The organism is Streptomyces sp. EDA2-14 (assembly GCF_054963755.1).
The window spans coordinates 457370-514731 of sequence record NZ_JBUEGE010000001.1 but is presented as its reverse complement, the minus strand read 5'-3'; the positions used below and the strand labels follow the sequence as shown (position 1 = coordinate 514731).

General features: G+C 70.2%; 49 protein-coding genes and 4 tRNA genes (2 of these 53 running past the window's edge). 11 read left to right on the top strand and 42 right to left on the bottom strand.

What is annotated here, in order from left to right; genetic code table 11:
- A protein-coding gene (locus tag ACY34M_RS02245; protein WP_462717313.1) for an NADH-ubiquinone oxidoreductase-F iron-sulfur binding region domain-containing protein crosses the window boundary here: on the top strand, nucleotides 1–910 show its 3' portion. It extends 668 nt beyond the left edge of the window; 910 of the gene's 1578 nt are visible here — the last part of the coding sequence; its start codon lies off the left edge, out of view; the stop codon is at nucleotides 908–910.
- 104 nt (nucleotides 911–1014) lie between these two features.
- Here ACY34M_RS02245 and ACY34M_RS02240 read toward each other — a convergent pair.
- A tRNA-Ala gene (locus tag ACY34M_RS02240) sits at nucleotides 1015–1087 on the bottom strand.
- A gap of 148 nt (nucleotides 1088–1235) precedes the next feature.
- Here ACY34M_RS02240 and ACY34M_RS02235 point away from each other — a divergent pair.
- The gene (locus ACY34M_RS02235; protein WP_462717312.1) at nucleotides 1236–2426 is read left to right on the top strand and encodes a glycosyltransferase 87 family protein; all 1191 of its coding nucleotides are present in this window, start codon (nucleotides 1236–1238) and stop codon (nucleotides 2424–2426) included.
- On the opposite strand, the gene ACY34M_RS02230 is transcribed toward ACY34M_RS02235, so the two are convergent.
- The 9 genes from ACY34M_RS02230 to ACY34M_RS02190 all read right to left on the bottom strand — a co-directional run bounded on the left by ACY34M_RS02230 (nucleotide 2395) and on the right by ACY34M_RS02190 (nucleotide 7222).
- Nucleotides 2395–2628: a hypothetical protein gene (locus tag ACY34M_RS02230; RefSeq protein ID WP_462717311.1), complete on the bottom strand. Its 234-nt coding sequence runs from the start codon at nucleotides 2626–2628 to the stop codon at nucleotides 2395–2397. The genes ACY34M_RS02235 and ACY34M_RS02230 overlap by 32 nt on opposite strands.
- 10 nt (nucleotides 2629–2638) lie before the next feature.
- Complete coding sequence (locus tag ACY34M_RS02225; protein WP_462717310.1) at nucleotides 2639–2833, bottom strand: hypothetical protein; 195 nt, start codon at nucleotides 2831–2833, stop codon at nucleotides 2639–2641.
- A 235-nt stretch (nucleotides 2834–3068) separates the two neighbouring features.
- Nucleotides 3069–3141 (bottom strand) — tRNA-Ala (locus ACY34M_RS02220).
- Nucleotides 3142–3263: 122 nt separating this feature from the next.
- On the bottom strand, nucleotides 3264–3911 hold the full coding sequence (locus ACY34M_RS02215; protein WP_462717309.1) for a histidine phosphatase family protein: 648 nt from the start codon (nucleotides 3909–3911) through the stop codon (nucleotides 3264–3266).
- Nucleotides 3908–4360 (bottom strand): ribosome silencing factor, encoded by a 453-nt coding sequence (rsfS, locus tag ACY34M_RS02210; RefSeq protein ID WP_462717308.1) that lies wholly within the window; start codon nucleotides 4358–4360, stop codon nucleotides 3908–3910. Before rsfS ends, ACY34M_RS02215 begins: the two co-directional genes overlap by 4 nt.
- 138 nt (nucleotides 4361–4498) lie before the next feature.
- The gene (locus ACY34M_RS02205; protein ID WP_462717307.1) at nucleotides 4499–6121 is read right to left on the bottom strand and encodes an LCP family protein; all 1623 of its coding nucleotides are present in this window, start codon (nucleotides 6119–6121) and stop codon (nucleotides 4499–4501) included.
- A 27-nt stretch (nucleotides 6122–6148) separates the two neighbouring features.
- Nucleotides 6149–6811, bottom strand: a complete 663-nt coding sequence (nadD, locus tag ACY34M_RS02200; protein WP_462717306.1) for a nicotinate-nucleotide adenylyltransferase — start codon at nucleotides 6809–6811, stop codon at nucleotides 6149–6151.
- Between the two features lie 43 nt (nucleotides 6812–6854).
- Nucleotides 6855–7016 carry a hypothetical protein gene (locus ACY34M_RS02195; RefSeq protein ID WP_462717305.1) on the bottom strand — a complete coding sequence of 54 codons (162 nt, stop codon included), beginning with the start codon at nucleotides 7014–7016 and terminating at the stop codon, nucleotides 6855–6857.
- 65 nt (nucleotides 7017–7081) lie between these two features.
- Complete coding sequence (locus tag ACY34M_RS02190) at nucleotides 7082–7222, bottom strand: hypothetical protein (protein WP_462717304.1); 141 nt, start codon at nucleotides 7220–7222, stop codon at nucleotides 7082–7084.
- 122 nt (nucleotides 7223–7344) lie between these two features.
- Here ACY34M_RS02190 and ACY34M_RS02185 point away from each other — a divergent pair, with 122 nt between their 5' ends.
- A complete protein-coding gene (locus tag ACY34M_RS02185; protein ID WP_462717303.1) occupies nucleotides 7345–8439 on the top strand; it encodes a M48 family metallopeptidase in 1095 nt (364 codons plus the stop codon).
- 3 nt (nucleotides 8440–8442) lie between these two features.
- Here the strand turns inward: ACY34M_RS02185 and ACY34M_RS02180 are convergent, their stop codons facing one another.
- From ACY34M_RS02180 to proB, 5 genes are all read right to left on the bottom strand, one after another.
- Complete coding sequence (locus ACY34M_RS02180) at nucleotides 8443–9531, bottom strand: SCO2583 family membrane protein (protein WP_462717302.1); 1089 nt, start codon at nucleotides 9529–9531, stop codon at nucleotides 8443–8445.
- An 89-nt stretch (nucleotides 9532–9620) separates the two neighbouring features.
- Nucleotides 9621–10199, bottom strand: coding sequence for an SCO2584 family spore wall biosynthesis protein (locus ACY34M_RS02175; RefSeq protein ID WP_462717301.1), 579 nt, complete (start codon nucleotides 10197–10199; stop codon nucleotides 9621–9623).
- Nucleotides 10200–10248: 49 nt separating this feature from the next.
- Complete coding sequence (locus tag ACY34M_RS02170; protein ID WP_462717300.1) at nucleotides 10249–11538, bottom strand: glutamate-5-semialdehyde dehydrogenase; 1290 nt, start codon at nucleotides 11536–11538, stop codon at nucleotides 10249–10251.
- Between the two features lie 128 nt (nucleotides 11539–11666).
- The gene (locus ACY34M_RS02165) at nucleotides 11667–12158 is read right to left on the bottom strand and encodes a hypothetical protein (protein WP_462717299.1); all 492 of its coding nucleotides are present in this window, start codon (nucleotides 12156–12158) and stop codon (nucleotides 11667–11669) included.
- Between the two features lie 167 nt (nucleotides 12159–12325).
- Nucleotides 12326–13477: a glutamate 5-kinase gene (gene proB, locus ACY34M_RS02160; protein ID WP_462717298.1), complete on the bottom strand. Its 1152-nt coding sequence runs from the start codon at nucleotides 13475–13477 to the stop codon at nucleotides 12326–12328.
- Nucleotides 13478–13736: 259 nt separating this feature from the next.
- On the opposite strand from proB, the gene ACY34M_RS02155 reads away from it, so the two are divergent.
- On the top strand, nucleotides 13737–15818 hold the full coding sequence (locus ACY34M_RS02155) for a hypothetical protein (RefSeq protein ID WP_462717297.1): 2082 nt from the start codon (nucleotides 13737–13739) through the stop codon (nucleotides 15816–15818).
- Nucleotides 15819–16042: 224 nt separating this feature from the next.
- On the opposite strand, the gene obgE is transcribed toward ACY34M_RS02155, so the two are convergent.
- The 17 genes from obgE to folC all read right to left on the bottom strand — a co-directional run bounded on the left by obgE (nucleotide 16043) and on the right by folC (nucleotide 38805).
- Nucleotides 16043–17491, bottom strand: coding sequence for a GTPase ObgE (obgE, locus tag ACY34M_RS02150; protein ID WP_462717296.1), 1449 nt, complete (start codon nucleotides 17489–17491; stop codon nucleotides 16043–16045).
- A gap of 136 nt (nucleotides 17492–17627) precedes the next feature.
- Nucleotides 17628–17882 (bottom strand): 50S ribosomal protein L27, encoded by a 255-nt coding sequence (gene rpmA, locus ACY34M_RS02145; protein ID WP_306323873.1) that lies wholly within the window; start codon nucleotides 17880–17882, stop codon nucleotides 17628–17630.
- Between the two features lie 14 nt (nucleotides 17883–17896).
- Complete coding sequence (gene rplU / locus ACY34M_RS02140) at nucleotides 17897–18217, bottom strand: 50S ribosomal protein L21 (protein ID WP_306323874.1); 321 nt, start codon at nucleotides 18215–18217, stop codon at nucleotides 17897–17899.
- Nucleotides 18218–18404: 187 nt separating this feature from the next.
- Nucleotides 18405–19727, bottom strand: a complete 1323-nt coding sequence (locus ACY34M_RS02135; RefSeq protein ID WP_462717295.1) for a phospholipase D-like domain-containing protein — start codon at nucleotides 19725–19727, stop codon at nucleotides 18405–18407.
- A 239-nt stretch (nucleotides 19728–19966) separates the two neighbouring features.
- Nucleotides 19967–24025 carry an Rne/Rng family ribonuclease gene (locus ACY34M_RS02130; protein ID WP_462717294.1) on the bottom strand — a complete coding sequence of 1353 codons (4059 nt, stop codon included), beginning with the start codon at nucleotides 24023–24025 and terminating at the stop codon, nucleotides 19967–19969.
- A 248-nt stretch (nucleotides 24026–24273) separates the two neighbouring features.
- Entirely contained in the window at nucleotides 24274–25077 is an 804-nt protein-coding gene (locus ACY34M_RS02125) for a TIGR03936 family radical SAM-associated protein (RefSeq protein ID WP_462717293.1), read from the bottom strand.
- Between the two features lie 46 nt (nucleotides 25078–25123).
- On the bottom strand, nucleotides 25124–25975 hold the full coding sequence (locus tag ACY34M_RS02120; protein WP_462717292.1) for a hypothetical protein: 852 nt from the start codon (nucleotides 25973–25975) through the stop codon (nucleotides 25124–25126).
- 109 nt (nucleotides 25976–26084) lie between these two features.
- Nucleotides 26085–28028, bottom strand: coding sequence for a TIGR03960 family B12-binding radical SAM protein (locus ACY34M_RS02115; protein ID WP_462717291.1), 1944 nt, complete (start codon nucleotides 28026–28028; stop codon nucleotides 26085–26087).
- A 41-nt stretch (nucleotides 28029–28069) separates the two neighbouring features.
- Nucleotides 28070–29590, bottom strand: coding sequence for a CYTH and CHAD domain-containing protein (locus tag ACY34M_RS02110; RefSeq protein ID WP_462717290.1), 1521 nt, complete (start codon nucleotides 29588–29590; stop codon nucleotides 28070–28072).
- Between the two features lie 107 nt (nucleotides 29591–29697).
- Nucleotides 29698–30894, bottom strand: a complete 1197-nt coding sequence (rodA, locus tag ACY34M_RS02105) for a rod shape-determining protein RodA (protein WP_462717289.1) — start codon at nucleotides 30892–30894, stop codon at nucleotides 29698–29700.
- A 3-nt stretch (nucleotides 30895–30897) separates the two neighbouring features.
- Nucleotides 30898–33090, bottom strand: coding sequence for a penicillin-binding protein 2 (mrdA, locus tag ACY34M_RS02100; RefSeq protein ID WP_462717288.1), 2193 nt, complete (start codon nucleotides 33088–33090; stop codon nucleotides 30898–30900).
- 98 nt (nucleotides 33091–33188) lie between these two features.
- Nucleotides 33189–33869, bottom strand: a complete 681-nt coding sequence (mreD, locus tag ACY34M_RS02095; protein WP_462717287.1) for a rod shape-determining protein MreD — start codon at nucleotides 33867–33869, stop codon at nucleotides 33189–33191.
- An 18-nt stretch (nucleotides 33870–33887) separates the two neighbouring features.
- Entirely contained in the window at nucleotides 33888–34874 is a 987-nt protein-coding gene (mreC, locus tag ACY34M_RS02090) for a rod shape-determining protein MreC (RefSeq protein WP_462717286.1), read from the bottom strand.
- Between the two features lie 152 nt (nucleotides 34875–35026).
- Nucleotides 35027–36046, bottom strand: coding sequence for a rod shape-determining protein (locus tag ACY34M_RS02085; RefSeq protein WP_266719674.1), 1020 nt, complete (start codon nucleotides 36044–36046; stop codon nucleotides 35027–35029).
- 368 nt (nucleotides 36047–36414) lie between these two features.
- A complete protein-coding gene (ndk, locus tag ACY34M_RS02080) occupies nucleotides 36415–36828 on the bottom strand; it encodes a nucleoside-diphosphate kinase (RefSeq protein WP_462717285.1) in 414 nt (137 codons plus the stop codon).
- A 91-nt stretch (nucleotides 36829–36919) separates the two neighbouring features.
- Nucleotides 36920–37270, bottom strand: a complete 351-nt coding sequence (locus ACY34M_RS02075; RefSeq protein ID WP_462717284.1) for a DUF4233 domain-containing protein — start codon at nucleotides 37268–37270, stop codon at nucleotides 36920–36922.
- A gap of 5 nt (nucleotides 37271–37275) precedes the next feature.
- Complete coding sequence (gene folC / locus ACY34M_RS02070; RefSeq protein ID WP_462717283.1) at nucleotides 37276–38805, bottom strand: bifunctional tetrahydrofolate synthase/dihydrofolate synthase; 1530 nt, start codon at nucleotides 38803–38805, stop codon at nucleotides 37276–37278.
- Nucleotides 38806–38938: 133 nt separating this feature from the next.
- Between folC and ACY34M_RS02065 the strand changes: the two genes are divergently transcribed.
- Nucleotides 38939–40006: a rod shape-determining protein gene (locus ACY34M_RS02065; RefSeq protein WP_462717282.1), complete on the top strand. Its 1068-nt coding sequence runs from the start codon at nucleotides 38939–38941 to the stop codon at nucleotides 40004–40006.
- A gap of 76 nt (nucleotides 40007–40082) precedes the next feature.
- On the opposite strand, the gene ACY34M_RS02060 is transcribed toward ACY34M_RS02065, so the two are convergent.
- Entirely contained in the window at nucleotides 40083–41279 is a 1197-nt protein-coding gene (locus ACY34M_RS02060; RefSeq protein WP_462717281.1) for a sensor histidine kinase, read from the bottom strand.
- Nucleotides 41280–41420: 141 nt separating this feature from the next.
- Nucleotides 41421–44051 carry a valine--tRNA ligase gene (locus ACY34M_RS02055; RefSeq protein ID WP_462717280.1) on the bottom strand — a complete coding sequence of 877 codons (2631 nt, stop codon included), beginning with the start codon at nucleotides 44049–44051 and terminating at the stop codon, nucleotides 41421–41423.
- A 115-nt stretch (nucleotides 44052–44166) separates the two neighbouring features.
- Here ACY34M_RS02055 and ACY34M_RS02050 point away from each other — a divergent pair, with 115 nt between their 5' ends.
- Complete coding sequence (locus ACY34M_RS02050) at nucleotides 44167–45195, top strand: hypothetical protein (RefSeq protein ID WP_462717279.1); 1029 nt, start codon at nucleotides 44167–44169, stop codon at nucleotides 45193–45195.
- Nucleotides 45196–45270: 75 nt separating this feature from the next.
- Here ACY34M_RS02050 and clpX read toward each other — a convergent pair whose 3' ends face one another.
- The 5 genes from clpX to ACY34M_RS02025 all read right to left on the bottom strand — a co-directional run bounded on the left by clpX (nucleotide 45271) and on the right by ACY34M_RS02025 (nucleotide 49937).
- Nucleotides 45271–46557, bottom strand: a complete 1287-nt coding sequence (clpX, locus tag ACY34M_RS02045; protein WP_462717278.1) for an ATP-dependent Clp protease ATP-binding subunit ClpX — start codon at nucleotides 46555–46557, stop codon at nucleotides 45271–45273.
- 169 nt (nucleotides 46558–46726) lie between these two features.
- Entirely contained in the window at nucleotides 46727–47386 is a 660-nt protein-coding gene (locus ACY34M_RS02040) for an ATP-dependent Clp protease proteolytic subunit (RefSeq protein ID WP_462717277.1), read from the bottom strand.
- A gap of 62 nt (nucleotides 47387–47448) precedes the next feature.
- Nucleotides 47449–48054, bottom strand: coding sequence for an ATP-dependent Clp protease proteolytic subunit (locus ACY34M_RS02035; protein WP_462717711.1), 606 nt, complete (start codon nucleotides 48052–48054; stop codon nucleotides 47449–47451).
- Between the two features lie 265 nt (nucleotides 48055–48319).
- Complete coding sequence (gene tig / locus ACY34M_RS02030; protein WP_462717276.1) at nucleotides 48320–49699, bottom strand: trigger factor; 1380 nt, start codon at nucleotides 49697–49699, stop codon at nucleotides 48320–48322.
- 161 nt (nucleotides 49700–49860) lie between these two features.
- A tRNA-Pro gene (locus tag ACY34M_RS02025) sits at nucleotides 49861–49937 on the bottom strand.
- A 139-nt stretch (nucleotides 49938–50076) separates the two neighbouring features.
- On the opposite strand from ACY34M_RS02025, the gene ACY34M_RS02020 reads away from it, so the two are divergent.
- Nucleotides 50077–50147, top strand: a tRNA-Gly gene (locus tag ACY34M_RS02020).
- Between the two features lie 88 nt (nucleotides 50148–50235).
- Here ACY34M_RS02020 and ACY34M_RS02015 read toward each other — a convergent pair.
- Nucleotides 50236–50430 (bottom strand): hypothetical protein, encoded by a 195-nt coding sequence (locus ACY34M_RS02015; RefSeq protein WP_462717275.1) that lies wholly within the window; start codon nucleotides 50428–50430, stop codon nucleotides 50236–50238.
- 561 nt (nucleotides 50431–50991) lie between these two features.
- Here ACY34M_RS02015 and ACY34M_RS02010 point away from each other — a divergent pair.
- Both ACY34M_RS02010 and ACY34M_RS02005 read left to right on the top strand, forming a co-directional pair.
- Complete coding sequence (locus tag ACY34M_RS02010; protein WP_462717274.1) at nucleotides 50992–52173, top strand: acyltransferase family protein; 1182 nt, start codon at nucleotides 50992–50994, stop codon at nucleotides 52171–52173.
- 69 nt (nucleotides 52174–52242) lie between these two features.
- Nucleotides 52243–53037: an SDR family NAD(P)-dependent oxidoreductase gene (locus ACY34M_RS02005; protein ID WP_462717273.1), complete on the top strand. Its 795-nt coding sequence runs from the start codon at nucleotides 52243–52245 to the stop codon at nucleotides 53035–53037.
- Nucleotides 53038–53061: 24 nt separating this feature from the next.
- Here ACY34M_RS02005 and ACY34M_RS02000 read toward each other — a convergent pair whose 3' ends face one another.
- Nucleotides 53062–53499: an HD domain-containing protein gene (locus ACY34M_RS02000; RefSeq protein WP_462717272.1), complete on the bottom strand. Its 438-nt coding sequence runs from the start codon at nucleotides 53497–53499 to the stop codon at nucleotides 53062–53064.
- A gap of 170 nt (nucleotides 53500–53669) precedes the next feature.
- Here ACY34M_RS02000 and ACY34M_RS01995 point away from each other — a divergent pair, with 170 nt between their 5' ends.
- On the top strand, nucleotides 53670–54851 hold the full coding sequence (locus ACY34M_RS01995) for a cation:proton antiporter (RefSeq protein ID WP_462717271.1): 1182 nt from the start codon (nucleotides 53670–53672) through the stop codon (nucleotides 54849–54851).
- 18 nt (nucleotides 54852–54869) lie between these two features.
- On the opposite strand, the gene ACY34M_RS01990 is transcribed toward ACY34M_RS01995, so the two are convergent.
- The gene (locus ACY34M_RS01990) at nucleotides 54870–56042 is read right to left on the bottom strand and encodes a PP2C family protein-serine/threonine phosphatase (RefSeq protein ID WP_462717270.1); all 1173 of its coding nucleotides are present in this window, start codon (nucleotides 56040–56042) and stop codon (nucleotides 54870–54872) included.
- Nucleotides 56043–56181: 139 nt separating this feature from the next.
- Between ACY34M_RS01990 and ACY34M_RS01985 the strand changes: the two genes are divergently transcribed.
- A protein-coding gene (locus ACY34M_RS01985; protein WP_462717269.1) for a GNAT family N-acetyltransferase crosses the window boundary here: on the top strand, nucleotides 56182–57362 show its 5' portion. It continues 52 nt past the right edge of the window; 1181 of the gene's 1233 nt are visible here — the first part of the coding sequence; the start codon lies at nucleotides 56182–56184; its stop codon lies beyond the right edge, outside the window.

Here is a 57362-nt window from a genome sequence, read left to right as displayed (position 1 = left end):
CGGGGCCGAGCGCTACTGCCGCACGGGCCTGCACGACGAGCCCGGCACGGTGCTGCTCACGCTCTCCGGGGCGGTCGCCCACCCGATGGTCCTGGAGGCGCCGTCCGGCGTCCCGCTGCGCTACGTACTCCAGCTCGCGGGCGCTCCCCCGCTCCCCCAGGGCGTCCTCACCGGCGGCTATCACGGCAAGTGGCTGGACGGGATGGGGGCGCAGGACGCCATCGTCTCCCGCGCCTCCCTGGAGGCCTCGGGCGGTGCGCTCGGCGCCGGGGCGATCCTGCCGATCGGCCCGGACACCTGCCCCCTCGGCGAGGCCCTGAAGGTGGCGCAGTGGCTGGCCTCGGAGAGCGCGGGCCAGTGCGGCCCCTGCTACCTGGGGCTTCCGGCGGCGGCGCGCGGCCTGGAGGACGTACTGAACGGGGGCGGGCCGACCGCCCTGGAGGCGCTGCGGGAAGTCACGCGCGCGGTGAAGCGGCGCGGGGCGTGCAAGCATCCGGACGGTTCGGCGGCGTTCATCGAGTCGACGATCTCGGCGTTCACCGACGACCTGGCGGCGCACGTCCTCGGCGCCGGCTGCGGCCGCCCGGTGCTCGGGGTGCTGCCGCTGCACACGGAGGCCCCGGCGGGCGCGGCGCCCAGCGGGAAGCGGCTCGCCGTCGACTGGACGCTGTGCCGGGGGCACGGGCTGTGCGCGGACATCGTGCCGGAGCTGCTGCAGTTGGGCCCGGACGGATTCCCGACGGTCGCGGAGGCGGCGGTGCCCGCCTACTCGGAGGCGAACGCGGTGCGGGCCGTGCGCCGCTGCCCCGCGCTGGCGCTGCGCATCGAGGAGGACGCCTCGGCGGCTTCGCAGGACCGGCGCCCGTCGCGCCCCGCGCTTCCGCCGGGCCGCAGCCGCGCCCGAAGATAGCGAGCCCCCGCTGCATACGAAGGCGGACACACGAAGGCAGACACACGAAAGCGGACACACGAAAGCGGGCCATCCGAATCGGATGGCCCGCCTTCAAGTTCCTGTGGAGCTAAGGAGAATCGAACTCCTGACCTCCTGCATGCCATGCAGGCGCTCTACCAACTGAGCTATAGCCCCGTACTGTGGTCCTCCGGGGCTTCCCTGTCGGTCTCCCCGGCGGCGACGCCAACATTACACGGTCACCGGGGTGCATCACCAAATCGTTTCCCTTCCGCCCCCTTCTGTATGGAAAAGTCGCCGATGCCGACTACTAGTGTGGCCTCACGTGACTGTGCTCGCCCTGCCCCGCACCCGCCACGTACCGACCGCACTCGGCGCCTGTCTGCTCTCGTTCGCGGTCTTCGTGATCGCGCAGCACGTGGCCCGGGTCTCGATGATCGACCTGATGGTCTACCGGGCGGAGGGCTGGACGGTCCGCACGGGCGGCGACCTGTACGCGCTGCGCGCGACCTACGCCGATCTGCCCACCACCTACCCACCGTTCGCCGCGCTGCTGTTCCTGCCGCTGACGTTCCTCGACGTGGTGACCATGAAGGTCGCCGCGACCGCCCTGAACCTCGCCCTCCTCGTCGCCCTGGTGCACCTCTCCCTGCGCCTCGTACGACGCCACCACGCGCGCGTGGAGCACGCCCTGTGGGTGGCGGCCGTCGCCGTGTGGTGCGAGCCGGTGTGGACGACGCTGCGCTACGGGCAGATCAATCTGCTGCTCGCCGTGCTCGTCCTGTGGGACCTGACGCGGCGGCCGGGACACCGCTGGGTCGGCGTGGGCATCGGCATCGCGGCGGCGATCAAGCTGACGCCCGCGCTGTTCGCCGTCTTCCTGCTGTGCACGGCGCTCGCGCAGTTGGCGCGCGGCGGGTCCTGGCGGCCGTGGATGCGCGGGGCGTGCGTGGCGGCGGGCTCGTTCGTCTGCGTGACCCTGCTGACGGCCCTCGTCCTGCCGCGCGACTCCCGGCACTTCTGGACGCGGACGGTCTTCGAGTCGAACCGGCCGGGGCACGCGGAGGAGACCGGGAACCAGTCGCTGCGCGGCGTGCTCGCCCGGCTGCTGCACACCGGTGATCCGGGCGCGTGGTGGGCCGCTGCGGCCGCCGTGACGGTCCTCGCCGGGCTCGCGGTCGCGGTCACGGCGGCACTGCGCGGGCGGCGGGCCCAGGCGGCGGTGGCGTGCGCGACGACGGCACTCCTCGTCAGCCCGGTCTCGTGGTCGCACCACTGGGTCTGGTGCGTGCCGTTGGTGCTGTTCGTGTGGGAGTCGGGCCGTCAGAAGGCCGCGCTTGCCCTCACCTTGGCGTTCTGCACGTACGCGCTGTGGTGGGTGCCGCACACCCACGGGCGCCCCGAACTCCACCAGAACGTGGGGCAGTCACTGCTTTCGGCGCTCTACGTAGGAGTGGCCTGCGCCTTCCTGGCGTACTCCGCGGTCAGGCTGTGGCGAACGAATAGAACCGCTTGAGCGTGCAGTGCTCGTCGAGGAGCCGGCCGTAGATCGGCTCGCCCTCCAACTCCCGGTACGTCTCGATCGGGTCGCCTTTTATGATCAGCGCCCGCGCGCATTCCTCGCACCAGTACTGGTAGTCGGGATTCAGCGGCTCCATGTCGCGCACGATGGGCGTGCCGCTGTCGCACCAGTCGCACTTCCTCCTGTGTGACCCCATGTCGTTCCGCTCAGCTCCAGCTGTGGCCGCAGGCCGTGCACACGTAAGAGATCCCGCCGTTGTCACCGAGCATCTGGGCGACGTGGGCGGAGCCGCAGGACGGACAGTTGAGGGACGGGGAAGCTGCGGAACCGGCAGGGGGGTCGGCGGGTATCACTGCCATGCCGAGGAAGCCGTCGGCCTCCTCGATGATGCTCAAGGGCATCGCGCACTCCCTCCCCAGCGGGCCGCCTTCGTCGGTCGGACTCAGCCCCGTTCCGGCCGTCCGATTCTGCCACGGCGGAAGCGACCCGGTCAGCGACGCCCGCGTACCAGTCCGGACACGACGTCCCACGACGTCCACAGAGGTATACGCCCCGCAAGCCCCGGCGCTTCAACCCTGCGGCGAAAATCGGAAACGAAAAATCCCGCCCCTTACGGGACGGGATCTGTCATTCCTGTGGAGCTAAGGAGAATCGAACTCCTGACCTCCTGCATGCCATGCAGGCGCTCTACCAACTGAGCTATAGCCCCTTGCGTTCTTCCCCCCTCCGGGCTTTCCCCCGGCGGGCCGAACAAGAAGAACTTTAGCCTGCGACCTGCCGGAAAGTGAAATCCGGTCCCCGCGGCCCGCGGGGACCCGTCCCGGCAGGCGCCTAGTCGTCGTCGCCGAGGACCGGTTCCGGCAGCGTGCCCGCGTTGTGCTCCAGCAGACGCCAGCCGCGGGCGCCCTCGCCGAGGACGGACCAGCAGCAGTTCGACAGGCCGCCGAGGCCCTCCCAGTGGTGCGACTCCAGGCCGAGCAGCCGGCCGATGGTGGTGCGGATGGTGCCGCCGTGGCTGACCACGACGAGCAGGCCGTCGTCGGGCAGCTTGTCCGCGTGCCGCAGCACGACGGGCGCGGCCCGGTCGGCGACCTCGGTCTCCAGCTCGCCACCGCCGCGGCGCACGGGCTCGCCGCGCTTCCACGCCGCGTACTGCTCGCCGTACCTGGCGATGATCTCCTCGTGCGTGAGCCCCTGCCACTCACCGGCGAACGTCTCGCGCAGGTTCTCGTCGTACGTGGCGTCGAGGCCGGTCAGCGCGGTCAGTTCGGCGGCCGTGGCCGCGGCCCGCTTGAGGTCGGACGCGACGATCGCGTCCGGCCGCAGGGAGGCGAGCAGCCGGGCGGCGCGGCGGGCCTGGGCGACACCGGCGTCGGTCAGCTCGATGTCCGTGGTGCCCTGGAAGCGGCGCTCCAGGTTCCAGGCGGTCTGGCCGTGGCGCCACAGGATGACGCGCCGCCCACGAGAGGTGCTGGTCACAGCACCTCACCGCCGAGCTCCCGCATCTCCTCGGCCGCGGCCTCCCGCTCCTTGGCGTGCTCCTCGCCCTTGCCGCGCGTGGCCTTGGCGTCCTCGGGCAGGTCGAGCTCGGGGCAGTCCTTCCACAGCCGCTCCAGGGCGTAGAAGACGCGCTCCTCGCTGTGCTGGACGTGGACGACGATGTCGACGTAGTCGAGCAGGATCCAGCGGGCGTCGCGGTCGCCCTCACGGCGCACCGGCTTCGCGCCGAGCTCCTTGTTCAGCTTCTCCTCGATCTCGTCGACGATCGACTTGACCTGGCGGTCGTTGGGCGCCGACGCGAGCAGGAAGGCATCCGTGATGGACAGCACATCGCTGACGTCGTAGGCGATGATGTCGTGCGCGAGCTTGTCTGCGGCCGCCTGCGCGGCGACGTTGATGAGCTCGTGGGAACGGTCGGTGGCGGTCACTACAAGGCTTTCCGTCGGCGGTCTGGAGCCCCCCGGAGATCCCTCGGGGGGTACTCCAAGGGTCTCACGGCCCGCCGACACCCCTCACGGCATTACCGGTGGCCCCACGCGCGCGGGCGCCGGGCCACCGGTGGGCGGTCACTGGCCGGTGTAGTTCTGGCCGAGCACCACGGACACGTCCGCGTTCCTCGCCGCCTTGCCCTTCGTCACGGAGGACGTCGGCAGGCCGAGGGTCTTGGCGACCTCCACGGCGTCGTTCTTGTGCGCGGCGTCGGCGTAGGTGACCCGGGAGGTCGCGACGGCCGTTCCGGTTCCGCCCGAGACGAACGTGTAGCCGCCGTTGACCAGGGCGACGCGGGCCTTCTCGGTGCGGGCCTTGTCCCCGGTGGCGTTCTCGATGCCGACGCGCAGCGAGTCGCCGTTGGACGGGGACTTCACGGTGCCGCCGAGCACGTTCTCGACCACGGAGTTCGCGGTGGAGCGGGAGATGGCGCCGCCGCTCTGCACCGGCAGCACCTCGCTCTTGTAGTCGCCCTCCTTGGCCCGGTCGGCCAGCTTGGCGAGGAAGGCGCCGAGGTCCTTCTCGGTCAGCGACGGGTCGAGGATCTGGGCGAGCGTCTGCACGGTGGTCGTCGCGGCCTGCGGGTCGGACGACAGCTTGCGCAGCACGCCCTGCATGACCTGGCCGAACCGGTTCAGCTGCGCCGTCTGCGGCTCGCCCTTGGCGCGGTACGTCGCGTACGCCACGGCGGCCTGGCCGCTGAGGGTCTGGTTCGCGCCCTTGTGGACGAGCACGGTGCCCTTCTTGCTCGGGTCGGGCACGCTCACGTCCGTGGTGACCTCGATGTTCCCGACGAGTTCGACGAGGTTGTTGAGGTACGGGGTGTCGAGTCGCCAAGTGCCCTGGATGTCGGTGCCGAGCAGGGTGTCGAGGGCGTCACTGGTGCCGGAGGAGCCGTCGTCGTCGACGGACTTGGCGAGCGTCGTGTTCGCTCCGTCGTCGTCCGACAGGGCGAGCGAGTTCGGCAGCAGGACGGAGGTGGCCCGCTTCGTGGTGGTGTTGTTCACGAGCAGCGCCGTGGACGTGCCGCCGCCCTTGGTGTTGTGCAGGTGGACGACGATGACGTCACGGTTCTGCGGACCGGTCGCGGCGGCCGTGCCGGTCTTGCCCGCCTCCTTCGACAGGAACGGCAGCTTGCCCTGGTACCAGAGGTAGCCGGCGCCGCCGACCAGGCACAGGGCGAGAACGACGACGAGGGCGATGCCCCGGTTGCGGCTGCGGCGCCGCGCCTCCTCGCGCCGCTCGGTGCGCGATTCGGTGAATTTCAGCCAGTCGATGACGTCTTCGGAGTCCTCGTCGGGCTCTTCGACGAAGTCGAACTGCTCGGTGCGGTAGTCACGGTCCGCGTGCGAGGACGGCGAGGACGGGGGAGGCTGCGGCGCCCGCGGGGGCTGCGGGGCCGCCTGCGGCGGGGTCTGCTGCGGCTGCGGCGCGGGCGGCGGGGTCTGCTGCGGAATGTACGCGGTGGCCTGCTGCTGCGCGCCGTACGGGTCGTACGAGGACTGCTGCGGAGGCTGCTGGGGCTGCTGTCCCGCCGACTGCTGCCGGCCGCTCGCGTACGGGTCGTAGCCGTATCCGTACGGGGAGTTCTGGTCGTACGACGGGGCCTGCTGAACCGCCCGGTAGACCGGCTGGCCAAACTCGTCATAGCCGACCAGCTCGTAATTCTGCTGGTCGTAACCGTCGTATCGGTCGTTCACCGATGCCCCTCTCGGCGGCGTCTGGGTTCAGTCGCCTCGGTACAGCTGGCGCTTGTCGATATAGCGCACCACACCGTCCGGCACCATGTACCAGATGGGGTCCCCCTTGGCGACCCGGTCACGGCAGTCCGTGGACGAGATGGCGAGCGCGGGGACCTCGACGAACGAGACGCCGCCCTCGGGCAGCCCGGGATCGGCCAGCGTGTGCCCCGGCCGCGTGACTCCGATGAAGTGTGCCAGGGAGAACAGCTCGTCGGTGTAGCGCCAAGTGAGGATCTGGCCGAGGGCGTCTGCACCCGTGATGAAGAAGAGGTCGGCCTCGGGGTTGAGCTGGCGCAGATCGCGCAGCGTGTCCGTGGTGTACGTCGGACCACCGCGGTCGATGTCGATGCGGCTCACCGAGAACTGCGGGTTCTCGGCGGTCGCGATGACCGTCATGAGGTAGCGGTCCTCGGCCGGGGAGACCTGCTTGTCACTCTTCTGCCAGGGCTGCCCGGTGGGCACGAACACCACCTCGTCGAGGTCGAACTGCGCGGCGACCTCACTGGCCGCCACCAGGTGTCCGTGGTGGATCGGGTCGAACGTTCCGCCCATGACGCCGAGGCGTCGCTTGGCCGGTGAGGCCCACTCGTGATCCGGGCCGCCGGCCGGGTTGTTGACCGGGCCGGTAGGCATGTCCTGCGCTCCCATGCGTGCAGAGCCTACTGGCCCGATCCCACTGGTTCCGCCCGGGCTAGCGGTCGCGGTTGAAGCGGGTGGTGATCCACAGCAGCAGGAGCAGGATGATGAAAGCGGCACCACCCGTCACCAGGGGGCTGATGCTTTCGTGGTTGCCGCCGTTCTCGCCCTCGGCAGCGAGGGTGGCGAGCTGGGCAGCGGTGCTGTGGAGGCTCATCTTCAGCAGGACCTATCCGGTGTGGGATCGGGATAAAGACTTCTGACCCATCGTAAGCGGTGGGCTCAGTCGTCGCGCTTGTAGCCCCGCAACAGGAACCAGGCGAGGAAGGCCGCGCCCAGGACGCCCACGATCAGTACGGTGCGCAGCAGGTTCCCCGCGCCCTGGTCCGACGCCGCGCTGATGACGTGTTCGATGTGTTCCATGACGGTTCGCTCCTTCTGTGTGCTGCCCCGTCACGGTATATCCGCCTAGTCTGGATCCCACCTTGGGGGCACGCCCGGACACGACGAGACACGTCGCACACACGGAACATGGGGGAAGTCGGATGCCCGACGAACCGAACGAGCAGCACGGACACGTACCCAGCAGGCAGCGCCGACGCTTCCCGGGAATCTCCTCGCGGGCGTACGAGCACCCCGCTGACCGCTCAGCGCTCGTGGCACTGCGCAAGCTGAGCGGGTTCGACACGGTCTTCAAGGCGCTGAGCGGACTGCTGCCCGAGCGCAGCCTGCGACTGCTGTTCCTGTCGGACTCGGTGCGGGTCTCCGACGAGCAGTTCGCGCACCTCAACACGATGCTGCGGGACGCCTGTTACATCCTGGACCTGGAGAAGGTCCCGCCGATGTACGTCAATCAGGACCCGCAGCCGAACGCGATGTGCATCGGCCTCGACGAGCCGATCATCGTCGTCACCACGGGACTTGTGGAGCTCCTCGACGAGGAGGAGATGCGGGCGGTCGTCGGCCACGAGGTGGGGCACGCGCTGTCCGGCCACGCGGTGTACCGGACGATCCTGCTGTTCCTGACGTCGCTGGCGCTGCGTGTGGCGTGGATCCCGCTCGGCAACCTCGCGATCATGGCGATCGTGACGGCGCTGCGCGAGTGGTTCCGCAAGTCCGAACTCTCGGCGGACCGCGCCGGGTTGCTCGTCGGCCAGGACCTGAACGCGTCGATGCGCGGCCTGATGAAGATCGCGGGCGGCAACCACCTGCACGAGATGAACGTGGACGCGTTCCTCAAGCAGGCCGACGAGTACGAGGCCGGGGGCGATCTGCGCGACTCCGTGCTGAAGATCCTGAACGTGCTGCCGCGTTCGCACCCGTTCACCACGGTGCGGGCCGCCGAGCTGAAGAAGTGGGCGGCGACCCGTGACTACCAGCGTCTGATGGACGGCCACTACCCGCGCCGCAGCGAGGACAAGGACACCTCGGTGACGGACTCGTGGCGCGAGTCGGCCTCGCACTACACGGACAGCGTGAAGACCTCGAAGGATCCGCTGATGAAGCTGGTCAGCGACATCGCGGGCGGCGCGGGCGACCTGGGCGGCCGGGTGCGGCGCGGCTTCGGGAACTTCGGCACCGGCAACGGCGGCGGCAACTCCGGGAACCACAGCACGACCGGCGACGACGGCGAGAGCTGAGGCCTACACCTTCGGCTGGGCGTCCGGTGCGAGCGCGCCGCACAGCGCGGTCGCACTGTCCGTCGCGTACGGGTCGGTGCCCGCCGGGCCGCCCTGCTGGGCGCTCTGGCCCGCGAGCAGCGGGTGCAGATATCCGGCGGCGTCGGACGAGCAGGCCTGCGGGCCCGCCTGGACGTAGGAGACGACCAGCTCGGTCTGGTGGTTGCGCAGGTCCTGGCGGTCGAAGCGGAAGTGCATGGAGCGGCGGACGGTGAACAGGGACGCCTTGGTCTTCTCGCCGTCGGCCGCCTTCGCCGTGGGCCGCAGCGCGTAGACGAACGTGTGGTCCGAGGTCACTTCGAGGGTGTTCGCATCGGTCTCGGTCACGCGCAGCGCGCCGCGCACCCGGATGCGCGGGTCGGCGAGCGCGGTCTGCGCGGGGTCGAAGCGGACGAGCCAGCCGGTGGCGGCGTGCCGGCCGTCGGTCATCGGCCTGTTGACGCTCTGGTCGAACTGCGGGAGCTGCTGGGGGTCGATCAGCGTCCGCACCGGGCGCACGGCGCCGTGCGTGAGCACGTCGGGGTCGAGCGAGGAGTCGACGAGGTAGTCCTTGGCCGTGGTCAGCGCGGCGACGACCTGGCTGTCGGAGAAGTGCGCGGTGGCCTTGGGGTCGTCCGGGAGGTCGATGGCGCGGGCCGCGCGCTTGAAGTGGGCGGCGGGGCTGTGCTCGTACAGTTCGTTGACGGACTCGGAGCCGGGGACGCGGCCCGTCGGGGCGAGCGGGATGACGGTCATGCGCAGCGGCTCGGTGTTCCGCGCGACCGGGGTCGTCCGGTAGGGACTGCGTACGCCCATGTAGACCGCGGTACCGAACGCGACCACGATCAGGACGACGAGTATGACGGCCTGCCGGGTGAAGCCGCGGCGCAGCACGGGCAGACGGCGCACGGCCGGTGAGTGGTCGCCGATACGCTCCCGGGCGGAGAACTCCTGGAGCCGGGCAGCCTTGACGAACGATTCGTCGAATACGACGGATCGGTACTCTTCCTCACTGCCGCCACCGCCGGGACCGCTTTCCGGTGTCCCCTCCGGTGGGTCTCCTGGCCCGCTCATACCTTCAGGGTAGGTCTCCGCGACGCGAGGTAAACGCCCTGGTGCGCGTCAACTTTCCAGACCCCCGTGAGAGCGCCCCGAGCGCCCCCTCAGGGGGTCTTCGGGACCGCCGAGACGGCGGGCTGGGAGTAGTCCGCGGAGGCGGAGGGCGTACCCGGAACGTTCTTCTCCAGTTCGGTCGTCGCGGGCGGCGGCACCTCGTCCTGACTGCCCGACGACGCGCCCCGGTAGACGGCCGTGAAGGCGAGGGCGACCATGCCGATGCCCATCAGCAGGGCGAGCGCCCAGGCGACGGGCCTGCGCCAGCGGATGCCGCCCGACCGGCCGTCCCGGTCGAGCTCCTCCTCGTACAGTTCGTCCGACTCGTCCGTGTAGCAGCCGAAGTCGCCGTCGTCGCCCCGGCCGTACCCGTCCACGTCGTCGTAGAACTCGTCCTCGGGGCCCGGACGTATGCGCGCCCTGCGGGCCTCGGCCTCCTGGGCCTCGGCGCGCGCCTGCGCGGCGGCGAGCAGCCGCTCGACCGCGGTGGGCTCATGGACCTCGGCAGCCTTGACGAAGTCCTCGTCGAAGACCACGGAGGCGAACTCTTCGTCCCAACCCCCGCGGTCCTGGTCGTCGTCGGGCTCCCAGCCGTCCGGGAACGGCGAGCCCCCCACGTCCTCCGGCACGCGTCCAGCCTAGACCGAAGGGGTCAATTTGGGCAGACCGTGCGGGAATTCAACGAGTGTGGCCGTCGCCCGTGACGATGTACTTCGTGCTTGTCAGCTCCGGCAGGCCCATCGGCCCGCGGGCGTGCAGCTTCTGCGTGGAGATCCCGATCTCGGCGCCGAAGCCGAACTGGCCGCCGTCGGTGAACCGCGTCGAGGCGTTCACGGCGACGGTCGTGGAGTCGACGAGCTGCGTGAAGCGGCGGGCCGCCGCCTGCGAGGTGGTGACGATGGCCTCGGTGTGGCCGGAAGACCACAGGCGGATGTGCTCGATCGCCCGGTCCATGTCGTCGACGACCGCGGCCGCGATGTCGTGACTGAGGTACTCGGTCTCCCAGTCGTCGGGGGTCGCCTCGACGACGGTCGCCTTGGAGCCGCCCGCGTACTGGGCGATCCGCTGGTCCGCGTGCACGGTGACGCCCGCGTCGGCGAGCGCGTCGAGGGCGCGGGGCACGAAGGCGGCGGCGATGTCCTTGTGGACGAGCAGGGTCTCGGCGGCGTTGCACACGGAGACGCGGTGCGCCTTGGAGTTGACGAGGATGTCGACCGCCATGTCGAGGTCGGCTTCGGCGTCCACGTAGACGTGGCAGTTGCCGGTGCCGGTCTCGATGACGGGGACGGTCGAGTTCTCGACGACGTTCTTGATCAGCGAGGCGCCGCCGCGCGGGATCAGTACGTCGACCAGGCCGCGGGCGCGCATCAGCTCGGTCACCGAGTCGCGGCTCTCGCCGGGGACGAGCTGGATCGCGTCGGCGGGCAGACCGGCGCCGCCGACGGCGTCGCGGAGCACGCGCACCAGCGCGGTGTTCGACTCGTACGCCGAGGAGCTGCCGCGCAGCAGGACCGCGTTGCCCGACTTGAGGCAGAGGGCGGCGGCGTCGACCGTGACGTTGGGACGGGCCTCGTAGATGATGCCGACGACGCCGAGGGGCACGCGGACCTGGCGCAGGTCGATGCCGTTCGGGAGGGTGTTGCCGCGCACGACCGTGCCGACCGGGTCGGGCAGGGAGATGACGTCGCGCACGTCGGAGGCGATGGCGCGGACGCGCTCCGGGGTCAGGGTGAGGCGGTCGATGATCGCCTCGGGGGTACCGGCCTCGCGGGCCTTGGCGATGTCCTTGCCATTGGCCTCGACGATTTCCGCGGTACGCACTTCCAGGGCGTCGGCGATGGCGCCGAGGGCGTCGTCCTTGTGGGCGCGCGGCAGGGCGGCGAGATCGTTGGCCGCGGACCTTGCGCGGTACGCGGCCCGGGTGACCGGGGTCATCGAGTCGTACGGGTTCAGCGGCAGCGACGTCATGCTCCGCAGGGTATCCGGGGTGTGGGGGCGGTCCACCCGGTGTTTCGGGAGTTGAGACATGGCTCAAAACGGCCCGGGCCACAGGCGTGGAGGTTTCCGCCTCGTCGCGGCCCCCGCGCCTCTTCTGCCTAGAAGGGGTGGACGCCCACTGGAGTGGCCGGCAAGGGACCGTAGCCCTCCGCGATGCGCTGGTGGTAGGTCTGGCGGTCGATGACCTCCAGGCCGACGATCTCCCAGGGCGGGAGCTGCGAGGTGCGGCGGTGCTCGCCCCACAGGCGCAGCGCCACCGCCGCCGCGTCGTGCAGGTCGCGGGCCTCTTCCCAGTAGCGGATCTCGGCATGGTCGACCGCGTAGCGGCTCGTCAGCAGGAAGGGGTGGTCGTGCGCGAGCTGTTCGAGGCCGCGGCGCACCTCCGCGATCGGCGCCTCCGCGCCGGAGACGCTGAGGGTGACGTGCCACAGGCGGGGGCCCTCCTCCGCGTTCCCCTCAGTGGCCGCCTCTCCCACGGTCTCCCCCGCGGACTCCTCCTCGTACGCGTCTCCCGCGGCCACGCTCGTCAGAGCCCGCTCCGCCGACCTTCGGGGCCCCTTGGACGCGACCCCCGGGCGCGCTCGTCTCACGACGGCCTCCTTTGCGCAATGGTCGTGCGGACCTTCCCTGGATGAACTCCCTGCCTCAAGAGTTGAGCAGGACACGGAGCTTCTTGGGGCGGTTTTGGGGAAGGTCCCCCGCGGGTGGCAGGCTTTCGGCCTTTCACACAGGCGGTTTCGAAGGCGCGCGGCCCGTTTCAAGCCTGGAGGATGACCAGGTCGTCCCTGTGTACGACTTCCCGTTCGTAGGCCGGACCGAGGTCGCGGGCCAGCTCGCGGGTGGAGCGGCCGATCAGCTGCGGGATCTCCTTGGCATCGAAGTTGACGAGCCCGCGGGCGACCGCGCGCCCCTGCTCGTCGCGCAGCTCGACCGGGTCGCCCGCGGCGAACTCGCCCTCCACGGCCGCGATCCCGGCGGGCAGCAGCGACTTGCGCCGCTCGACCACGGCCCGTACGGCGCCGTCGTCGAGGGTGATCGCGCCCTGCGGCGTCGAGGCGTGCTGCAACCACAGCAGGCGGTCGGCGCTGCGGCGGCCCGTGCGGTGGAAGTGCGTACCGGTGTCGCGGGCGGCGAGGGCGTCGGCGGCGTGGCTGGCGCTCGTCAGCACCACGGGGACACCGGCCGCCGCGGCGATCGAGGCGGCCTCGACCTTGGTGACCATGCCGCCGGTGCCGACGCCCGCCTTGCCGGCCGAGCCGATCTTGACGTGGGCGATGTCGGCGGGGCCGCGCACGTCGGCGATGCGGGAGGAGCCGGGCTTGCTGGGGTCGCCGTCGTAGAGGCCGTCGACGTCGGAGAGGAGGACGAGGAGGTCCGCGTGGACGAGGTGGGCGACGAGGGCCGCGAGCCGGTCGTTGTCGCCGAAGCGGATCTCGTCGGTGGCCACCGTGTCGTTCTCGTTGACGATCGGGAAGGAGCCCATCGCCAGGAGCTGGTCGAGGGTGCGCGAGGCGTTGCGGTGGTGGGCGCGGCGCGCCATGTCGTCGCTCGTCAGGAGGACCTGGCCGACGCGGACGCCGTAGCGGGCGAAGGAGGCGGTGTAGCGGGCGACCAGGAGGCCCTGGCCGACGCTGGCCGCGGCCTGCTGGCGGGCGAGGTCCTTGGGGCGGCGGGGCAGGCCCAGCGGGGCGAGTCCGGCGGCGATGGCACCCGAGGAGACGAGGACTATCTCCTTCTCGCCGCCTCCGCGGTGCTTGGCGAGCACGTCCACGAGGGCGTCAACGCGGTCCGCGTCCAGTCCCCCCGCCGCCGTGGTGAGTGACGACGATCCGACCTTGACGACGATCCGGCGGGCGGCCGCCACATCCTGCCGCGCCGCTGCTGCTGCCCCAGTTGATGCCCCTGACATGCCTGGCAATGTACGTGACCTGCCGCTTCGACCGCTCTTGGGTTTCGAGGTACGGACAGGGCCGTGGACGCCGGGTAATCAACGCAGGGAATCGGTCCCTGTTCTTTCACGCCATTTGCCCTTGTTTCCCCTGCTTGCGGCCCTGGAGGATTGCTAGGGGGCCACTGAAAGTCATACGGTCAGTGGTCAGCATTTCCGCGAGGTGGACCTCCCCCACGGTCCCCCCACCCTCCGAGACCCCCTGCCAGGAGCCCAGCCCGTGCCCTCCGCCGGACGTGCCTCGCGCCGCCTCGTACAGCTTTCCGCGCTGTTCACGATGTTCGCGCTCTATGTGGCCCAGCTCGTCAGCGCGCTCGTTCCGTATGTGCCCGTCTTCGTCGCCGCGAGCGCGGCCGGACTCGCTCTAGACACTTATCTGCAGTACAAGCAGCCGGGGCTGCTCTCGCTGCTCGGCAAGATCCGCTTCGACGTGACGGTGCGGCAACTGCTGCGCGACATGCTGATCTTCGTCGGCCTGCTGCGCATCCACGGCATCAACCCGCTCGACGAGCAGGCGCCGCTGCTGGTCATGGTGCTGGCGATGTACCTGCTGCACTTCGCCTGCCAGGCGGCCGCGGTCCTGGTGCGCCGCTCCCGCACGCTGCCGATCGTCACGCGCAACATCGACGCGTCCGCGCTGAACCTCTCCAAGTCGCCGCCGCGCCTCCTTGCCCGGCGCGCCGCGCACCGCCTGCTGACCTTCGCGATCCCGTCCACGCTCGGACTGGTGATCACGGCGGCGACGACCAACGCGGTGTGGGGTGTCATCGGCATCGGCGTCTCGATCGCCCTGTTCCTCCTCGGCACGGTCTTCCTCGGCACGTGGCTGCTGCCGAAGAAGCGTCCCGTGAGCGACGCCAAGGCCATCGAGTGGCTCGACAAGTGGCTGGCCGAGTACCAGCCGACCGTCGGCATGTACTTCTCCGGCGGCACCACCTCCGCGTACCAGGCGAACATGTGGCTCTCCACGCTCGCCGACGTCGACGGCAAGCCGCTGCTCGTGCTCCGCGAGCGCTTCATGGTGAACAAGATCGACGCCACCGACGTGCCGATCATCTGCTTCCCGAAGGTCGCCACGATGTTCTCCCTGGAGAACTCGACGCTGAAGATGCTGCTGCACCCGGCGAACGCCGCGAAGACCTCGCAGGTGCTTCGCATCCCCACGATCAAGCACGCCTTCATCAACCACGGCGAGTCCGACAAGCTCTCGTCCTGCAACCCGTACGCGAAGGCGTACGACGAGGTGTGGGTGGCCGGTCCCGCGGCGCGCGACCGCTACCAGCTCGCCGACGTCGGGGTGGACGACCGGGACGTCGTCGAGGTGGGCCGCCCGCAGCTGGCGCCCATCCAGCTGGCCGACGGCCCGGCGACGGGCGAGTACACCACGGTGCTGTACGCCCCCACCTGGGAGGGCTGGGACGGCAACCCCGGCAACACGTCGGTGATCCTCGCCGGCGAGAACATCGTCCGGCACCTGCTCGACGACCCCAAGGTCCGGCTGATCTACAAGCCGCACCCGATGACCGGCTCGCAGGTCCCCGCCGCGGGCGAGGCCAACCAGCGCATCATGGCGATGATCCAGGAGGCCAACACCCGCCGCTCCGGCGCGCGTCCCGGCCCCGAGGCCGCCGCCGAGCTGGAGCGCCGTGCCGAGGCGCTGAACGAGCTGACCTCCACCAAGTTCGCCAAGGGCACGGACGAGATGGAGCGGATGCTGCTCCAGGGCCGGCCCGAGGGCGACCGGGCGGCGGCGGTGGCCGAGGCGACCGCGGCGTGGGAGGAGGCGTACTGGGCGTCGTTCCCCGAGTGGGAGCACCTGATCATCACCCAGGCGCGGCCCGCGATCTTCACCTGCTTCAACGCGGCGGACGTCCTCGTCTCCGACGTCTCCTCGGTCGTCTCCGACTGGCTGAGCAGCGAGAAGCCGTACGCGGTCGCGAACACGTCGGGGCTTTCGGAGGAGGACTTCCGCTCCGGCTTCCCGACGGTGCGTGCCGCGACGATCCTCGCGCCCGAGGCGACCGAGGTTCCCGCGCTGCTCGCGACCGTCCGGGGCGAGATCGAGGACCCGCACGCCGAGGCCCGTGCGGCCCTCAAGGAGCACCTTCTCGGCCCGTCGGACCCGCCGTCCATCGACCGCTTCAACACCGCGGTACGTGCCCTGTGCGCCAAGGCGGACGAGCGGCGTGCGCGGATGGCGGCGCGGGGTGAGGACGAGATTCCGCCGACCCGTGAGGATTCCGTCGAGGAACAGGCGGCGGAGGTCGCCGAGGCGGAGCCGGAGGACACGGTGACCGCGTAGCACCTTTGCGGTGCGTGCGAAGGGGCCCGGGAGATGTCTCCCGGGCCCCTTCGCATACCCGCGCCTCAATCGCCGGCGGGGCTTGAAAGGCCGGGGCTCCGCCCCGTACCCCGCTGCTCAATCGCCGCAGGGGCTTGAATGAGCGGCACCGTGGTGCCGCGCAACGAAAACGGGCGGGTCGCACCCATTGGTGCGGCCCGCCCGGACGACCCGGTCGCCGGAGGCTAGAAGGGTTCGAAGTCGTCGTATTCCTTTTGGGACTCGTCCCGCTCCGCCTGCCGGTCGCGGCGGCGCTGCGCGGCCGGCCGCGGCGCCTCCATACGGTGGTCCTCGCCGCGGCGCCCGAGCATCTCGGCGCCCGCCATCATCGTCGGCTCCCAGTCGAAGACGACCGCGTTCTCCTCGGGGCCGATGGCGACGCCGTCGCCGTGCCGCGCACCCGCCTTCATCAGCTCGTCCTCGACACCGAGGCGGTTGAGCCGGTCGGCGAGGTAGCCCACGGCCTCGTCGTTGTTGAAGTCGGTCTGGCGCACCCAGCGCTCCGGCTTCTCGCCGCGGACGCGGAACAGCGGCTCACCGTCGGCGTCCTCGCGCTTCACCGTGAAGCCCGCATCGTCCACGGCCTTCGGCCGGATGACGATCCGGGTCGCCTCCTCCTTCGGCTTGGCGGCACGCGCCTCGGCGACCAGCTCGGCGAGGGCGTACGACAGCTCCTTGAGGCCCTTGTGGGCGACGGCCGACACCTCGAAGACGCGGTAGCCGCGCTCCTCCAGGTCGGGCCGCACCATCTCGGCGAGGTCCTGGCCGTCGGGCACGTCGATCTTGTTCAGCACGACCAGCCTCGGCCGGTTCTCGAGACCGGCGCCGTACTCCTTCAGCTCCGCCTCGATGACGTCGAGGTCGGACACCGGGTCGCGCTCGGACTCGAGCGTCGCCGTGTCGAGGACGTGCACGAGGACGCTGCACCGCTCGACGTGCCGCAGGAACTCGAGGCCGAGGCCCTTGCCCTGGCTGGCGCCGGGGATGAGGCCGGGGACGTCGGCGATCGTGTAGACGGTCGAGCCGGCGGTGACGACGCCCAGGTTCGGGACCAGCGTCGTGAACGGGTAGTCCGCGATCTTCGGCTTGGCGGCGCTGAGCACCGAGATCAGCGAGGACTTGCCGGCGCTCGGGTAGCCGACGAGGGCCACGTCGGCGACGGTCTTGAGCTCCAGGACGACGTCGCGCAGGTCGCCGGGCACGCCGAGGAGGGCGAAGCCGGGCGCCTTGCGGCGGGCCGATGCGAGGGCCGCGTTGCCGAGGCCGCCGCGGCCGCCCTGTGCGGCGATGAACGTGGTGCCCTGGCCGACGAGGTCGGCGAGCACATTGCCCTGCTTGTCGAGGACGACGGTGCCGTCGGGCACAGGCAGGACCAGGTCCTGGCCGTCCTTGCCGGACCGGTTGTCGCCCGCGCCGGGAGCGCCGTTGGTCGCCTTGCGGTGCGGCGAGTGGTGGTAGTCGAGCAGCGTCGTGACGTCCTGGTCGACGACCAGGATCACGTCACCGCCACGGCCGCCGTTGCCACCGTCCGGGCCGCCGAGCGGCTTGAACTTCTCACGGTGGACGGAGGCACAGCCGTGGCCCCCGCTACCCGCGGCGACGTGCAGCTCGACGCGGTCCACGAAGGTGGTCATTGGTCAGTGCCTCCAGATACGGAATGTCTACTGCGTGTTACGTCTATTCAAACAACGCGAAAGGCGGACCCGCTTCCCGAATCGGGAAGTGAGGTCCGCCTCGCGAAAAATCCAGGTCGATGCGCCGTCAGGCGTTTCAGGCGACCGGGACGATGTTCACGACCTTGCGGCCACGGTGGGTACCGAACTCCACCGCGCCGGCGTCGAGCGCGAACAGCGTGTCGTCCTTGCCACGGCCGACGCCGTTGCCCGGGTGGAAGTGGGTGCCGCGCTGGCGGACCAGGATCTCACCGGCGTTGACGGCCTGACCGCCGAAGCGCTTCACGCCGAGCCGCTGAGCATTGGAATCGCGCCCGTTCCGAGTGGACGATGCGCCCTTCTTGTGTGCCATCTTGTCTCAGTCCCTTACTTCGCAGCCGTGGGGATACCGGTGACCTTGATCGCCGTGTACTGCTGACGGTGACCCTGGCGACGGCGGTAGCCGGTCTTGTTCTTGTAGCGAAGGATGTCGATCTTCGCGCCCTTGTGGTGGTCCACGACCTCGGCCTGGACCTTGATGCCGGCCAGCACCCACGGGTCGCTGGTCACGGCGTCGCCGTCGACAACGAGCAGCGTAGAGAGCTCTACGGCGTCGCCAACCTTGGCGGTGGAAATCTTGTCAACCTCAACGATGTCGCCGACAGCAACCTTGTGCTGGCGACCACCGCTGCGCACGATGGCGTACACGCGGATCTCTCTCTCGCTCGGAACGGAACCCCCGCAGTCCAGCCGCGCGAGGCGGCCTCTCCCGGATTTCACGAGGAACTCCGGGAGGAAAAAGGTTTACGGGAGTGAGGCGCATCTATGGACACGCCGACGGTCAAGGTTACGGGGCGCCCCACAGAAGGGCAAACCGGCCCCCTGACCAACGGACTCACGTGGTCTTGACGGTCTTGGTCTCACCGTCCTGCGGCAGCGTCTTGACGCCCTTGCACAGGTTCGTGCTGTCCGAGGCTCCCGGATACGCGACGCCCCACACCTTGTTGAAGTGCTGCACGTACGTGTTGTGCACTGAGTCGTCGTCGATCTTGACGTACGCCTCGTCGTTCTCGCGCAGCGCCGGGTTCGAGGCGTTCTGCGAGCCGGTAAAGGTGATCTTGTTGCGCGCACCGTCGTACACGCCGTCGATCGCCACGTACTTGGTGTGAATGATGTACGGCGTCGTCGGCGAGGTCCGCGGGTCGTTGTAGCAGCGCACCGGCGGGGCGCCGGTCGCGTGCATCGACTTCCAGGTGCCGCTGTCGGACGTCGCGTACTCGATCTGGACGGTGCAGCCCGCCTTCTTCAGCGAGACCAGCTTGTCGGCGATGGCCTGCCGGGTGATCTGGAAGATCGCGGCGCGCACGACCGTCTTCTTCGTGGCGCCGGTCGCCGCGTCCTTGTAGGTGCACGAGACGTTGTTGAGCACCGAGTGCAGCGTGTCCGTGGAGTTCGTGGTGCCGGCCCGCGGGAAGAAGTACGCCTTGTAGTGGCCGTTGCTGACCGTGCGGTAGTCCCAGTTCGCCCAGTCCTTGACGGCCATGTCGTCGAAATAGTCCGCGTACGCGTTGTACAGGACCCGGTTGTTGGGCAGCTGGAGCGCGTCGTTGAAGAACTTCGTGCTCGCGGACGGCGTGGAGTTCGCCGTGGTCTGCACGACGACGTTCGTGGCGCCCTCGACGGCAGAGAACAGCCAGAACTTGTTGTGCATGATCGACTTCCCGAACTTCGGGTCGCCGAGGCAGGACTTGTCCGTGGGGCAGAGCTGCACGAAGGAGGGGTTGGCGCGGCTGGTGCCGAAGAGCGCGACCAGCTGCGAGTACACCGTGTTGTCCGGCCGGTCGGTCTTGCTGGTGGAGTCGAGCAGGATCTGCACCCGCACGCCGCGGTCCCTCGCCCGCTTCAGCGCGTCGACGATCGTCTGCTCCCACACGTGGAAGACGGCGACCTTGATGGTCGAGCCGGGCAGCGCCGCGTCCGTCAGTTCGACGAGCCGGGTGCGGATGGCGTACTGCTCCTGCGCGGTGCCCAGCGGGTTGTTGAAGATCGGGCCCTCGGTCCAGGTGCGCGTGGTGTCCGCCTGCGCGGTCCCCTCGGCGACTCCCGCCTGCACCCCGGCCGCCGAGAGCACGGTGGCCAGGGCCACCGCCTGCCGTCCGCCCTTGGCCGGCTTCGCGGCACGGTGCCGGCCCGTGCCTCTGAGACGCATGTGCGCCATCACGTTCCCTCCCCTGACACAGACACGCGTCTCCCCAACGCCCGCCCATGTCCTTCACTTGTATGACCGCCTGATTTTTACAGGCGGTTGCCCGTGCACCAAGAGGCGGGGGTCACATCGCGTGCACTTCGCGACATCTCACCGTCACCCCCGCACCACGTCCCTCGTACGACGACGCCCCCGCACAGCAGCGCTGTGCGGGGGCGTCGCGGCCCGGTCCGGGCTGGTGACCTCGGGCCCTACTCGGCCGCGGCCGAGACGGACGGCAGCGACTGCTGCTCGGCCGCCGCGGTCTTCTTCGCGGTCGTCTTCTTGGCCGTCGTCTTCTTGGCGGTGGTCTTCTTCGCCGTCGCCTTCTTGGCCGTCGTCTTCTTGGCGGCCGTCTTGGTCGCGGCCGTCTTCTTGGCGGCCGTCGTCTTCGACGCGGTCGTCTTGGAGGCGGCCGTCTTCTTGGTGGCCGTCTTCTTCGCCGTCGCCTTCTTGGCCGCCGTCTTCTTGGCGGTCTTCTTGGCGGCGGGCGCCTCCTCGGCCTCCGCAGGGGCGTCCTCGGCGGGCGCCTCGTCGGCGGCCGACGGGACGACCACGACGGCCGTGTCCTCGGCCGCGGTCGGAGCGGCGGCCTTGCGGACGGCGCGACGACGCGGACGGGCCGGGGCCGCGGACTCGGTCGCCTTCGGCTCCTCGGGCTCGACGGCCTTCGGCTCCTCGGGCGCCCTGGTCTCCTCGACGACCGGCTCCGTGACGGTCACCGCGGCGGCCTCCTCGGAGGACGACTTCGGCGAACCGGCGGGAGCCGACGCCTTGCGCGTGGCACGACGGCGCTGACGCGGCGCGGGGGCCTCGTCCTGCACCGGCTCGGGGGCGACGGCCTCGGCGGCCTTCGGCTCCTCGACGACCGGCTCGGGCGCCGGGGCCTCGGCCTCGACGACGACCGGCTCCTCGGCCTTCTCGGCACGGTCGCCCTTGTCGCCCTTCGCCTTCCTGCCGGACTTCGCCGGCTTCTCGGCCTCCGCCTTCGGGGCACCGGCCGGGGCCGACGCACGCCGCGTGGCTCGGCGCCGCGAACGGCCACGGCCTGCCGCGGCCTCCGCCTCGGCGGCGCTGGAGTACAGCTCCTCGTCGGGGACGAACTCGGGCTCGGGCAGCGCCACGGGGGCGGCGGCCTCCGCGGCGACCTCGGCCTCGGACTCGGACTCGGACTGCGTGCGCTCCGCGGCCGGGGCCTGCGCCGACTCGTGGACGTGCGTCTCGTGCTGGTGGTCCGCGCCGTTGCCGCCGCGGCCGCGCTTCTTGCGCTTGCCGCCGCCACCGTTGGACGCAGGCTGCTCCATGTGCACGATGACGCCGCGGCCGTTGCAGTGCACGCAGGTCTCGGAGAAGGACTCCAGGAGGCCCTGGCCGACGCGCTTGCGCGTCATCTGGACGAGGCCGAGCGAGGTCACCTCGGCGACCTGGTGCTTGGTCCGGTCCCGGCCCAGGCACTCCAGCAGGCGGCGCAGGACGAGGTCCCGGTTGGACTCCAGGACCATGTCGATGAAGTCGATGACGACGATGCCGCCCAGGTCGCGCAGCCGCAACTGGCGCACGATCTCCTCGGCCGCTTCGAGGTTGTTCCTCGTCACGGTCTCTTCGAGGTTGCCGCCCTGGCCGGTGAACTTCCCGGTGTTGACGTCGACCACGATCATGGCCTCGGTCTTGTCGATCACCAGGGAGCCGCCGGACGGCAGCCACACCTTGCGGTCGAGCGCCTTGGCGAGCTGCTCGTCGATCCGGTACGTCGCGAAGACGTCGACCTCGGACGTCCACTTGGACAGGCGGTCCGACAGGTCGGGCGCCACGTGGTTGACGTAGCCGTGGATGGTGTCCCACGCCTCGTCACCGCTGACGATGACCTTGGAGAAGTCCTCGTTGAAGATGTCGCGCACGACGCGGACGGTCATGTCCGGCTCGCCGTACAGCAGGCTCGGCGACGACGTCGAGATCTGCTTCGACTTCTTCTGGATGTCCTCCCACTGGGCCTGCAGACGCTCGACGTCGCGGCGCAGCTCGTCCTCGCTCGCGCCCTCGGCGGCGGTGCGCACGATGACGCCCGCGTCCTCGGGAACGATCTTCTTGAGGATGGTCTTCAGACGCGCGCGCTCGGTGTCGGGCAGCTTGCGGCTGATGCCGGTCATCGAGCCCTCGGGCACGTAGACCAGGTAGCGGCCGGGCAGCGAGACCTGGCTGGTCAGGCGGGCGCCCTTGTGGCCGATCGGGTCCTTGGTGACCTGCACGAGCACGGACTGGCCGGACTTCAGGGCGGTCTCGATGCGGCGCGGCCCGTTGGCCATGCCGAGCGCCTCGAAGTTGACCTCACCGGCGTACAGCACCGCGTTGCGGCCCTTGCCGATGTCGATGAAGGCGGCCTCCATCGACGGCAGCACGTTCTGGACCTTGCCCAGGTAGACGTTGCCGACGTACGAGGTCGACTGCTCCTTGTTGACGTAGTGCTCGACGAGGATGTCGTCCTCGAGCACGCCGATCTGGGTGCGCTCGCCCTGCTGGCGGACGACCATCACGCGCTCGACGGCCTCGCGGCGCGCCAGGAACTCGGCCTCGGTGATGATCGGGACGCGGCGGCGCCCCTGCTCCCGGCCCTCGCGGCGGCGCTGCTTCTTGGCCTCAAGACGCGTGGAGCCCTTGATGGACTGCACCTCGTCCGAGGCGGCCGAGCGCTCGGCCTTCTCGTCCTTCTTGCGCGGCTCGCGGACCTTGACGACCGTGCGCTCCGGGTCGTCGGTCGAACCGTCGCCCTCGGAGGACGCGTCACCGGCGCGGCGGCGACGGCGGCGACGGCGACGGCTGCTGCTCGAACCGCCGGAGCCGGCGGACTCGTCGCGCTGCTCGTCGGAGTCGGCGCCGTCGTCGTCGGAGTCGGAGGCGGTGGCCTCGGAGTCCTCGTCGGAGCCGCCCGCCTCGTTCTCGTTCTCGGAGTCGTGCTCGGCGTCGGCGGACTCGCCGCGGCGACGGCGACGGCCGCCCCTGCGACGGCGGCGGGCCGGGCGGTCCCCGTGCTCGTCCTGCTCGTCGTTCTCCTCGGACCGCTGGTCCTGGTCCTGGTCCTCGGCCTCGGCCGGCTCGGCCTCGGTCTCGGCGGCCGGGGCGGCCTCTGCGGCGGGCTGCTGCTCGTCGGAGGCGCGACGGCGGCGGCGACGGCGCGGCCCCAGGTCCTCCTCGACGACGGCGGCCGGCTCGGCGGCGGGCTCGGGCCGCTTCTCCTCGGCGGCCTCGGCCGCGGCAGCGGCGGCGGCCCGCTCCGGCGTCTGGAACATCGGCTCGGTGAAGACCGGCGCCTGGAACGTGGCGACGGAGGGCCGCTTCGGGCGCGACTCGTCGTCCTTCTCGTCCCGGCCGGCCTTGGCTCCGCCCTTCTTGGCGGTCTTCGGCTCGGCGAAACCGCCGGCGGCCTTGCGGGTCGCGCGGCGACGGCCGCGGCGCGGCGACTCGTCCTCGGCGGCGGCCTCGCCCTCCGTCTCGGCGGCGATGGCGTCGGAGACCTCGGGGGGCGCGGCGGGCGTGCTGGGCGCGGCGGCGCCACGGGTGGCGCGGCGACGGTTGCGGCGCGGCGCGCCGGACTCCTCGGCGGCGACCGGCTCGGCGGCGGGCTCCGCGGCGGCCTCGGGCTCGGCCTGCGGCTCCTCGGCCGGTGCGGCCTGGGCCGCCGGGGCCTCCTGGGCAGCCGGAGCCGACGTGGTGCGGGTGGCGCGGCGGCGGCTGCGACGCGGGGCGGCGCTCTCCTCGGCGGCGGCAGGCTCCTCGGTCCGCTCGGCCTGCTGAGCCGCGGCGGGCTCCTCGGCCACGGCGGGCTCGGCCTGGGCGGCGGCCTCGGCGGTGGGCGCCGACACCGTGCGCGTGGCACGGCGGCGACGGCGCGGCGCGGCGGGCTCCTCGGCGGCGACCGGCTCGGCGGCGGGCTCGGCGACGGCCTCGGTGGGCTCCGCCACCACGGTCGTCGGCTCGGCCTGCGTGGGCGCACCGGCGGGCGCGGAGGCGCGGCGGGTGGCACGGCGGCGCGGCCGGGCCGCGGGCTCGTCGGGGGCCTCGGCGGCCGGGGAAGCCGCGGGGGTCTCGACGGGCGCCTCGTCGGCGGCCGGAGTCTGTGCGGCAGTGGCCGGTATGGCCACAGCGGCGTCCTCGGTGGCGGCACCGGCCGCGACCGGCGGGCCCGCGGGACGCGACGCGGCCCGGCGCCGGCGGCGCGGGGGCAGGGTGTCGCTGGGGCTGTCCAGCTCAGGGTTGGTGGGTTCGGTCTCGGGCATGCGGGTGGATCTCCCGTCGGGCCTCCGGGCGCCGCGCCTGATCCGTGACCGGTGACGTCTGCGGCTCACGCGCATCGAGTCGAGCGCGGTGCCGCCGGTCCGGGGCGCGGGCGCCGCACGGAGGCTCTCTGTCTGTTCTCGCCGGTTCCGGTACGCGATGTACGTACGGCCTGGCGAAAGTCCTTGGGTGGGTGCGCTGCCCGACCCAGATGGCTCCCGAGTACGAGGGCGGCGCTACGACGACCGCCTTACGCGGGACCTTCCACGGCAGGCGCCGTCGCGGTGGCAGTTCCTGCGGCCGCCTTTTGTGGGGCGGCCCGGTCTGCCTCGCGGTCGAGCGCGAGCGGGTCGGTCACCGTGCCGGTCTCTTCGTCGAAAAGCCCCTGCGCCAGCCTGGTCACCGCTGCGGGGACCGGCGGCGCCAGGTCGGCCACGGCGCGAAGACCGGACAGGACGTCGTCGGGTCGAACGGCAGGCGTCACGTGCCGAACAACCAGGCGCAGTATCGCACAGCCCGTGTCGCCCGGCCTATCAGCCGGACCTGCCGAAACGTCGGAGTCTTCGACCGCGTCCAGGCTGACGACGGCCTCGCGGGCGTCGAACGTCCGGATCCCGCTCTTTGTCTTCCTCTGTACCTCGACGGTCTCGGCGGCACGGAACGCCTCCGCGGCGCGCGTGGCCTCCTCGACGCTCACACCGTCGAGCCGCAGCTCCCACACGGAGGCGGTGAGCCGGTCGGCGAGGCCCGAGGTGCGGGCCTCGACGGCGTCGACGATGTCGAGGCCGGTGGGCATCGACTCGTCGAGGAGCGCCCTGAGCTTCTCGGGGTCGCGCGGCGCGGTGAGCGCGATCTCCAGGTACTCGGCCTCACTGCCCGTGCCGGTGGGTGCGGCATTGGCGTACGACACCTTGGGGTGCGGCGTGAACCCCGCCGAGTACGCCATGGGCACCTCGGCGCGGCGCAGCGCACGCTCGAAGGCGCGCTGGAAGTCACGGTGGCTGGTGAACCGGAGGCGGCCGCGCTTGGTGTAGCGCAGACGGATGCGCTGCACCGCGGGTGCGGGCGGCGGGCCTACGGGCTGTCGCTTGCCCAGTGTCCTAGTCCTTAATGAATGCGTTCTGCGTAAGAGCGGTCGTACTGCTGTCAAGACTACGTCCCTGCGGGCCGCCCGGTTCCCGCACCTCCCTGACCTGCGGTTCAGCGGGCCGCGGCGGACCGAACAGCGCCCGCCGCACATCGGCCCGCGCCTGCCGGGCCGCGGCGCGGACGCTCGCGGCGATCCGCCCCACCGGCCGCAGTACGCAGTCACGGACGACGTGCCCGACCGGGGTGAGCACCGTGCGGTACACCCAGCGCAGCGGGTCCACGAGGAGCCACCGCAGCACCCGCCCGACGGCACGGGACACGTACCCGGCGATCCGCCAGGCGAACCGGAGCGCGTCCCAGATCTCGCGTGCGACGACGCCCAGTACCCGGCCGACCGGCACGAGCACCCAGCGCCACACCGCGAGCAGCGGCACCACGACCAACACCCGTGCCAGCCAGGCGAGTCCACGGCCGAGCGGCGTCAACACGTAGTCCCACAGCGCCCTCCCAACGGGTGCGAGGACATGGACGTACAGCCACACCGCGGGGACGACCAGCAACACGCGTCCGAGCCAGAGCAGTCCGCGTCCGACGGGTGCGAGGACGTAGCGCCACAGCATCACGCACGGCCACACCAGCAGCCCGTACAGCACCCAGCCGATCGCCCGCGCGAGCGGCAGCAGCAGCCAGGTGCCGACGAAGCGGCCGACCGCCACGAGCGCGTCCCACACAAGGCGCAGGGGCACCACGAGGACGACCATCAGGATCCGCAGCGGCAGCCTGATCGCGGCCACGAGGCAGCCCTCGTCGCCCTGTTGGGGTCGTGGTGTCTGCTCGATCCGCTTGTCCTGCACGTCTTCCATGTCTCTCCAGACGCAACCGGCGCTCCCCCGGATGCAGTTGGGTCCGTGACGACACATGTGTGGGGCGGCCGGTTGGTCAACCGGCCGCCCCACACACGTACTTACGGGTCTACTTCACGACCGTCAGCGGCAGCAGGGTCTTGCCCGTCGGGCCGATCTGGATGTTCGTGTCCATCGCCGGGCAGACACCGCAGTCGAAGCAGGGCGTCCAGCGGCAGTCGTCGACCTCGGTCTCGTCGAGGGCGTCCTGCCAGTCCTCCCAGAGCCAGTCCTTGTCGAGACCGGAGTCCAGGTGGTCCCAGGGCAGGACCTCCTCGTAGGTGCGCTCGCGCGTCGTGTACCAGTCGACGTCGACGCCGTACTCGGGCAGCGTCTTGGCGGCGCAGGCCATCCAGCGGTCGTAGGAGAAGTACTCGCGCCAGCCGTCGAAGCGGCCGCCGTCCTCGTAGACGGCGCGGATGACGGAACCGATGCGGCGGTCACCGCGCGAGAGCAGGCCCTCGACGATGCCGGGCTTGCCGTCGTGGTAGCGGAAGCCGATGGAGCGGCCGTACTTCTTGTCGCCGCGGATCTTGTCGCGGAGCTTGGCCAGGCGCTCGTCGGTCTCCGTGGAGCTGAGCTGCGGCGCCCACTGGAACGGGGTGTGCGGCTTCGGGACGAATCCGCCGATCGACACCGTGCAGCGGATGTCGTTGCCCGCGACCTCGCGGCCCTTGGCGATGACGTTGGCCGCCATGTCCGCGATCTGCAGGACGTCCTCGTCGGTCTCGGTGGGCAGGCCGAGCATGAAGTACAGCTTCACCTGGCGCCAGCCGTTGCCGTACGCGGTCGCGACGGTACGGATCAGGTCCTCTTCGGAGACCATCTTGTTGATGACCTTGCGCATGCGCTCACTGCCGCCCTCGGGGGCGAAGGTGAGGCCGGAGCGGCGGCCGTTGCGCGTCAGCTCGTTGGCCAGGTCGATGTTGAAGGCGTCCACGCGGGTCGAGGGGAGGGACAGACCGATCTTGTCCTCCTCGTACCGGTCCGCCAGGCCCTTCGCGACCTCACCGATCTCGGAGTGGTCCGCGCTCGACAGGGAGAGCAGGCCGACTTCCTCGAAGCCGGTCGCCTTGAGGCCCTTGTCGACCATCTCGCCGATGCCGGTGATGCTTCGCTCCCGCACGGGGCGCGTGATCATGCCGGCCTGGCAGAAACGGCAGCCGCGGGTGCAGCCGCGGAAGATCTCGACGGACATCCGTTCGTGCACCGTCTCCGCGAGCGGCACGAGGGGCTGCTTCGGGTACGGCCACTCGTCGAGGTCCATGACGGTGTGCTTGCTGACCCGCCACGGGACACCCGAGCGGTTCGGCACGACGCGTCCGATGCGGCCGTCCGGCAGGTACTCGACGTCGTAGAAGCCCGGGATGTAGACGCTGCCCGTCTTCGCGAGGCGGAGCAGCACCTCCTCGCGCCCGCCGGGACGGCCCTCGGCCTTCCACTGGCGGATGATCTCGGTCATGTCGAGCACGGCCTGCTCGCCGTCGCCGATGATCGCGGCGTCGATGAAGTCGGCGATCGGCTCGGGGTTGAAGGCCGCGTGGCCGCCCGCGAGGACGATCGGGTCCTCGACCGTGCGGTCCTTCGACTCCAGCGGGATGCCCGCCAGGTCGAGCGCCGTCAGCATGTTCGTGTAGCCGAGCTCGGTGGAGAAGGACAGTCCGAAGACGTCGAAGGCCTTCACCGGGCGGTGGCTGTCGACCGTGAACTGCGGGACCTTGTGCTCGCGCATGAGCTCTTCCAGGTCCGGCCACACGCTGTACGTGCGCTCGGCGAGGACGCCCTGGCGCTCGTTGAGCACCTCGTACAGGATCATGACGCCCTGGTTGGGCAGACCGACCTCGTACGCGTCGGGGTACATGAGCGCCCAGCGGACGTCGCACTCCTCCCACGGCTTCACCGTGGAGTTCAGCTCACCGCCGACGTACTGGATCGGCTTCTGCACATGCGGCAGCAGGGCTTCGAGCTGCGGAAAGACAGACTCCACCGTCGAGGCGGCGGGTTCGGCAGACATAACCGTTGACCTTCGTGAGCTGACAGGGGTGACCCTCAAGCCTAACCCGCCGAAAGCTTCGGTTCCGCCGCGCTCTCCCACCGCCCGGGCAGCCTCCGCTCCTCCTCGGCGGCGGCCGCCTGCTCCTGCCCGTACAGCAGGCCCCAGGTGAAGGCCGTCTCCCCGGCGGCGTGCGCCTGGATCGCGAGCTGGCGCAGGGTCTCGCGCGCGACGACCGAGTCCTGGTGCTCACCGAGCACGGACTGCACCTTCTTCATCCGCTTGGCGAACTTCTTGGCCTGCTTGCCGAGCGCGGGCACCGCCGTCTCCCCCGCGTACCGGGCGCGCTTGGCCGCCTTGCGGGCCTCGTGCAGCGCGAGGTCGCGGTCCGTGCCGGGCGGCAGCGACAGGGCGTGCTCGACACGGGTGGCGAGCCGGGCGTGGTCCTTGAGGGCGGCCTTGGCGAGGACCCCCGCGGCGGGCTTGTCGGCCCGCGGCAGGAGCGGCGGGTCGGCGAGCAGCGCGTCCAGGGCGTCGAGCAGCGCCAGGTACCGCCTGCCGTCGAGCACGGCGACCGTGCGGCGGCGCGAGCCGTGCCGCTGGGCCACCGCCCAGATCCGCAGCCGGCCGCGGACGGGCCCGAGCAGCAGGGTGCGCGGCACGGCGTCGATCCGCGCGGTGAGCCGCTCGGTGAGCACCTCGCGGTCCCGGTCGATGCCCAGCTCCGCGGCGAGCCACTTCAGCTCCTCGCCGACGGGTTCGGTGACGGCCGGGTCGAGCACCTTCTTGTACGACTTGAACGCGCTGCGCATACGGCGGGTGGCCACGCGCATCTGGTGCACCGAGTCCGGCAGGTCGCGGCGGACGGCGGGGTCGAGCTCGACGAGGGCGTCGCGCTGGACGCGCAGCCGCGTGAGGACGTGGTCGCCCGCGGAGTCCGGCTCCCCCTCGGCCCGCTGGTCGGGCGTACGGGTCCTGGCCCCGGTCTCGGCGAGGGCGCGGGCCAGCTTCGACGCGGAGGTGGAGCGCTCGACGCCCGCCTTGCGCAGCCGCTTCTCGACCTGGCCGAGGAAGGCGGGGTCGGCGCCGTCCGCCAGTTCGACCTCGATCTCGGTCCAGGCGGTGGACCGCTCCCCGTCGGCCCGCTCGGCGCGGACGGCGTCGACGCACACCTCGGCGAGCAGTGCGCCGTCGGCGCCGGTCAGATGCGACACGTCGCGCGACGAGCGGAGCCGGACGACCGGGATCAGCTCGTCGCCGCGGACCCGGGAGCGGACGAGGCCCGCGAGGGCGCGCGGCAGGGTGGCGGACGGGGGTGCCTGCACCTCGTCGCGGACGCCCTCGGCGAGGGCGACCGGCAGCTTCAGGTGCCAGCCCGCGTCGTCGCCGCCGCTGCGGTGGCGCAGGGTGATGCTGTCCGTGGCGAGGCGCTGGTCCTCGGTGTCGTAGTAGACGGCGTCGAGCTCGACGACGCCCTTGTCGACGACGGCCGATACGCCGGGGACCTTGCGCAGGTCGGGCAGCCGGAACCGGTCCGTCGGGGCGTCGTACTTCCGCTCGATCTCGCGCTTGGTCTCCGCCATAACCCGAATTTAGACGTCACCGGCACCGGGGCCAAGGTCTCGGGACGCCGCCCCGGACCCCGCTGCTCAATCGCCGCAGGGGCCGGGTACGGCTCGATCAGTGCCGATCAGGCCGACATGGGCCGCTGGACCTTGATCGATTGCAGCAGACCCACCGCAACCCACACCGCGAACATCGACGAACCTCCGTACGACACGAAGGGCAGGGGAAGGCCCGCCACCGGCATGATGCCGAGCGTCATGCCCACGTTCTCGAAGGCCTGGAAGGCGAACCAGGCGATGATGCCGGCCGCCACGACCGTGCCGTACAGCTCGCTCGTGCCGCGCGCGATCTTGCAGGCCCGCCACAGCACCACACCGAGCAGCAGCAGGATGAGGCCCGCGCCCACGAAGCCGAGCTCCTCCCCGGCCACCGTGAACACGAAGTCCGTCTGCTGTTCCGGCACGAACTGGCCGGTGGTCTGCGAGCCGTGGAAGAGGCCCGAGCCGGTGAGGCCGCCGGAACCGATCGCGATGCGCGCCTGGTTGGTGTTGTAGCCGACGCCCGCCGGGTCCAGCGCCGGGTTGGCGAAGGCCGCGAACCGGGCGATCTGGTAGTCGTCCAGGACGCCCAGCTGCCAGACGGCCACCGCGCCCGCGGCGCCCACCCCGATGAGTCCGAGCACCCACCGGTTGGAGGCCCCCGACGCGAGCAGCACGCCGAGCACGATCATCACCATCACCATGACGGACCCGAGGTCCGGCATCAGCATGACGATCATCATCGGGACGGCGGCGAGCCCGAGGGCCTGCAGCACGGTGCGGTGGTCGGGATGGTCGCGGTCGCCCGCGTCGACGCGGGTCGCGAGGATCATCGCCATGCCCAGGATGATCGTGATCTTCACGAACTCGGAGGGCTGGAGCGAGAATCCGCCACCGATGACGATCCAGGCGTGCGCCCCGTTCACGGTGGCGCCGAGCGGGGTGAGCACGAGGAGCACGAGGAAGACGGAGATCCCGTACAGGATCGGCACGGCCGTGCGCAGCGTGCGGTGCCCGAGCCAGATCGTGCCGGCCATCAGCGCGACGCCGATGCCGGTGTTCAGCACGTGCCGGAACAGGAAGTAGTACGGGTCGCCCTGGTTGAGCTCGGTCCTGTTGCGGGTCGCCGAGTAGACGAGCGCGGCGCCGATGAACGACAGCGCGACCGCCGAGAGCAGCATCGGCCAGTCGAGCCTGCGCACCACCGAGTCGCGGGCCATGAGCCGCGTCATGGTGGAGCGCCGCGGCCCGTAGCCGGAGACGGAGAATCCGTTGCCGGTCACCGGTCAGTCCCTCCTGCTGTTGCCGTAGGAGGAGGTCGGCAGCGTCGCCGCCAGCTCCTGCTGGGCGGGCGTCGTGTCCTTGCCCGGCTGGAACGGCTCGATCTTCGGGGCGTCGATCGAACCGTCCTTCTGGATCTTCGGCAGGCTCTTCTCCGGCTCGGGCAGCAGGGCCTTCTTCTTGTTGATGCCGCCCTTGTTGTCGACGCCGTAGAGGGCGTCGTAGATCTTGCGGACGGCGGGGCCCGAGGCGCCGGAACCGGTACCACCCTGGGAGATCGTCATGACGACCGAGTAGTCCTTCGTGTACGTCGCGAACCACGACGTCGTCTGCTTGCCGTAGACCTCGGCGGTGCCGGTCTTGGCGTGCATCGGGATCTTGTTCTGCGGCCAGCCGCCGAAGCGCCAGGCGGCGGTGCCCCGCGTCGCCACGCCCGCGAGGGCCTGGTCGATGTGGTTGCGGGTCTGCTTGGTGAAGGGCAGCTTGCCCTGCGACTTCGGGGCGATCTCGCTGACCTGCTTGCCGTCGGCGCTGACGACGGCCTTGCCGACGGCGGGCTGGTAGAGCGTGCCGCCGTTGGAGATGGCCGCGTAGATCCGGGCCATCTGGATCGGCGTGACGAGGGTGTCGCCCTGGCCGATGGAGTAGTTGACCTCGTCACCGGCGCGCATCTTGTTGCCCTGGCGGCAGTTCTCCCAGTTGAGCCGCTCGACGTAGCTGCCGTCCTTCTTGCCGCCCTTGCACCAGGCGTCCTTGTTGGCCTCCCAGTACTTTTCCTTCCACTTCCGGTCCGGGACGCGGCCGTTGACCTCGTTGGGGAGGTCGATGCCGGTCTCCTTGCCGAGGCCGAACTGGTGGGCCGTCTTGTAGAAGGAGTCGTCGGCGTCGACCCCGCCCTTGGGGTTGATGCCGCCGAGCTTCTGCCACTCCTTGTGGGCGAGGCCGTAGAAGACGGTGTCGCAGGAGACCTCGAGGGCGCGGCCGAGGCTGATCGGGCCGAAGTTCTCCGACTCGAAGTTCTTGAAGACCTGGCTGCCGATCGAGTACGAGCTGGTGCAGGGGTAGCGGCCGTTGAACGGGTAGCCCGCGTTGACCGCCGCGGTCGAGGAGATGACCTTGAAGATCGAGCCGGGCGCCGACTGGCCCTGGATCGCCCGGTTGAGCAGCGGGTAGTTCGAGTTCTTGCCGGTGAGCTGGGCGTAGTCCTTGCCGGAGATGCCGCCGACCCAGGCGTTCGGGTCGTACGTCGGGTTGGAGGCCATGGCGACGACGCGACCGGTCTTGGCCTCCATCACGACGACGGAGCCGGCGTCGGCCTTGTAGTTCCTGCCCGTGTTCTTGTCGAACTCGTGGCGGGCGGCCTTCATGGCCGCGTCCAGCTCCTTCTCGGCGACGGACTGCACGCGGGCGTCTATCGACGTGACGACGTTGGCACCGGGCTCGGCCTTGTCGCTCTCGGCGCGGCCGATGACGCGGCCGAGGTTGTCGACCTCGTAGCGGGTGACGCCGGCCTTGCCGCGCAGATCCTTGTCGTAGGTGCGCTCCAGGCCGCTGCGGCCGACCTGGTCGGAGCGCAGGTACGGCGAGTCGGAGTTCTTGGCCTTCTCGATCTCCGCGTCGGTGACCGGCGAGAGATAGCCGAGGACCTGCGCGGTGTTGGAGCCGCCGGGGCCCGCGTAGCGGCGCACGGCGGTGGGCTCGGCGGTGATGCCGGGGAAGTCCTCGCTGCGCTCGCGGATCTGCAGGGCCTGCTTGGGCGTGGCCTCGTCGGTGATCGGGATGGGCTGGTACGGCGAGCCGTTCCAGCAGGGCTGCGGCGTCTCGGCGTCGCAGAGCCGGACCTTCTCCTGGATGGTCTTGGGCTGCATGCCGAGGACCTTGGCGAGCTTGGTGAGGACGGCCTTGCCCTCGTCGTCCATCTTCATCAGGTCGGTGCGGGACGCGGAGACGACGAGGCGGGTCTCGTTGTCGGCGAGCGGGATGCCGCGCGCGTCGAGGATGGATCCCCGGGTGGCGGGCGTGACGACCTGCTGGACGTGGTTGCCGGAGGCCTCCTTGGCGTACTCGTCGCCGTTGCGCACCTGGAGGTACCAGAGGCGGCCGCCGAGGGTGAGCAGGAGGGAGAGGACGAGGATCTGAAGGATGATGAGCCGGATCTGAACGCGTGGCGTGCGGCCCGTCTCGGGGATGTTGGACACGGTGGCGTGCTCCCCCTCTCAGGACGTGTACGAGTACAAGCAGGTGTACACGCCGAAGCTGTGCGTGCCTGCGACGTCGTCGGTCAACTGCCGTGCGTTCACAGGCGCTTGACCCCCTTGATGCGGCCCGCGCGGGAGGCGCGTGCCTTGACCGACCTCATGCGCAGACCGCCGCCGCGCTGGCCGCCGATGCTGAGTCCGGTGCCGCCGCCGGAGAGCCAGCCGGAGGAGACGTCGGCGGCCTTGGCGGAGCCGCCGGAGGAGTCGCCCAGCGGATCGTTCTCCGCGCGTCTGGCGAGTGCCATGACGCCGGGGACGACGAACGGGGCGAGCAGCAGGTCGTAGAGGGCCGCCGTGAAGATGAGGCTGCCGAGGCCGACGTCGCGGGCGGCGGTGTCGCCGACGAGCGCGCCCACGCCCGCGTACAGCAGGGTCGTGCCGATGGCGGCGCCGACGACCACGAGCATGGGCCCGGCGGCCGAGCGCAGCTGCCCGCTCTCGGGCTTGGCGAGGCCCGCGAGGTAGCCGATGAGGCAGAGCACGAGGGCGTAGCGGCCCGCGGCGTGGTCGGCGGGCGGGGCGAGGTCCGCGAGGAGTCCCGCGCCGAAGCCGACGAAGGCGCCACCCACGTGCCCGTACACGAGGGCCAGGCCGAGGACGGTCAGGAGCATCAGGTCGGGTACGGCGCCGGGCAGTTGCAGCCGGGCCAGGACACAGACCTGGACGACGAGGGCCACGACGACAAGGACCGTGGAGAGCAGCATTCGGTTGAAGCGCATGATTCCTTGCTCCTCCTGCTACTGCTGCTGGTCTGCGTTGTTGTCGGCGGCGTTCCCGCCGTTGCCGGTGCCGTTGCCGGTGCCGCCCGTGTCGGCGCCCGGGGTGGCCGTCACGGTCACCGTGGGCGTCGGCTTCGGCTTGGCGGGCTTCTTCGGCAGCACCGTGTCGCGCGGGTCCTCGCGCGGGGCCTGTACGACGACGCCCACGATGTCGAGCTTGGTGAACCCGACGTACGGCTTCACGTAGACGGTGCGGGTCAGGTCGCCGCCGGAGGGGTCGACGCGGACGACGCGGCCGACGGGGACGCCGGGCACGAACGGCTTGTCGGCCTGGGAGCCGAAGGTGACGAGGCGGTCGCCCTTGTTCACCTTGGCCTTGCCGTTGAGGAGCTGGACGCGCAGCGGGCGGTCGCCCTGCCCGGAGGCGAAGCCGAGCTCGTCGGTCTTCTCCATGCGGGTGCCGACGGTGAAGTCCGGGTCGTTGGCGAGCAGCACGGTGGAGGTGTTCGGGCCGACGGTGGTGACGCGGCCGACGAGCCCCTGCCCGTTCAGGACGGTCATGTCGCGCTTGAGGCCGTCGTTGGCACCGGCGTCGATGGTGACGGTCCAGGAGAAGCCCTGGGCCGAGCCGATGGCGATGACCTGGGCGCCCTTGATGCCGTACTGGCCCGCGCCGGCCGTCTTCAGCATGGAGTCGAGCTGGCGGACCTTGCTGCGGTTGCGGTCACCGCTGCCGAGCTTCGCCTTCAATGCGGCGTTCTCGTGCTCCAGTTGGCCGATGCGGTCGTGCCGCTTGTCGGAGTCGCGGACCGCGCTTATGGCGTTGCCGATCGGGTCGACGGCGCCGGAGACGCCGTTCTCCACGGGGCCGAAGACCGTGGCGGCGGCGTGGCGGGCACCGTCGACCGGTGAGTCCTCGCCCCCGCGGATGTCCACCGTGATCAGTGCGAACGCGATGGCGATCAGCAGCACCAGGAGCAGCCGGCTCTCTCGTGTGTCCCTCACGTGCGGCGGCCGTGCCTTCCTCTGTCAGTTGCGTCGAGCGGTAGTCGGTTACGTCGAGCGGTGCGTAGGAGGATTTCTTATGCCTTGCCTATATATCAACGATCCGCCGCACGAGGTGGCAGGCACTCGTACGGCGGACGTCTTCCTTCACATCATCTGCGCGGCGAGGCGTCCAGGACCTGCTGGAGCGCCTCGAACTCCTCGACGCACTTGCCGGAACCGAGCGCCACGCTGTCGAGCGGGTCCTCGGCGATGTGGATCGGCATGCCGGTCTCGCGACGCAGCCGCTCGTCGAGGCCGCGCAGCAGGGCGCCGCCACCGGTGAGAACGATGCCGCGGTCCATTACGTCACCGGACAGCTCGGGCGGGCACTTGTCGAGGGTGGTCTTCACGGCGTCGACGATCGCGTTGACCGGTTCCTCGATCGCCTTGCGGACTTCCGCCGCCGAGATGACGACGGTCTTCGGCAGGCCGGACACGAGGTCGCGACCGCGGATCTCGGTGTGTTCGTCGGAGTCGAGGTCGTACGCGGAGCCGATCGTGATCTTGATCTGTTCGGCGGTGCGCTCACCGAGGAGGAGCGAGTACTCCTTCTTGATGTGCTGGATGATCGCGTTGTCCAGCTCGTCGCCCGCGACGCGGATGGACTGCGCCGTGACGATTCCGCCGAGCGAGATCACCGCGACCTCGGTGGTGCCGCCACCGATGTCCACCACCATGTTGCCCGTGGCCTCGTGGACCGGGAGGCCGGAGCCGATGGCCGCGGCCATGGGCTCCTCGATGATGTGCACCTGGCGGGCGCCGGCCTGCGAGGAGGCCTCGATGACCGCGCGGCGCTCGACGCCGGTGATGCCGGACGGCACACAGACGACGACGCGCGGACGGGCGAGGTAGCGCCGCTTGTGCACCTTCAGGATGAAGTAGCGGAGCATCCGCTCGGTGATCTCGAAGTCGGCGATCACGCCGTCCTTCAGCGGGCGGACCGCCACGATGTTGCCCGGCGTACGCCCGATCATCTTCTTGGCCTCGGCACCCACCGCGAGAATGCCGCCGGTGTTGGTGTTGATCGCGACCACGGACGGCTCATTGAGCACGATCCCTCGACCCCTGACGTACACCAGCGTGTTGGCGGTCCCGAGGTCGACAGCCATGTCACGGCCGATGAACGACATTGAGTTCCCCATCAGGATTCGTCTGGCCTTCCCAAGTGGAGCGTTTGATGGCTTGTCAGGTAGGCGAGAGGTGGACGCGGTGTGGCGTGGAGGCTCCATCGTAGTCTCGCCTGCACGATCACGGCGCGAGGGTCTTCGCCATTGTCAGCATGGGAGTCCCCGCCCCGCTAATGGGGACGTGCCGACGGAGGATTGCGTTCCCCCAAACGGGCCGCATATGCAAAAGAGCGGCCCGAATTCTCGGGCCGCTCCTGGTCAGTGGCGCTCCGTGACTGACACGACATCAGAAAACGAACTCGACCGGTCTCATGGAGCGGACACCGCGTGTCTCACGCGTCTGGCGTGAAGTCCGGAATGCGAGAAGTCCGTTACGCGAAATCCGGGAAGAAAATCTTCAGCTCCCGCTCGGCGGACTCCTCGGAGTCGGAGGCGTGGATCAGATTCTCGCGAACGATGGTGCCGAAGTCGCCGCGGACCGAGCCGGGGGCGGCGGCGATCGGGTCCGTCGGACCGGCCAGCTGGCGTACGCCCTCGATCACACGCTCACCCTCGACGACCAGGGCGACCACCGGGCCGGAGGACATGAAGGCGACCAGCGGCTCGTAGAACGGCTTGCCCTTGTGCTCGCCGTAGTGCGCCTCCAGCGTCTCCTGGCTCAGGCTGCGCAGTTCGAGCGCGCTGATCGTCCAGCCGGCCTTGCGCTCGATGCGGCCGATGACCTCGCCGATCAGGCCGCGGCGAACGGTGTCGGGCTTGAGCAGGACGAGCGTGCGCTGGGTCATTCGCGGAACTCCTTGTAGGCCTGGATGTGCGGTGACGCCCGAGGTTACAGGGCGTGACCAGCACGGCGGCAGGCGGGCGGGGTCCCCGGGCTCAGGCCTGTTCGGCCTGTTCGGCCTGTGCCGCCCAGCGGGCCTTGGCCTCGTCGACCTTGCGGCCGAAGTGGACCGAGGTCCCCCACAAGCCGGCGAAGCAGGCGCCGAGGAAGAACATGACCGGGACGAAGAAGCCGCTGATGATCAGGGCGATCTGCAGCGCCCAGCCGAGCTGCACCCCGCCGGGCCGCGTCACCATCCCGCACAGCAGCACGCTGAGCAGCATCGCGACCCCGCACACCGTCCACACGAGCCCGGCCGACAGATCGGGCTCCTTCATCGCCACGAGACCGGCGAAGCCGATGACGAAGAACTCGCCGATCAGGGTCGAGGAACACAGAATGCGCACGGCGATCAGCCCTTCCCGAGGAGCAGCCGGGCCTCGCCGACCGTGATCACGGACCCGGTGACGAGCACTCCCCCGCCCGCGTACTCGCCCTCTTCCTCGGCGAGCGTGATCGCGGCCTCCAGGGCGTCGTCGAGCCGCGGTTCGACCTGGACCCGGTCGTCGCCGAAGACCTCCACCGCGATGCCCGCCAGCTCGTCGGCGTCCATCGCACGGTGGCTGGAATTCTGCGTCACGACGATCTCCGCGAAGATCGGCTCGAAGGCCTCCAGGAGCCCCCGTACATTCTTGTCGCCACTGGCACCGACGACACCGATGAGGCGGCTGAAGTCGAAGACCTCGCCGATCGCCTCGGCGGTGACCCGGGCACCCGCCGGGTTGTGCGCGGCGTCGAGGACGACCGTCGGCGAGCGGCGCACGACCTCCAGCCGGCCCGGCGACGTGGCCGCGGCGAACGCGGTGCGGATCGTGTCGATGTCGAGCGGGCGCGCGTGCTCGGAGCCGATGCCGAAGAACGCCTCCACCGCGGCGAGCGCGACCGCCGCGTTGTGCGCCTGGTGCGCGCCGTGCAGCGGAAGGAAGATGTCCTCGTACTCGCCGCCGAGCCCGCGCAGGGTGACCAACTGGCCGCCGACGGCGACCTCGCGCCGCACGACGCCGAACTCCAGGCCCTCGCGGGCCACGGTGGCGTCCGTCTCCACGGCCTTCTTGAGGATCACCTGCGCCGCGTCCACCGGCTGCTGCGCCATGATCACGGAGGCGTCCTGCTTGATGATCCCGGACTTCTCGCCGGCGATCTCACCGGGCGTCGAACCGAGCCGGTCGGTGTGGTCGAGGTCGATGGGGGTGATGACCGCGACCGATCCGTCGATCACGTTCGTCGCGTCCCAGCTGCCGCCCATGCCGACCTCGACGACCGCCACGTCCACCGGCGCGTCGGCGAAGGCCGCGTAGGCCATGCCGGTCAGCACCTCGAAGAAGGACAGCCGGTACTCCTGCTGGGCGTCGACCATCTCGACGTACGGCTTGATGTCGTCGTACGTCTCGATGAAGCGCTCGTGCTCGATCGGGGCGCCGTCCAGGCTGATCCGCTCGGTGATCGACTGGACGTGCGGAGACGTGTACCGGCCGGTGCGCAGCTCGAAGGCCGCGAGCAGGGCCTCGACCATGCGGGCCGTGGACGTCTTGCCGTTCGTGCCCGTGATGTGGATCGAGGGGTACGCCTTCTGCGGCTCGCCGAGTACGTCCATGAGGGCGGCGATACGGGCGACCGACGGCTCCAGCTTCGTCTCGCCCCAGCGCGTGGCGAGCTCGGCCTCCACCACCCGCAGCGCCTTCTCCACCTCGGGGTCCTGCGGGCGCGCCGGGATGCCGTCGCCCTGGGGCGGGCCGCCCTGGGTGCGCAGGGTGCGGCTGCCCGCCTCGATCACCGCGAGGTCGGGGTCGCGGGTGGTCTCTTCGCCGACGATCTCCTCGAACGGATCGGCGTCGTCTGCGGGGTCGTAGTCGCTGCTGTCGCGCGGGGGGAGGTCACTCACACCCGCCAGTCTACGGAGGTCCACCGACAGCGCGCCCGACACCACCCGACGTCCCGTTTCGGGACTTTCGACCTGTCCGTTTCAGGACCTTGGTCCCTCCGGAACGGTCATCGACCCGGCAAACTTGCGGATCATGGACATAGGCATCGATCTCGGCACCGCCAACACCCTTCTGTACGTGCGCGGTCAGGGCATCGTGCTGAACGAACCGTCGGTCGTCGCCGTGAAGTCGGGCGGGAAGCCGGGCGCGAAGTCGGGCGCGAAGTCGGGCGGGAAGCCGGGTGGGAAGCCGGGTGGGCGCGGTGACGTGCTCGCGGTGGGCAGCGAGGCGAAGGAGACCATCGGGCGCACGCCGGGGTCGATCACCGCGATCCGGCCGCTGCGGGACGGCGTGATCAGCGACTACGAGGCGGCCGAGGCGATGATCCGGCACTTCGTCCGCAAGGCGGTGCCGGGGCGCCGTCCCCGTACGCGCATGGTGGTGTGCGTACCGAGCGGGGTCACCCCGGTGGAGCGGCGGGCCATCGTGCACGCGGCGGAGCGGTCCGGGGCGAAGGCCGTGCACCTGATCGAGGAGCCGATGGCGGCGGCGATCGGGGCGGGCCTCCCGGTGGCCGACCCGCGCGGTTCGATGGTCGTGGACATCGGCGGCGGCACGAGCGAGGTCGCCGTCATCTCCCTGGGCGGCGTGGTCACTTCGCAGTCGCTGCGGGTCGGCGGCGACCGCTTCGACGAGGCGATCACGGACTACGTGCGCAAGGAGCACGGGCTGCTGATCGGCGAGCGCACGGCCGAGGACATCAAGGTCGCGATCGGCTCGGCGTGGCCGGTGCCCGGCGAGGACGCGTTCGAGATGCGGGCGTTCACCGTGCGGGGGCGGGAGAAGGTGGCGGGCCTCCCGAAGACCGTCGAGCTGACGGTGCGCGAGGTGCGGGCGGCGCTCGACGAGCCCGTCGAGGCGGTCATCGCCGCAGTGAAGGCGACGTTGGAGGAGTGCCCTCCGGAGCTGTCGGGGGACGTGATGGAGCACGGGATCGTACTGACCGGTGGGGGTGCGCTGCTGCCGGGTCTCGATCTGCGGATTGCCTCCGGCACGGGGATTCCGGTGTTCGTCGCGGACGATCCGCTGGACAGCGTCGCGTTGGGGTGCGGGAAGTGTGTGGACGACTTCGACGGGTTGCAGCGCATGATGGCGGCGTAGGCCTCCGGCGGTTCTGCGGGTGCCGTGTTGCTGTGGTCCCGTTTCGCGCAGTTCCCCGCGCCCCTGAAAACACCCACTACGTCCTTGCCGGGAAGGCTGCCTTCACCTCGTACGTGCCATGGTCCGTCGGGCCCGCGTCGAAGGTGCCGCCCAGGGACAGGACCCGCTCGGCCATCCCCGCCGTGCCCGTGCCCGCCGAGACCGGGGTGGTCGTCGGGGTGTCGGTCGGCAGGGGGTTGACGACCGTGACGTGCAGGCGGTTCGCCGCGACCGCCACCGTGACGGACACCGGCCGGCCCGGTGCGTGTTTCGCGGCGTTCGTGAGGCACTCCTGGACGACTCGGTAGACCGCCGCCTGGCGCAGCGGGGACTGCGCGCGGGCCGCGGCGTCCACCTCGACGGCGACCTCGTTGCCCGCCGCCGCGCTCTCCTCGGCGAGCCGGGGCAGCGCGTCGAGGCCGGGCGTGGGGGCGCCGCCTCCGCTGCCGCGGCGCACGACGATCTCGTTGAGCAGCAGATGGGCCCGGCGCGCCGTCTCGGACAGCTCGTCGAAGTCCTGCTCCCAGTGCTCGCCGCGGGCCCGCCGCGACAGCACCTCGGCCCGTACCGACAGCATCGTCAGCTCGCGGCCCACGAAGTCGTGCACGTCGCCCGCGACGTCGGAGCGCTCCTGCTGCACGGCCTGGAGCAGCGAGGTCTCGGCGTTCTTGGCCTCCAGGGCGCGCACGAGGTCGATACGGCGCGCGGCGATGCCGACACCGGTGGCGAGCACCCCGATGGGCACGGCGAGGGCGAGGAACTGGCTCACGCTCCCGCCGCCCCGATGCACGGGCCATTCGAAGAGCGCGTACGCGGCGCAGGCCCACACGAGGTAGCCGCAGCAGGCGAGGATTCCGTAGGTGCGGCCCCGGTAGCGGGCCACGGAGTACAGGGCGAACTGGATGAGGGTCACGTCGTGCAGCCAGCCGAGGAAGACCATGCCGACGACGAACGGGAGCCAGGGCCCCCACGGCTCGCGCCTGCGCGGCAGCAGCGTCGCGGCGCCGAGGGCGAGGACCAGCGTGGCGGACGCCCCGCCCAGCGCGTTGTCCGCCCTGGCGAGGCCCGGGATGTCCAGGCCCATGAGGGCGAAGCAGCCCGCGGCGGTGGCGAGGTCCACGGCGTGCGGGGTGCCGCGCCAGCGCTCCAGGCGCGACCAGAGGCGGCCGAGTCGGCGGCCCGCGGCGCTCGCCCCGGCCCCGCCCGTCGGCGCCCCGTCGGCCTCGTCGTGCATGGAGCCCCTATCACCGCATTTACACCCGGTACGTCCCCTTTCTTACCTTGACCCGGTGCCGCCGGGCATCTCGTAGCGGGCGCCGGGACGCACAAGGGCCCCCGGAACGCGGCGGTTCCGGGGGCCCTGAGGTGCGTACGGTCACGCCTGCGGCAGTCGCTCCAGCTGCGCCTGGATGCGGGCGATGTCCTCGTCCGCCTTGGCGAGGCGGCCCTTGATCTTGTCGACCACGTGGTCCGGGGCCTTGGCGAGGAACGCCTCGTTGCCCAGCTTGCCCTCGGACTGCGCCTTGTCCTTCTCGGCGGCGGCGAGGTCCTTGGCCAGCCGCTTGCGCTCGGCGGCCACGTCGATCGCGCCGGACAGGTCGAGCGCCACCTCGGCGCCCGCAACCGGCAGCGTGGCGGTGGCGGTGAAGCCCTCGCCCTCCGGCTGCAGCTTGAGCAGCTGCCGGATCGCCGGCTCGTGCGCGGCGAGCGCCGTGCCGTCCAGGGTGAGGCGGGCCGGGACGCGCTGGCCCGCCTTGAGGCCCTGGTCGCCCTTGAAGCGGCGGACCTCGGTGACGACCTGCTGGAGCGTCGCGATCTCCTGCTCGGCGGCGTCGTCGCGGAAGCCACTGTCCTTCGGCCAGTCCGAGATGACGATGGACTCGCCGCCCGTCAGGTTCGTCCACAGCGTCTCGGTGACGAAGGGGACGATCGGGTGCAGCAGGCGCAGCATGACGTCCAGGACCTCACCGAGGACCCGGCCGGACACCTTGGCCGGCTCGCCGCCCGCCATGAACGTCGTCTTCGACAGCTCGACGTACCAGTCGAAGACCTCGTCCCACGCGTAGTGGAACAGCGAGTCGGAGAGCTTCGCGAACTGGTAGTCGTCGTAGAACGCATCCACCTCGGCGACCGTCTTGTTGAGACGGGAGAGGATCCAGCGGTCCGTCGCCGTCATCTCGGACGGGTCCGGCAGCGGCCCCTCGACGGTCGCGCCGTTCATGAGCGCGAAGCGGGTCGCGTTCCAGATCTTGTTGGCGAAGTTCCGGGAGGCCTGGACCCAGTCCTCGCCGATCGGGACGTCGGTGCCGGGGTTGGCACCGCGCGCCAGGGTGAAGCGCAGCGCGTCCGAGCCGTACTCCTCCATCCAGTCCAGCGGGTCCACGACGTTGCCGAACGACTTCGACATCTTCTTGCCGTTCTCGTCGCGGACGAGACCGGTCAGGGCGACCGTCTTGAACGGGACCTCGCCGTCCATCGCGTACAGGCCGAACATCATCATCCGGACGACCCAGAAGAAGATGATGTCGTGGCCGGTGAGCAGGACGTCGGTCGAGTAGAACTTCTCCAGGTCCGGCGTCTGCTCCGGCCAGCCCAGCGTGGAGAACGGCCACAGGCCGGAGGAGAACCAGGTGTCGAGGACGTCCTCGTCCTGCTTCCAGCCCTCGGCCTCGGTGCCCGGCGGCTGCTCGTCGGGGCCGACGCAGACGACCTCGCCGTTCGGCCCGTACCAGACCGGGATGCGGTGGCCCCACCACAGCTGGCGCGAGATGCACCAGTCGTTGAGGTTGTCGACCCAGTCGAAGTAGCGCTTCTCCATCTCCTTGGGGTGGAGCGTGACGCGGCCGTCGCGGACCGCGTCACCGGCGTTCTTCGCCAGCGTCTCGACCTTGACCCACCACTGCAGCGACAGGCGCGGCTCGATGGTCGTCTTGCAGCGCGAGCAGTGCCCGACGGAGTGGACGTACGGGCGCTTCTCGGAGACGACGCGGCCCTGCTGGCGCATGGCGTCGACGATGGCGGAGCGCGCCTCGAAGCGGTCGAGACCCTCGAAGGGGCCGGGCGCGGTGATGACGCCGCGCTCGTCCATGATCGTCATGGTCTCGAGGTCGTGCCGCTGCCCGATCGCGAAGTCGTTCGGGTCGTGGGCGGGCGTGACCTTCACGGCGCCGGTCCCGAACTCGGGGTCGACGTGCGTGTCCGCGACGACGGGGATCGTGCGGTTGGTCAGCGGCAGCTTGATGCGCTTGCCGATGAGGTGCGCGTACCGCTCGTCGTCCGGGTGGACGGCGACCGCGGTGTCGCCCAGCATCGTCTCGACACGCGTGGTCGCGACGACCACCGTCTCGTCGCCCTCGCCGTACTTGAGGGAGACCAGCTCGCCGTCGTCGTCCTGGTAGTCCACCTCGATGTCCGAGATGGCGGTCAGGCAGCGCGGGCACCAGTTGATGATCCGCTCGGCGCGGTAGATCAGCTCGTCGTCGAACATCTTCTTGAAGATGGTCTGGACGGCCTGCGACAGACCCTCGTCCATCGTGAACCGCTCGCGCGACCAGTCGACGCCGTCGCCGAGGCGGCGCATCTGGCCGAGGATCTTGCCGCCGTACTCGTTCTTCCACTGCCAGACGCGGGCGACGAACTCCTCGCGGCCCAGGTCGTGCCGCGACTTGCCCTCCTCGGCGAGCTGCTGCTCCACCTTGTTCTGCGTCGCGATGCCGGCGTGGTCCATGCCGGGCAGCCACAGGGCCTCGAAGCCCTGCATGCGCTTACGACGGGTCAGCGCGTCCATGAGCGTGTGCTGGAACGCGTGCCCCAGGTGCAGGGAGCCCGTGACGTTCGGCGGCGGGATGACGATCGTGTACGGCGGCTTCTCGCTCTTCGCGTCGGCGGTGAAGTAGCCGCGGTCTACCCAGCGCTCGTACAGCGCCCCCTCTACCTCGGCCGGCGCGTACTGGGTCGGCAGTTCGGAGGTGGGCACTGGCGTCTGCTGCTGAGAGTTCTCGGTCACGGGGCCAGTTTAGAGGGGTTACAAGCTCGTACTGAAACCGAATCCGGTGGAACGGATCGCACCTGCGTACGCCAGGATGTCAGCAGCACATAAGCAACGGGAGGGAACGCGAGTAATGAGCCACAACCAGCCGGGCCCGTACGGGAACCAGCCGCCCCAGCAGCCGGGACCGTACGGTCAGCAGCCCCAGCAGCCCGGCCCCTACGGCCAGCCGCAGCAGCCGGGGCCGTACGGTCAGCCGCAGCAGGCTCCGCAGCCCGGCTACGGTTACCCGCAGCAGCCGCCCCAGCAGGCGCCTCAGGGCGTTCCGCCGCAGCAGCCGAACCCGTACGGCCAGCCCCCGCAGCAGCCTCCCGGCGGTTACGGCCATCCCCAGCAGCCCGGCCCCTACGGTCAGCCGCAGCAGGCCCCGTACGGCCAGTTCCCGGGTCAGCCGCCGGCCGCTGGTGGCGGCGGCAAGAAGACGCTGGGCATCGTGATCGGCGCGGTCGTCGTGGTGGCGGCGCTCGGCGTCGGCGGTTACTTCATGTTCAGCGGCGGGGGCGGCGGTGGCTCGTCCGTCGAGGACGACGGCGCGCACAAGCTGACGACGCCCGCCACGGTCCTGGGCGAGTACAAGAAGAGCACCTCGAACGCGTCCAGCAGCGGCAGCTTCAGCGAGAGCGACCTGGCGGAAGCCAAGAAGTGGGGCGTCACCGACCCCAAGAGCGTGAGCGCCAGCTACGCGGCCGGCTCCGGCACCACGCAGAAGGCGATCAACTTCGGCGGCGTCTACGGCAAGATCGAGGACCCGGAGAAGGTCGTCGACTCGATGTTCACCGAGATGCAGAACAAGTCGAAGGAGAGCGCCGGCGGCGCCAAGGTCTCCTTCGAGGGCTCCCCCGAGAAGTTCGAGCCGGCCGGCTTCAAGAACGGCGTCCTGAAGTGCCAGAACGCCAAGTACGCGATGCCCAGCGGCAGTTCGTCCAGCGCGGGCGTGCCGTCCAGCTTCACGATGCCGATGTGCATCTGGGGTGACCACAGCACGGTGACGTACATCGTGTTCTCGGACGCCGGCGCCATCATCTCGAAGAAGGACCAGCCGCTGAGCGAGGCCGCCGACACGACGGCGAAGCTGCGCAACGAGGTCCGCGTCCCCGAGTAGGAACCGCGCGAGAAGGGCCCCGGTCGGCGATCCGACCGGGGCCCTTCTCGTACTTCTCGTACAGCGTGCGTGCCGCTACGCCGACTTCTGCTCGCCGCTGCCGCCGCCCCGGGAGTCACGCGGGATCAGCGTCGGATTCACGTTGGAGTGAACGGCGTCCGCGGTGATGACGACGCGGGCCACGTCCTTGCGGGACGGCACCTCGTACATCACCGACTGGAGGACCTCCTCCATGATGGCGCGCAGACCGCGTGCGCCGGTGCGGCGCAGGATCGCCTGGTCGGCGATGGCCTCGAGCGCCTCGCGCTCGAAGTCCAGCTCCACACCGTCGAGTTCGAAGAGCCGCTGGTACTGCTTGACCAGCGCGTTCTTCGGCTCGACGAGGATCTGGAGCAGCGCCTCGCGGTCGAGGTTGTGGACCGAGGTGATCACGGGGAGACGGCCGATGAACTCGGGGATCATCCCGAACTTCACCAGGTCCTCCGGCATGACCTCCTGGAACTGGTCCTTCTCCTCCAGCTCGCGCTTGGAGTGCAGGGTCGCACCGAACCCGATGCCCTTGGCACCGGCCCGCGACTCGATGATCTTCTCCAGACCGGCGAAGGCGCCGCCCACGATGAACAGCACGTTGGTCGTGTCGATCTGGATGAATTCCTGGTGCGGGTGCTTGCGGCCGCCCTGCGGCGGGACCGAGGCGGTCGTGCCCTCAAGGATCTTGAGCAGGGCCTGCTGCACGCCCTCGCCGCTCACATCGCGCGTGATCGACGGGTTCTCCGACTTGCGGGCCACCTTGTCGATCTCGTCGATGTAGATGATCCCCGTCTCGGCCTTCTTGACGTCGTAGTCGGCCGCCTGGATCAGCTTCAGCAGAATGTTCTCGACGTCCTCGCCGACGTAGCCCGCCTCCGTCAGCGCCGTCGCGTCGGCGATGGCGAACGGGACGTTGAGCATCCGCGCCAGTGTCTGCGCGAGGAGCGTCTTTCCGGAGCCGGTCGGGCCGAGCAACAGGATGTTGGACTTCGCGAGTTCGATCGCGTCGTCCCGCCCGTTCGCCCCGCCGTTCTCGCCGGCCTGGACGCGCTTGTAGTGGTTGTACACCGCGACGGACAGGGCCTTCTTGGCGGCTTCCTGTCCTACGACGTAGCTTTCGAGGAACTCGTAGATCTCGCGCGGCTTGGGAAGCTCTTCCCAACGCACTTCGCTCGTCTCAGCGAGCTCTTCCTCGATGATCTCGTTGCAGAGGTCGATGCACTCGTCGCAGATGTACACACCGGGGCCTGCGATGAGCTTCTTGACCTGCTTCTGGCTCTTTCCGCAGAACGAGCACTTGAGCAGATCGCCGCCGTCACCGATGCGTGCCACGAGGTGCTTCCCCTTCGCCTGGGAGACGCTCGCACAAGCGGCTCCTGGTGCCTGTATCCGACGGTACCTTGCCGGGCCCCCCGTTCGGGCCCCCCTTGGCACGGTTCACTTCACCCCGTAGGGAGTTCGTGTCCGCGCCAAGGGGAATGGCAGACGATACAGCGCGGTCTTACGCGATCGCCTCGTTGTTCATCTTGCGCGTCGAGATGATCTGGTCGACCAGGCCGTACTCGAGGGCGTCCTCGGCCGTGAGGATCTTGTCGCGCTCGATGTCGTCGCGGATCTTCTCGATCGGCGTGTTCGAGTGCTTGGCCAGCAGGTCCTCCAGCTGCGTACGCATGCGGAGGATCTCGTTGGCCGCGATCTCCAGGTCGGAGAGCTGCTCACGGCCGGTGCCGCCCGAGGGCTGGTGGATCAGCACGCGCGCGTTCGGCAGGGCCATGCGCTTGCCCGGCGTACCGGCGGCGAGGAGCACGGCGGCCGCGGAGGACGCCTGGCCCATGCAGACCGTCTGGATGTCCGGCTTCACGAACTGCATCGTGTCGTAGATGGCCGTGAGGGCCGTGAACGAGCCGCCGGGGCTGTTGATGTAGATGGAGATGTCGCGGTCCGGGTCCATCGACTCCAGGCACAGCAGCTGCGCCATGACGTCGTTGGCGGACGCGTCGTCGATCTGCACGCCGAGGAAGATGACGCGCTCCTCGAAGAGCTTCGCGTACGGGTCGTACTCGCGCACGCCCTGCGAGGTGCGCTCGACGAAGCGCGGAACCACGTAGCGGTTGTCGACCTGGGGGCCCTGGTACAGGCCGCTGCCGGGGAAGTTGTTCATGGTCGGTGTTCCGTCCTGGTGAGGGTGGGCTTTGGCTGGCCGTGCCGGCGTGATCGCGGGGATCAGGCGCCGGTGCCGCCGCCGCCCGGAACGCCCGTAGCGGCAGAAATGATCTCGTCGATGAGGCCGTACTCCTTGGCCTCCTCCGTGGTGAACCAGCGGTCGCGGTCACCGTCACGGATGATCGTCTCGACCGTCTGACCCGAGTGGCGCGCGGTGATCTCGGCCATCCGCTTCTTCGTGCGCAGCAGGTACTCGGCCTGGATCTTCACGTCCGACGCGGTACCGCCGATGCCCGCGGAGCCCTGGTGCATCAGGATGTCGGTGTGCGGGAGCGCGAAGCGCTTGCCCGGCGAGCCGCCGGTCAGCAGGAACTGGCCCATGGAGGCGGCCATGCCCATGCCGATGGTGATGACGTCGTTCGGGATGTACTGCATGGTGTCGTAGATCGCCATGCCGGCCGTCACGGAGCCACCGGGGCTGTTGATGTAGAGGTAGATGTCCTTGTCCGGGTCGGCGGCAAGGAGCAGCATCTGTGCGGTGATCTTGTTCGCGATGTCGTCGTCGACCTGCTGGCCGAGGAAGACGATGCGCTCGCCGAGCAGCCGGTTGTAGACATGGTCGCCGAGGCCACCACCGATGGACGGCTCGCCTGCGGCGGAAGGCATCAGATTCGTCACGTATCCACCTGCTCGTCTCTGACGGCTACGCGCCGTCTCGCGTCTTTAGCTGGGGCCGGGGGCCGTGCTCGGACTCCCCTGCCCTCCTCTTCATGGACCCTAACGCGCGGCTCCCTCCGGGGAATCCCACGGAAGGAACTGTTCGCTGTGAGCGCAGGTACGGCGCCCTGACGGGCGCGCGGTGCCCGAATCACGAGGACCCCCGGAACCGTGACGGTTTCGGGGGCCTTCGCGTGCGCTAGGGACGCAGGCGTTACGCCTCGTCCTTCTTCTCCTCGGCGGAGTCGGCGGCGGCCTCGGTGGCCTCCTCCGTCTCCTCCTCGTCGTCCGAGAGGTCGACGATCTCGCCGTTGGTGTCCTTGACCGTGGCGGCCTCGACGACCGTGGCAAGGGCCTTTCCGCGGGCGACCTCGCCGACCAGCATCGGGACCTGGCCACCCTCGACGACGGCCTGGGCGAACTGGTCGGGGGACATACCGGAGGAGGCGGCGCGGCGCATGAGGTGCTCGGTGAGCTCCTCCTGGCTGACGTTCAGCTTCTCCTTGTTGACGAGCTCGTCGAGGACGAACTGCGTCTTGATGCCCTTGACCGCCTGCTCGCTGGTCTCGGCGTCGAACTCCTCGACCGTCTTGCCCTGGATCTCGAGGAACTTCTCGAGGTTCAGGCCCATCTGGGCGAGCTGGTGGTTCTCGAGGTTGTGCTTGCGGGTCTGGACCTCGTCCTCGAGGAGCTTCTCCGGGACGGGGACCTCGACCAGCTCGAGCAGCTTCTCGAGGACGCGCTCCTGGGCCTGGGTGGCCTGGTCGTTCAGCTTCTGGTTCTCGAGGCGCTTGCGGCTGTCGGCCTTCAGCTCGTCGAGGGTGTCGAACTCGGAGGCGAGCTGCGCGAACTCGTCGTCCAGCTCGGGCAGTTCACGCTTGGCGACCTGGCTCACCTTGACGGTGACCTCGGCGTCCTTGCCCTCGGCGGAACCGCCCTTGAGCTCGGAGGTGAAGGTGGCCTCGCCACCGGCCTCCAGGCCCTTGACGGCGTCGTCGATGCCGTCGAGGAGCTCGCCCGAGCCGATGGTGTACGAGACACCGGAGGCGACGCCGTCCTCGAGGACCTCGCCGTCGACCTTGGCCTCGAGGTCGATCGTCACGACGTCGCCGTCCTCGGCGGCGCGCTCGACCGGCGCGGTGGAGGCGAAGCGGTCGCGCAGCTGCTCGACGGCCTTGTCGACGTCCTCTTCGGTGACCTCGGTGGCGTCGACCTCGACCTCGATGCCGGAGTAGTCCGGGATCTCGATCGTCGGGCGGACGTCGACCTCAGCGGTGAAGTTCAGCGTCTCGCCGTCCTTCAGGTCCGTGATGTCGACCTCGGGCTGGCCGAGGACGTTGAGCTCCGCCTCGTTGACGGCCTCGGTGTAGAACTTCGGGAGCGCGTCGTTGACGGCCTCCTCGAGAACCGCACCGCGGCCGAAGCGCTGGTCGATGACGCGGGCGGGGATCTTGCCCTTGCGGAAGCCCTTCACCGTGACCTGCTGGTTGATCTTCTTGTACGCCGCGTCGAGGCTGTCCTTGAGCTCCTCGAAGGGCACCTCAATGCTGAGCCGAACCCGGGTCGGGTTCAGGGTCTCGACGGCGCTCTTCACGGTGGGTCTCCTTGGGGGCTGACTTCTGGGATCGTGCCCGGCTTTAGAGACACACGGGCATGCAGCTTGCATAGTAACGGCACGCCGCTGCTGACCCACAATGCGATCTTGGAGAACTCCGGAGCGGCCGGTCCCGGATGCGCCGGCCACCTTCCGAACGCTGGTCGGGGTGGCGGGATTTGAACCCACGGCCTTCCGCTCCCAAAGCGGACGCGCTACCAAGCTGCGCCACACCCCGTCGGTGCGACACGTAGGGTACATGCCCGCAGGCAGTGCGGCTCCCGCGTTTCGGGCCGGCGGGAAGAGGGTGTGCAATCGGCGCCCCCGACCCGCTACGATGCCTGCGTACCGCGGTCACCGACCAGCGGTGCGGCCGTGCGGGCGTAGCTCAATGGTAGAGCCCTAGTCTTCCAAACTAGCTACGCGGGTTCGATTCCCGTCGCCCGCTCTTGTGAAAGCCTCCGGCCCGTTTCCACTCCGCGTGGAAGCGGGCCGGAGGCTTTTCGCGGCTCCGTGCCGGGCGCCTGGCCGCCGCCTCAGAAATGGATCGCGCTGACGCTGTCCGCGACCGAGTTGAGGAAGTTGTTGATCGCCGGCGCCATTCCCGTCGATGCGAGGAAGAAGCCGAAGAGGATCGCGACTATGGCGGGCCCCGCTTTGAGCGAGCCGCCGCGCATGAGGACGACGAGGACGATCGCCAACAACAGCACAACTGACAGCGAAATGGCCACACTGATCACACCCTAGGTCGGTCCGCTCTCCCGGCCCGGGGGGTACAGGCCCCACCCCCCGCCAGAACCATCGTGCCACCAACCCGGCGCCCTTATGCGGCCCGTGACGCATCGTCGGCCACGTACCCGCGGGTTTCGGCTTGATCGTTTCTATCGCCCCGGCCGCCCCGCGCGCTCGCCCTTGGCGCGACCTGCAGGCTTTCTCCCAGTTTCCCCTTGGTTCCCACACAGGAAAACCTAGGAAATGTGATGTCCAATTACCGCCTGAACAGCACGGGGCAAAACGGTCATCCCGCCACGGCCCGCCGCGAGCGTTATGCGCCCTTTAAGCGGGATGAGCCGCGCAATAGTGGGCAAATCGACGGGGGCGGCTGCACAGAATCCCCATGTCGACCTCCAGGAAATCGGGGGTACCCGGAAACACCTAGGAGGAATCGAGTCGATGGTTTTACGAAATCACAGGCGCCCCACTAGGGTGCCTCAGATGTTCCACACTGCCATCATCCCCCACGGCGCAGTGCGACCCCTTACGGTCCCCCCGAGTTTCCGGTGGGAGGGCCAGTGACCAACTCGCTGTACCCACACGGCTCGAACCGCACCCCGCTGCCCCCGGCCGCGCGGCCTGCGGAAGACGCGGCTCCCCGGAACGACCAGCAGACCCCGGCGCCGAGCGCGCCCGCCCCGGCCCCCGCTCAGGCCGGCACCCCCAAGCCGAAGCAGCGCGACGCGTTCTTCGACAACGCCAAATATCTGGCCATCGTGTTCGTGGCGATGGGCCACTCCTGGGAACCGCTGACGGACGGCAGCCGCACCGCCGAGGCGCTGTACGAGATCGTCTACACGTTCCACATGCCGGCGTTCATCATCATCTCCGGCTATTTCTCGCGCAGCTTCGACATGCGGCCCGACCGGCTGCGGCGGCTCATCACCGGTGTCGCGGTGCCGTACGTGATCTTCGAGGTCGCGTACAGCTTCTTCAAGCGGTGGGCGGACGACGACCCCACGCATCCGATCAGCCTGCTGGATCCGTGGTTTCTGACCTGGTTCCTCGTCGCGCTGTTCATCTGGCGGCTCACCACCCCGATCTGGAAGATCGTCCGGTGGCCGATCCCGCTCTCCATCGCCATCGCGATACTCGCGTCGGTCTCCCCCGACATCGGTGACGACCTGGACCTGCAGCGCGTACTGCAGTTCCTGCCGTTCTTCGTACTCGGCCTGTTCCTCAAGCCCGAGCACTTCCAGCTCGTGCGGCGGCGCGAGGTGCGGATCCTGTCCGTGCCGATCGCGGCGTGCGCCTTCCTGCTCGCCTACTGGGCGGCTCCGCGCATGACGTCGGTGTGGTTCTACCACCGCGACAGCGCCCAGGAGCTGGGCGTCCCGTGGTGGGTCGGCGTCGTCATGACCTTCGCCCTGTTCGGCTGCTCGCTCGTGCTCACCGCGTGCTTCTTCGCGTGGGTGCCGGGGCGGAGGACGTGGTTCACGGTGCTCGGCGCCGGAACGCTGTACGGATATCTGCTGCACGGGTTCCTGGCGAAGGGCTCCCGGTTCTGGGGCTGGTTCGACGCGGACTGGATCCACACCCCGTACGGCGAGGTCGCCGTCACGCTCATCGCCGGCGCGGTCGTCACCGCCCTGTGCACACCGCCGGTGCAACGGATCTTCCGGTTCGCCATGGAGCCGAGGATGCCGTGGGCGTTCAAGAAGGACGCCACCGAGACGGCACGGGCCAGGCAGCGCGCCTGACGTGGTTCGGGTAAGGGTGGGACGGGGGAACCCGCCCACCCTTACCCGAACCACGAGGAGCCCGGTCTCATGCAGATCGACCTGACGGGACGCACCGCCCTGGTCACCGGATCCACCCAGGGCATCGGCGCCGCCATCGCGACGGGCCTGGCCCGCTCCGGGGCACGCGTGGGCGTCAACGGCCGGACCCGGGAGCGCGTCGACGAGGCGGTCGCCCGCATCGCCGCGGACGTACCGGGCGCGGATCTGGTGCCGGTGGCCGCCGACGTCACCACCGAGGACGGACTGCGGGACGCGGCGCGGGCGCTCCCCCACGTCGACATCCTGGTCAACAACCTCGGCATCTTCGGCTCCGCCGACCCGCTGGAGATCACCGACGACGAGTGGCGCCGCTACTTCGAGGTGAACGTGCTGGCCGCGGTCCGCCTCATCCGCCACTACCTGCCCGGCATGACCGAGCGCGGCTGGGGCCGGATCCAGAACATCGCCAGCGACTCCGCCGTGGTGATCCCCGCCGAGATGATCCACTACGGAATGTCCAAAACGGCCCTGCTCTCGGTGACCCGCGGCTTCGCGAAGCAGGCCGCCGGCAGCGGCGTCACCGTCAACTCCGTCATCGCGGGCCCCACCCACACGGGCGGCGTCGAGGACTTCGTCTACGAACTGGTCGACCGCTCGCTGCCCTGGGACGAGGCGCAGCGCGCCTTCATGCGCGAGCACCGCCCGCAGTCCCTGCTGCAGCGGCTGATCGAGCCCGAGGAGATCGCGAACATGGTGGTCTACCTGGCCTCCGACCTGTCGAGCGCGACGACCGGTGGCGCCCTGCGGGTGGACGGCGGCTACGTGGACTCGATCCTGCCGTAGGGCCTCTCCCCGCAGGAGGGGAGCTCAGTCGATCCCCAGGAGCGCGCGCATCCTCGCGTACTTCTGGGTCAGCCGAATCCGGGTCGGCTCGTCGAGGACGGCGAGGCGGCCCGGATTCGCGTTGTGCGCCAGGTCCGACTCCTTGACCAGGCGGGCGCCGGGAGTCGCGAGGATGCGCCGCGCGTACTCCTGCGGGGGCTCGCCCGCGCGCTTGGTCAGGGCCCGCACGATCGCCTTCGTCCGGTCCGGGAGCGCGGCATCGGCGAGCCACTGCTCCGTGAGCGCGTGGTCCTCGATCGCGTCGTGCAGCCAGGCCGCGGCGAGCTGCGCGTCGTCGCCTCCCCTGGTCCGCACCCCTTCGGCCACGGCCGCCAGATGCTCGGCATAGGGGCGGCCCGCCTTGTCCTGCTGGCCCTCGTGGGCCCGGCGCGCGAGCGCCTCCACTTCCGTGAGTGTGAGCATGCCGCCGACCCTCTCACACGGCTCCGGATACCCCCCTCAGGTCGTTTGGTAAGCTAAGTATTGACGTTTTCTTGACGCTCTCTTGACCAAAGCCTCTAGTCACTCCGGACGACCGGGCTTCAAGACCAAGGAGGATCGGGCCCATCGGACACGCAGACACCTTGATCGCCATGGGCGGCGCCTTCCTCGCCGCCGCCGTCCTCGCCCGCCTCGGCGGACGCATAGGACTTCCCACCATTCCGCTGTTCATCCTGGCCGGGATACTCCTCGGCCCCCACACGCCGGGCGTCGTGCTGCTCTCCGATCCGCACGACCTGGAGATGCTCTCCGCGCTCGGCCTCGTCCTGCTGCTCTTCTATCTCGGCCTCGAGTTTCACATGGACGACCTGAAGTCCGGGGGCCGCAAGATGGCCCTCGCCGGAGGGACGTACCTCGCGCTGAACGTCGGCGCCGGCCTCGGTTTCGGATTCGCCCTCGGCTGGGGCACATCCGAGGCTCTGGTCCTCGCCGGGGTGCTCGGCATCTCGTCGTCCGCGATCGTCACCAAGGTCCTCGTGGACACCGGCCGCCTCGGAAACCCCGAGACCAAGCCGATCCTCGGCATCATCGTGGTCGAGGACATCTTCCTCGCCCTGTACCTGGCCGCCCTGCAGCCGATCCTGTCCGGCGCGGACTCGCTGTCGGCCGCCGTGCTCGACGGCGGCAAGGCCTTCGGCTTCCTGCTGCTGCTCGCGCTCGCCGCACGGTTCGGCACCCGGATCGTCGGCAAGCTCTTCAACACCAAGGACGACGAACTCCTCGTCATCTCCTTCCTCGGCGTCGCCGTGTTCGTGGCCGGGGTCTCGGAGTGGTTCGGGGTCGCCGACGCCATCGGGGCGTTCATGGTCGGCCTGATGCTCGGCGCGACCTCGTCCGGCGAGCGGATCCGCACCCTGGTGCACCCGCTGCGGGACGCCTTCGGCGCGATCTTCTTCTTCGCGTTCGGGCTCTCCATCGACCCCGGCGACCTGCCGACCGTGCTGTGGCCGGTGCTCGCCGCGGTGGCCCTGACGCTCGTGATGAACGTCCTCGCGGGGCTCGGGGCCGCGAGGATCTACGGGTTCGGTTCGGGGCCCGCCGCGAACATCGCGACCACGCTGCTCGCACGCGGCGAGTTCGCGCTGATCCTCGCCACGATGGCGGCGGGCGCGGGGCTCGACGAACGCCTCTCGCCGTTCATCGCCGGGTACGTACTGCTGCTCGCGGTGCTCGGCCCGCTGGCGGCCGGCCGGTCCGAGTGGCTGGCCCGGATCCTGCCCGTCAAGGGGCGGTCACCGGCGGCCGAGGAACCACGGGTCAGCGTGGGGGTGTGACGGCTGCCCGCCGTGCGCTCACGCGTCCCGGCAGATCAGCAGCAGCGCCCGGTCGTCGTTGACGTCCTTGGCCACCGCCTCGATGAGGTGCCAGGCCGCGCCGTGGAAGCCGCCGGTGACATACCGGTCGGCTTCCCCGGTGAGGCGGTCGATGCCCTCGGTGATGTCCCGTTCGGAGGTCTCGACGAGACCGTCGGTGAACAGCATCAGCACGTCGCCGGGGCGCAGGGTCCCCTTCGTGGCGTCGAACTCGGCGCCGTCGTAGACGCCGAGGAGCGGGCCCTCGGCCGCCTTCTCCTCCCAGCGCCCGGTGCCCGCACTGAGCTGGAGGCCCGGCGGATGGCCCGCCGAGTACAGCTCGTAGTCCCCGGATTCGAGGTCGAGGACGAGGTGGATCGAGGTCGCGAAGCCCTCGTCCCAGTCCTGGCGGAGCAGATAGCCGTTGGCCGCGGGGAGGAAGGCGTGCGGCGGCAGTGAGCCGAGCAGTCCGCTGAAGGCACCGGCGAGCAGCAGGGCCCGGGAGGCCGCGTCCATGCCCTTGCCCGACACGTCCGTGAGGACGACCTCCAGGGTGCGCCCGTTGCCGGTGCGGGCCGCCACCACGAAGTCGCCGGAGAAGGACTGGCCGCCCGCCGGGCGCAGCGCCATCTCGCGGTGCCAGCCCTGCGGCAGCTTGGGCAGCCGGCTCTGCGTACGGATCCGCTCGCGCAGGTCGAAGAGCATGGTGCCGCCGCGCCGCCAGGGCACGCCGACCCGGCTGCGGAACTGGGCGATGAGCAGCCCGAAGAATCCGCAGGCCGCGACCGTGAGCACGGTGCCGGGCGTGACCCCGGCCGCCCGCTGCGTGTAGGGGCCGAGCTGGAACGATTCGACGATCAGCGCCGCGGCCGCCGCCGCGTACAGGCCGAGCAGGCTGGCGGGGCGCAGCAGCAGTCCGCCCGCGACGATCGGCAGGACGAGCATGGCGGGCGCGCACCACACCGGGTTCAGGATGGTGGCGAAGGCGATCAGCGGGATCGTGATGAGCAGTCCGGCGAGCGCGACCCAGTCCGAGCCGTCGCCACGGAAGTAGTCGACTCCCGATTTGCGCACGGCGGTGCGGACCCGGTGCACACGCATCCGCAACCGGGCCGGAAACGTATCGGCTTCCGCGCGCTGTTCGCGCCCTCGCCGCTCTCGTCGTACCGACATTGTTCGTGGACCTTATCCACCGGGTCCGGACCTGTGCACGGGAGGTCCCACTTGTCCCCCTTTTCGGGCACGCCCGTCAGCCCCGGTACGCGACGGAAATTCTCTCGCCCGCCGCTGCCCGCCCTGGTAGGGATGGCCTATGGCGACCGATCTGCGCACCTTGCGACACAGCGAATGGGACGAGTGGTACGCGAAACTCGAGCGGGCCTTCGGCGGGGTGGCCGAGTCCGCGGTGGAACGTGGTCTGTACCGGGAGCTGACCGTCCCGGACCGTTCCCTCGGGGTGTGGGACGGGGACGAGTGCGTGGGCACGGCGGGCGCCTTTCCGTTCCGTGTCTCGGTGCCCGGCGGCGCGTTCGTCGCCGCGGCGGGCGTGACGATGGTCAGTGTCGCGGCAACGCACCGCAGGCGCGGCATCCTGACCGAAATGATGCGCCGTCAGCTCGACGACGTACGCGGCTGGGGCGAGCCCCTGGCCGTGCTCACGGCGTCCGAGCCCGTGATCTACGGGCGGTTCGGCTACGGCACCGGGACCCGCAAGGCCACGGTGCGCATCGAGTCCCGGCAGGTACGGATCGACGCGCCCGCCGAGGCCGACGGGGTGCGGCTGCGGTACGTGGACCCGGCGGAGGGCGCCGAGCGGTGCGAGTCCGTGTATCTGCGGACCGTGGGCACGCGGCCGGGCATGCTCGCCCGGCTGCCGGGCTGGGAGCGGTTGCCGCTGCTCGACCCGGAGCAGGACCGGGGCGGGGCCTCGCCGCTGCAGTGCGTCGTGGCGGAGCGGGACGGCGAGCCGGTCGGCTTCACGCGCTTCCATGTCCGCCCCGACTCCGAGCACGGGGTGGACCGCAGCCGGGTCCTGGTGCGCGAGGCGACCGCCGTCGAGCCCGCGGCGTACGCGGCGCTGTGGCGGTTCCTGTGCGGCATCGACCTGACGGAGACCGTGGAGTGCGGGAACCTCCCGGTGGACGATCCGCTGTTCTCACTTGTCTCCGACATCCGCCGGTGCGACGTACGGGTGCGCGACTCGATGCACGTACGGCTGGTCGATGTGGCCGAGGCCCTTGAAGCGCGTACGTATCTCACCCCCGTGGACGTCGTGTTGGAGGTGCGGGACGCCTTCTGCCCCTGGAACGAGGGGCGTTGGCGGCTCGCGGGCGACGCGAAGGGCGGCGCGTCCTGCAAGCGCACCGAGGAGCCGGCCGATCTCGCGCTGTCCGTACGGGAGTTGGGCGCGGCCTACCTCGGCGACGTGTCACTGCTGGAGCTGGCCGGGGCCGGCCGGGTGCGGGAGCTGCGGCCGGGGGCGCTCGCGGAGGC

What these genes read in the sequence shown, in the direction of transcription:
- ACY34M_RS02230 (WP_462717311.1), bottom strand. Translation starts at nt 2,628, where the DNA reads ATGGGGTCACACAGGAGGAAGTGCGACTGGTGCGACAGCGGCACGCCC.
- ACY34M_RS02225 (WP_462717310.1), bottom strand. Translation starts at nt 2,833, where the DNA reads ATGCCCTTGAGCATCATCGAGGAGGCCGACGGCTTCCTCGGCATGGCA.
- nadD (WP_462717306.1), bottom strand. Translation starts at nt 6,811, where the DNA reads ATGGGAGCGCAGGACATGCCTACCGGCCCGGTCAACAACCCGGCCGGC.
- ACY34M_RS02195 (WP_462717305.1), bottom strand. Translation starts at nt 7,016, where the DNA reads ATGAGCCTCCACAGCACCGCTGCCCAGCTCGCCACCCTCGCTGCCGAG.
- ACY34M_RS02190 (WP_462717304.1), bottom strand. Translation starts at nt 7,222, where the DNA reads ATGGAACACATCGAACACGTCATCAGCGCGGCGTCGGACCAGGGCGCG.
- ACY34M_RS02185 (WP_462717303.1), top strand. Translation starts at nt 7,345, where the DNA reads ATGCCCGACGAACCGAACGAGCAGCACGGACACGTACCCAGCAGGCAG.
- ACY34M_RS02180 (WP_462717302.1), bottom strand. Translation starts at nt 9,531, where the DNA reads ATGAGCGGGCCAGGAGACCCACCGGAGGGGACACCGGAAAGCGGTCCC.
- ACY34M_RS02170 (WP_462717300.1), bottom strand. Translation starts at nt 11,538, where the DNA reads ATGACGTCGCTGCCGCTGAACCCGTACGACTCGATGACCCCGGTCACC.
- proB (WP_462717298.1), bottom strand. Translation starts at nt 13,477, where the DNA reads ATGTCAGGGGCATCAACTGGGGCAGCAGCAGCGGCGCGGCAGGATGTG.
- obgE (WP_462717296.1), bottom strand. Translation starts at nt 17,491, where the DNA reads ATGACCACCTTCGTGGACCGCGTCGAGCTGCACGTCGCCGCGGGTAGC.
- rpmA (WP_306323873.1), bottom strand. Translation starts at nt 17,882, where the DNA reads ATGGCACACAAGAAGGGCGCATCGTCCACTCGGAACGGGCGCGATTCC.
- ACY34M_RS02135 (WP_462717295.1), bottom strand. Translation starts at nt 19,727, where the DNA reads ATGGCGCACATGCGTCTCAGAGGCACGGGCCGGCACCGTGCCGCGAAG.
- ACY34M_RS02130 (WP_462717294.1), bottom strand. Translation starts at nt 24,025, where the DNA reads ATGCCCGAGACCGAACCCACCAACCCTGAGCTGGACAGCCCCAGCGAC.
- ACY34M_RS02120 (WP_462717292.1), bottom strand. Translation starts at nt 25,975, where the DNA reads ATGGAAGACGTGCAGGACAAGCGGATCGAGCAGACACCACGACCCCAA.
- ACY34M_RS02115 (WP_462717291.1), bottom strand. Translation starts at nt 28,028, where the DNA reads ATGTCTGCCGAACCCGCCGCCTCGACGGTGGAGTCTGTCTTTCCGCAG.
- ACY34M_RS02110 (WP_462717290.1), bottom strand. Translation starts at nt 29,590, where the DNA reads ATGGCGGAGACCAAGCGCGAGATCGAGCGGAAGTACGACGCCCCGACG.
- mreD (WP_462717287.1), bottom strand. Translation starts at nt 33,869, where the DNA reads ATGCGCTTCAACCGAATGCTGCTCTCCACGGTCCTTGTCGTCGTGGCC.
- ACY34M_RS02085 (WP_266719674.1), bottom strand. Translation starts at nt 36,046, where the DNA reads ATGTCGTTCATCGGCCGTGACATGGCTGTCGACCTCGGGACCGCCAAC.
- ndk (WP_462717285.1), bottom strand. Translation starts at nt 36,828, where the DNA reads ATGACCCAGCGCACGCTCGTCCTGCTCAAGCCCGACACCGTTCGCCGC.
- ACY34M_RS02065 (WP_462717282.1), top strand. Translation starts at nt 38,939, where the DNA reads ATGGACATAGGCATCGATCTCGGCACCGCCAACACCCTTCTGTACGTG.
- ACY34M_RS02060 (WP_462717281.1), bottom strand. Translation starts at nt 41,279, where the DNA reads ATGCACGACGAGGCCGACGGGGCGCCGACGGGCGGGGCCGGGGCGAGC.
- ACY34M_RS02050 (WP_462717279.1), top strand. Translation starts at nt 44,167, where the DNA reads ATGAGCCACAACCAGCCGGGCCCGTACGGGAACCAGCCGCCCCAGCAG.
- ACY34M_RS02040 (WP_462717277.1), bottom strand. Translation starts at nt 47,386, where the DNA reads ATGAACAACTTCCCCGGCAGCGGCCTGTACCAGGGCCCCCAGGTCGAC.
- ACY34M_RS02035 (WP_462717711.1), bottom strand. Translation starts at nt 48,054, where the DNA reads ATGCCTTCCGCCGCAGGCGAGCCGTCCATCGGTGGTGGCCTCGGCGAC.
- ACY34M_RS02005 (WP_462717273.1), top strand. Translation starts at nt 52,243, where the DNA reads ATGCAGATCGACCTGACGGGACGCACCGCCCTGGTCACCGGATCCACC.
- ACY34M_RS02000 (WP_462717272.1), bottom strand. Translation starts at nt 53,499, where the DNA reads ATGCTCACACTCACGGAAGTGGAGGCGCTCGCGCGCCGGGCCCACGAG.
- ACY34M_RS01995 (WP_462717271.1), top strand. Translation starts at nt 53,670, where the DNA reads ATGGGCGGCGCCTTCCTCGCCGCCGCCGTCCTCGCCCGCCTCGGCGGA.
- ACY34M_RS01990 (WP_462717270.1), bottom strand. Translation starts at nt 56,042, where the DNA reads ATGTCGGTACGACGAGAGCGGCGAGGGCGCGAACAGCGCGCGGAAGCC.